This is a genomic window from Nocardiopsis sp. RV163 (genome assembly GCF_001029525.1).
Taxonomy (GTDB): domain Bacteria; phylum Actinomycetota; class Actinomycetes; order Streptosporangiales; family Streptosporangiaceae; genus Nocardiopsis; species Nocardiopsis dassonvillei.
The window spans coordinates 1-44,597 of sequence record NZ_LEKI01000030.1; the positions used below are offsets into that span (position 1 = coordinate 1).

Genomic DNA, 44,597 nt, shown 5'->3' on the forward strand with positions numbered 1-44,597 from the left:
CTTCGCCGCCCGCCTGCTGCCCGCGATCGCGCCCGGGCGTTCGCTTTTCGCACACGGATTCGGTCCCCCGATGGCCGCCTTCGGCCACGACCGGACAACGATCCGCGGGGGCCGAACCCCCTCCGAACCCGAAGCGTTGGGCTTGACGTGCGGTTTCTCCCCCGAACCACCCGGCGCGCTTGCATAAGTACTTACCGCCGTAAGTACGAATGCACGTGCATAAGCTACGCTTTGGCTCGCACCGGGGATGAAACAGCCCAACGGGGGACAGGGTCACCCATGCCCGGGGTCGTCTTCCCGGTGGGGGCCGGGGTTCGGCACGACGGGCGCGGTGGACTGGACCGCCGCGTGTGGACACACCCCGCTCACGCGTCCCCCACGTTCCAGGAGGTTGAGATGCATCCGATCTACAACGGCGTTCCCGCCGGCAGCCTGCCGAAGGTCGTCTGGACCAAGAGCAGCTGGAGCAACCCGGACGGGAACTGTGTCGAGGTCGCCGCGCTACCGGACGGGGACATCGCGGTGCGCAACTCGCGCGATCCCCAGGGACCGGCCCTGGTCTACACCCCCGCCGAGATCGAGGCCTTCGTGCGCGGTGCCAAGACCGGCGACTTCGACGCCCTCCTGAGCTGACCCGGATCCCCCGCCCCTCAGACCATCCCGGAAAGGGTCCGCGTCGAGGGCCGCCGTGACTACCCGAACCCGTCCGGCGGCCCGCACTCCGTCCACGGCGCGGACGCGAGCGGAGCCCGGCACCACCGCGGTGCCGGGCTCCGTCTTTTGTCCGGGGCCGCGCGCGGCGGCCGGAGGCCGCCCCAGGGACGCTCCAATTCCCCTGGGACGGGACCGCCGTCCGCTCCTCCCCCGGCCTCGGGGCCGAGGCGCGCGGCGCCGGGCCGCGGCTACAGGCGGGGGGGGTCGACCAGGCCGCCGGACGCGCCGACCGGGGGCTGCTCCCACGGCAGGTGGGTGGCGCCCAGGGCGGGCTTGAGGTCGAACAGCCACGCGGCCTTCTCGTCGTACTCGGCGAAGAAGGGCCTGCCGACCAGCTCGGGGTCGCGCGCCTGGATGAAGTGCAGGACGAAGACCTTCTGGCCCGCCACCTCGGTGACGCCGTCCACGCACACCTTGCCCGGGGTGGCCGACATCGACGGGCCGCGCACCGTGCGGGCCAGGCCCGAGACCTTCTTGTAGGCGCCGCGGAAGATCTCGTAGGCCTCCGCGAGCGGCACCGCGAAGTAGTCCTGCGGACCCGTGTCACGCTCGACGAACATGTAGTACGGGACCATGCCGTGCCGCAGGTGGGTGCGCCACATGCTCTCCCACACGGCGGAGTCGTCGTTGATCGTGCGGATCAGCGGCGCCTGCGTGCGGATGACGGCGCCGGTAGCGCGGATGCGGCGCACCGCCTCCTGGACCAGCTCGGGCCGCATCTCGTTGGGGTGGGAGAAGTGGGCCATGAACGCGAGGTTCTTGCCCGAGGCCACGACCTTCTCGAACAGGCGCAGGGTGTCGTCGGCGTCCGGGTCGGTGACGAAGCGCTGCGGCCAGTAGGCCAGCGCCTTCGTGCCGATGCGGATGGCCTCCAGGTGCTCGATCTCCAGCAGCGGCTCGATGTACTTGGAGATGACCCCCTCGCCCATGATCATCGGGTCGCCGCCGGTGAACAGGACGCTGGTGACCTCGGGGTGCGAACGGACGTAGTCGACGAGCTGGTCGATCTCGCTGGAGGCGAACTTCAGATCGGCGTCGCCGACGAACTGGGCCCAGCGGAAGCAGTACGTGCAGTACGCGTGACAGGTCTGCCCCTGCTTGGGGAAGAAGAGCACTGTCTCCTTGTACTTGTGCTGCACGCCGGGGATGGGCTCCTCGTTGGCCAGCTTGGGCACGTTGAGGTCCATCTGGCCCGCGGGGTGCGGGTTCAGGCGGGCCCGGATCCGGTTGGCGGCCTCGTTCAGCTCCTTGCGCTGGGCGCCAGAGCGCAGCAGGTCGGCGATCCGGGACACGTCGTCCTGGGGCAGCATGTCCGCCTGCGGGAAGACCAGGCGGTAGATCGGATCGTCGGGAGCCGCGTCCCAGTCGATCAGCTCGTCGACGACGTAGCTGTTGACCCGGAACGGCAGCACGGTGGCCACCGCCTGCACGGCGAGCCGCTCGTCGGCGGCGAGCCCGGCTCGCGCGGTGAGCTCGTCGAGGTGTTTCGTGGTGTAGGCACGAAACCGACGTCCGGCGGACGGGGACGTCGCCACGTCTGGCGTAACGCTCACGCCTCTCCTTTCTGCGGGTGAGCAGGATGCCCGCAGGGTTGGTGCGGGCAGCCCTGATCCGGTGGTTCCGGCGCGCGTACGCACCGGCGGACCACCGGGAGGTGTTCGATGTGGTTGTCGCGTGCCGCCGGAGGGTGATCACACTCCGGGGCAGCAAGCGGATATACCCCGTTGAGGGACTTTTATCCATCATGCGGGAAGTCCAGTCCTGACCTGGACATACGGTAAGTATCCTCGCATGAGTAGACGAAAGTGCCCGACGGCGCCGCCACCGCGCGACCCGATACCGTGTCACCGCGTCCGCCCACCACACCCGTGAGGGAACAGTTGACTGGTACACCCGACGCGGAGGCGTCCGTCGCGCGGCGCTCGTCCCCGCCGATCATCGCCGTGGACGCGATGGGGGGCGACAACGCACCCGCCGAGATCGTGCGGGGAGCCGTGCTGGCCGTCCGCGAACTCGGCCTGCGCGTCCTGCTCGTGGGACGGCGCAGCGAGATCGCCGCGCTGCTCGCCGAGGAGGGCGCGCTGCGCGACATCCCCGTCGTGCACGCCGAGGACAACCTGGCCATGCACGAGGGAGCCCTGGCCAGTTGGCGGCGGCCCCGCTCCAGCGCGGCCGTCTCCTGTCGCCTTATCCGCCGGGGCGACGCCGACGCCCTGGTCTCGGCCGGTTCCACCGGCGGGATCGTGGCGACCTCCACCGTGCGGCTGCGCACCCAGCCCGGGGTGCTGCGCCCGGCTCTGGCTGTGACCCTTCCCACCGGCGAGACGCCCACGATCATGGTGGACGCCGGGGCCAACGCCGACGCCAAGCCCGAGATGCTGGTGCAGTTCGCGCACCTGGGCTGCGCGTACGCCCAGACCGCGTTCGGGGTGAGCAGGCCCAGGGTGGGCGTGCTCACCATCGGCTCGGAACCGGGCAAGGGCAACAAGCTCGTGCGTCGGGCGACGGAACTGCTGGCGGCCACGGCGGAGGGGCCCCCGGCGATGGACTTCCGGGGCAACATCGAGGGCCACGACCTGCTCGCGCGCAAGGTGGACGTGGTGGTGACCGACGGCCACACCGGCAACGTGGCGCTGAAGTCGGTGGAGGGCACGGCCGCTTTCGCGATGGAGGCCCTGCACGCGGCGCTTACCTCCTCGGCCGCGGCGAAGGCGGGCGCGCTGTTGCAGCGCAGGGCGCTGCGGGGTCTGCGCGAGCGGCTGGACAGCGAGACCTACGGCGGCGCCGCGCTGCTGGGCCTGAACGGGACCGTGGTGATCGCGCACGGAGACAGCCGGGCCAAGGGCGTGGCCCGGGCCTGCCAACTGGCCAACGACCTGGCGGGCGGCCGCATCGGGGAGCAGATACGCCGCCGGGTGCACAGCCGCCCGCCGAACTGGCTGCACCGCCTGGCCCAGTCCGAGGCGCCGGGGCAGCGGGGCGCGGAGCAGACCGAGGAGCGCTGACGGGCCGGGAGGGGCGGCTCCGGTCGGTACGCTTGGGGCATGGCCGACCCGCAGGAAGTACTCTCGCGACGGGTCCAGTCCGCCCTCGGCGCCGCCTTCGGCCCCGAGTTCGCCGACACCGACCCCGTCATCCGCCCGTCCCAGTTCGCCGACTACCAGGCGAACGCCGCACTCGCGCTCGCCAAGCGACTGGGCCGAAAGCCGCGTGAGGTGTCCGCGGCGATCATGGAGCACCTGGACGTGGCCGACGTCTGCCGCGACGTCGAGGTCAGCGGGCCGGGCTTCATCAACCTGACGCTGCGCGAGGACTGGATCGCCGAGCAGACCCGCCGGCTCCTGGACGACCCGCGCCTGGGCGTGCCCGAGCAGGAGCGCCAGAACATCCCGCTGGACTACTCCGCGCCCAACGTGGCCAAGGAGATGCACGTCGGCCACCTGCGCACCACCGTGGTCGGCGACGCGCTCGCGCGCGCCCTGGAGTTCCTGGGCCACAACGTCATCCGCCAGAACCACATCGGCGACTGGGGCACCCCCTTCGGCATGCTCATCGAGCACCTGCTGGAGGCGGGCGAGGACTCCCCCGAGGCGGACCTGGTCACCACCGACCCCAACGCCTTCTACCAGGCGGCCCGGACCAAGTTCGACTCCTCGGGCCCCGGACCCGACGACTTCGCCGCGCGCGCCCGCCGCCGCGTGGTCTCCCTGCAGAGCGGCGACGGGGAGACGCTGCGCCTGTGGCGCAAGCTCGTCGGCCTGTCCGAGGTCTACTTCAACAAGGTGTACGCCAAGCTCGGCGTGACCCTCACCGACGAGGACCTGGCCGGGGAGAGCAGCTACAACTCCGCGCTCGCGGACGTGTGCGAGGAGCTGGAGGCCAAGGGGATCGCCGAGATCAGCGACGGCGCCCTGTGCGTGTTCCTGGAGGGCTTCACCGGCCGCGAGGACAAGCCCGTCCCGCTGATCGTGCGCAAGAGCGACGGCGGCTACGGCTACGCCACCACAGACCTGGCCACCGTCCGCCACCGCGTGGACGACCTCAAGGCCGACCGCATCCTGTACGTGGTAGGCGCACCGCAGGCCATGCACTTCAAGATGGTGTGGGCCACAGCCCGCGAGGCCGGGTGGCTGCCCGAGGGCGTGGAGACCGTCCACGTGCAGATCGGCAACGTTCTGGGCAGCGACGGCAAGATCCTGCGCACCCGCAGCGGCGCCCCGGTGCGCCTCATGGCGCTGCTGGACGAGGCGATCGAGCGGGCCGCCGCGGTGGTCGCGCGGAACCGCCCCGACCTGGACGCCGAGGGTCAGGCCGAGATCGCCCGCCAGGTGGGCATCGGCGCGGTCAAGTACGCCGACCTGTCGGTCGCGCACGACACCGAGTACACCTTCGACTTCGACCGGATGCTGGCCCTGACCGGCAACACCGGCCCGTACCTGCAGTACGCCCAGGCCCGGATCCGGTCGATCTTCCGCAAGGGCGGCCTGGAGCTGTCGCAGGCCAGGGGGGACATCAGCGTCTCCGAGGGCGCCGAGCGCGACCTCGCCCTCAAGCTGCTGGAGTTCGGCGCGGTGGTGGCGCAGGTCGGCGACCTGCTCCAGCCGCACCGGCTCTCCACGTACCTGTTCGAACTGGCGCAGTCCCTGACGGCCTTCTACGAGCACTGCCCGGTGCTGACCGCCTCCGACGAGGCCGAGCGCGAGTCGCGCCTGGCGCTGATCGCGGTGGCGTTCCGGGTCCTGGTCCAGGGTCTGGACCTGCTGGGCGTGGAGGCTCCCGAGCACATGTAGCGGAGCGCACGCGGGCCCGCCGGGTGCGCGTGCGGGAGGAGGCCGGGGCGGCGCCGCCCCGGCCTTCTACGCGTGCGCGCCGGTTACCTCGGGTGCACTGCTCTTCGCTCTCCGCACCGGCCCGCCGTCGCGCGGCTGACCGGTTCCGGTGGCAGAGAACCGCCCGGGGGGATCTCACACGCGGCGAACCGGCCGTTCAGAGGCGGTTTCAGCGCCTGCGCGGCCACCGAGTCGAAGATCTCGCCCCCGACCGGGTCGGAACTCGGCTCCCTGTCTGGGCGTCAGACCTAAAGTATGTGGACAAAAGCCCCAGAAAAGACAAAAGGGAGAAATCGGTAATGACAATCGCCCCCGCGGAGGCCGGTCCCGGACCCGGCACCTGGTACCTCGACCCGTTGCACTCCAGTCTGATCTTCGTCGCCCACTACCTGCGCTTCGGCCGGGTCCAGGGCACGTTCGGCCGGGCCTGGGGCCGCGTCGCCGTCGCCGAGGAGCCCGAACGGTCCGCGGTGGAGGTCGTCCTCGACGCCTCCAGCGTCAACACCGGCGTGGGCGCGCGCGACGCCCACCTGCGCTCCCCCGACTTCCTGGACGTGGACCACCACCCCGAGCTGCGCTTCGTCTCCACCGGGCTGGAACCGGGCGGGCGCAACCCCGACGCCTTCCGCCTGCACGGCGACCTGACCGTCCACGGCACGACCGTGCCCACCGTGCTGGACGCCCAGTGGGTGGGCGAGGCCCCGGACTACGCCTCCCCCGAGGACACCCACGGCCACTTCTTCTCCGCCACCACCCGGATCCGCCTCTCGGACTTCGGCGTGGGCGACGGCGGGCCGGTGCCCTGGGGAGGCCGCATGGTCGGCGACACGGTGGACATCGTGCTGGAGGTGCGCCTCCAGAACCAGGACCCCGCCCCCTTCCTCCGGAAGATCGGGCACACGCCCTGAGGAGCGCGTGCCCGATCGCCCGGGGCCCCGCGGGAGCCGGGGAGGGGCGGCGGACTCAGCCGCCCAGCAGCGCCTCGACCTCGTCCCGGGAGGCCATCGACGAACTGGCGCCGTGCCGCTGGACCGAGAGCGCGGCCGCCGCGGCGGCGAACCTCATGGCCTCCTCCGGCGTGCGGCCCTCCGCGCGGGCGACCGCGAACGACCCGCAGAAGACGTCCCCGGCAGCCGTGGTGTCCACCGCCTCCACCCGTCGCGCGGGGACGTGCAGCGGCTCGCCCCCTCTGCGACCGTGGAGCGAGCCGCCCTCGCCCAGGGTCAGCAGCACCTCCGGAACCATTTCCAGCAGCGCGGCCAGGGCCTCGCGCGGCTCGGCGCGGCCGGTGATCGCGGCCGCCTCGTGCTGGTTGGGCACCAGGACGTCCACCGACTCCAGGAGTTCGGCGGGCAGCTCGCGCGCGGGAGCCGGGGTCAGGTAGACCGGGACGCCCAGCTCGCGGCCGGTGCGCGCGGCCGCGACCACCGCCTCCACGGGCAGTTCGAGCTGGAGCAGCAGGGCGTCGCTGCCCCCTATGACCCCGGGGTCGCCCGCGGCCACGCCGGTGACCTCGCCGTTGGCCCCGGGCACGACGATGATCGAGTTGCCGCCCCCGCCGTCCACGACGATGTGCGCCACCCCCGACGCCCCGGGCACCGTGCGCAGCCCGGACACGTCGATGCCGCTGCCGACGAGGTTGGCGCGCAGGTCCTGCCCGAAGGAGTCCTCGCCCACCGCACCGAGGAAGTCCACGTCGGCCCCGGCCCTGGCCGCGGCCACGGCCTGGTTGGCGCCCTTGCCGCCGGGCACCTGGCGAAAGGCCGTGCCCGTGACCGTCTCCCCGCTGGCGGGCACCTGTTCGACGTAGGCGACCAGGTCCATGTTGACGCTGCCGAAGACCGCCACGCGGGGCGCCTCGGCGCTCACTTGGCCGCCTCCCTGGCCACGGCCTCGCCGCCGTCGCCGTCCAGGCCCACGATGACCGGGGCGTGGTCGGAGGCGCCCTTGCCCTTGCGCTCCTCGCGGTCGATGCTCGCGCCGCTGACGCGGTCGCGCAGCGCCGGGGAGGCGAGCACGAAGTCGATGCGCATTCCCCTGCGCTTGGGGAAGGCCAGGCCCTTGTAGTCCCAGTAGGTGTACACGCCGGGGCCGGGGGCGTAGGCGCGAACGACCTCGTCGAACCCGGTGCCGACCAGTTCGTCGAAGGCCGCGCGCTCGGGCTCGGTGACGTGGGTGCTGCCCTCGAAGGCCGCCATGTCCCACACGTCCTCGTCGCGCGGGGCGATGTTGAAGTCGCCGACGTAGGCGATCTGGGCGTCGGGGTCGGCGGCCAGACTGGCGGCGCCCGCCTCGCGCAGCGCCTCCAGCCAGCGGAGCTTGTAGGCGTAGTGGGGGTGGTCGACCTCGCGCCCGTTGGGCACGTACAGGCTCCACACCTGAACGCCCCCGCAGGTGGCGCCGATGGCGCGGGCCTCGGCCTCTTCAGGGTCGCCGTAGCCCGGCTGGCCCGGGAAGCCGATCCGCACGTCCTCCAGGCCGACGCGGGAGGCGATCGCGACCCCGTTCCACTGGGACAGGCCGTGGTGGGCCACCTCGTAGCCGCGGTCGGTGAGGACCGAGGAGGGGAACTGGTCGTCCCGGGCCTTGGTCTCCTGGATGGCGAGGACGTCGACGTCGCTCCGGTCCAGCCAGGCGCCGATCCGCTCGGCCCTGGCCCGGGCACTGTTCACATTCCATGTCGCGATACGCACAGCAGAAGGCTAGGCCATGGCGGCGACGGGACCGGCCTCGCCGGGGAGCCGGTCCCGCGTGTCCGCGGCCGCGCGACCGTCAGTGGCGGGAGTCCAGCATTCCGCCCACCGCCTTCGCGGAGTCCATCGCCGCCGGGTCGTGGCGGTACACGACCCGCACCCCGTACCCGGCCCAGCCGGGGGCGCCGAACACCTCGTAGTAGGCCTGGGCCGACAGCACGCGCTCCCCTCCGTCCGGGGCGGCGCACTGGAGGGGGCGGACCCCGCGCGGACAGGGGCGGGACCGCGGCGGGGAGAGGGGAAAACAGCCCTGTGGACAACGGGAACGCGGGGTTCCCTGCGGGGAGGATACGAGGAGGCGACCGTTCGTGCCCCGCTCCTCGGGGGCGCGGGGCACGGGAACGGTCGTGGCCCCGGTGCGGCCGTCCTCCGCACCGGGGCGTGCGCGACTCCCGGCACGTGCCCGGTGGTTGTTGTCGCCTTGTGTTGGACGGCTTTCCACCCCCGGAGGTTCGCATTGGGTCAAAGGTTTTTCTACGCTCCTTGCCGGTCCGGCGCACGGGTCCCGCGGCCAGGAAGGGCGGACTGTCGGCGGTCGGGGTTACGGTGGCGCAATGGCAGAACCGCACCCCCGCCGCGACGCGGAACTCTCCCTCTCCCAGGCCCGCAGGATCGCGCTCGCCGCGCAGGGGTTCAGCGACCCACGGCCCTCCGGGAAGCCGACCCTCGCCCACCTGGCGCGGGTGGTGCGCAGAGTGGGCGTCCTCCAGATCGACAGCGTGAACGTGCTGGCCCGCAGCCAGTACCTGCCGGTCTTCGCGCGCATGGGCGCCTACGACACCGCCCTGCTGGACCGGGCGGCCACCTCCGCGGCCGGGTCGGGGGCCGCGCGGCTGGTGGAGTGCTGGGCGCACGAGGCCAGCCTGGTGCCGCCCTCCACCCGCCAGCTCATGCGCCACCGGATGGAGCGCAACCGCGCCCGGGAACGCGTGGGGTGGATGGACCGCATCCGGGAGGAGAAGCCAGAGCTGGTCAAGGCGGTGCTGGAGGAGGTGGTGCGGATCGGCCCGGCCAGCGCCCGGCAGGTGGAGGCGGCGCTGGCGCACGACGTGCCGCGCGCCAAGGACCACTGGGGCTGGAACTGGTCCGAGGTCAAGAGGTGCCTGGAGTACCTGTTCTGGGTCGGTGACCTGACCTCCAACGGGCGCAACGCGCAGTTCGAGCGGCTCTACGACCTGCCCGAGCGGGTACTGCCGCCGGAGGTGCACGCGGCGCCGGAGACCACCCCGGAGGAGGCGCACCGGGAGCTGGTGTCGATCGCCGCCCGCGCCCACGGGGTGGCCACCGAGGCGTGCCTGCGCGACTACTTCCGCCTCAAGTCAACCGAGTCCCGGGCGGCCGTCTCCGACCTGGTGGAGGCGGGTGAGCTGGTGCCGGTGCGGGTGCGGGGCTGGGACCGCACGGCCTATCTGCACCGGGACGCCCGGGTGCCGCGCAGCGTGCGGGCGCGGGCGCTGCTGAGCCCGTTCGACTCGCTGGTGTGGACGCGCGACCGGGCCGAGGAGCTGTTCGGGTTCCGGTACCGGCTGGAGATCTACGTGCCCGCCGCCAAACGGGTGCACGGCTACTACGTGCTGCCGTTCCTGCTGGGCGAGGACCTGGTGGCGCGGGTGGACCTCAAGGCGGACCGCGCCTCGGGGACCCTGCTGGCGCAGCGGATCACACTGGAGGACGGCGCGCCCGCCGAGACGATGCCCGAACTGGTCGAGCAGCTGACCGAGACGGCGGCCTGGCTGGGCCTGCCCAACGGCGTCGGCGGCCCGGCGCTGGCCGCGGGACGCTAGGCGCCGCCGTCGCCCCAGGACCATGCGCTGCCCGTGTGCCCGCATGCGGGCACACGGGCAGCGCGGTCCCGTGGGGCTAGACCCGCTCGATGATGGTGACGTTGGCCTGGCCGCCGCCCTCGCACATGGTCTGGAGGCCGTAGCGGCCGCCGGTGCGGTGCAGCTCTGCGACCAGTTTGGCCATGAGCACTGTGCCGGTGGCGCCCAGCGGGTGGCCGAGGGCGATGGCGCCGCCGTTGGGGTTGACCTTGGCCGGGTCCGCGCCCAGCTCCTGGATCCAGGACATCGGCACCGGGGCGAATGCCTCGTTGATCTCGGTGACGTCGATGTCGTCGATGCCCAGACCCGCCTTCTCCAGGGCGATGCGGGTCGCCGGGATGGGCGCGGTGAGCATGTACACGGGGTCGTCGCCCACCAGCGAGAGCTGCACGATCCGGGCCAGCGGGGTCAGGCCGTGCCGCTCGACCGCCCGCTCGGAGGCGATCAGGACCGCACCCGCGCCGACGGAGATCTGGCTGGCCACGGCGGCGGTGAGCGCCCAGCCCTCGCGCAGCGGATTCAGGCCCGCCATCTTCTCCAGGGTGGTGTCGGGGCGCACGCCCTCGTCGCGCTCAACCCCGGCCAGGGGGGCGATCTGCTCGTCGAAGCGGCCCGCCTCCAGAGCCCGGGCCGCGCGCCGGTGGCTCTCCAGAGCGAACTCCTCCAACCGCTCGCGCTCGAAGCCCCACTTCTCGCACATGAGCTGGGCGCCGCGGAACTGGGAGATCTCCTGCTGGCCGTAGCGCTCGGCCCATCCGTCGCCGTACAGGCCGAGCCCGTTGTCGAGGGCGTACTGGACGTTGGCCCCCATGGGCACCATGCCCATGTTCTCCACGCCCGAGGCCACGACGAGGTCCTGGGTGCCGGACATGACGCCCTGGGCGGCGAAGTGGACGGCCTGCTGGGAGGAGCCGCACTGGCGGTCGATGGTGACGCCGGGGACGGACTCCGGGAGGCCCGCGGAGAGCCAGGCGGTGCGGGCGAGGTCGAGCGCCTGCGGCCCGACCTGGCTGACGCAGCCCATGATGACGTCCTCGACCGCGGCCGGGTCCACCCCGGTCCGGGAGACGAGTTCCCTGAGCACGTGCGCGCCCAGGTCCGCCGGGTGCACGGCGGCCAGTGCGCCCTTCCTGGTGCCGACGGGGGTGCGTACTGCGCCGACGATGTATGCCTCGGCCACGGGGTCCTCCAAGGGCCTGGATGACGGTTATGAACCGAACTGTATTCGGTTTCTCGGATCCGGCAAGCCCCAGCCCCCACCCCAGCGGACACGGCGTCGTGCGGGTCGTCCACGGGCGGACAGCGGAGAACCGGGGCGCTCCCGGGAGGAGGGCGCGGGTTGTCCACAGGAAGAGGCTTCCCGTGGCGGCGGGCCGTGCTCGGTGCCAGTCTGGAGAAAAAAGCTGAGAAGGGGGGCTTGAGTCCCCCTCCCCTGGGGTGCCCTCAGAACCGGTGCGCCCCCCGCTCCAGGTGTCCGGCGTCCCCCTCGTCCCCCAGGACGTCGGTGGTGATGCGCTCCAGGGCGGCCACCACCTCGGGGTGCTCCTCGGGCCCGTAGTCGGCCAACAGCGAGCGCAGCGCGGTCCGCTGGGCCTCGAACACCCTGCGGGCGGCGGACGCGCCGCGCCGGCTGAGCTCCCAGGGCTCGCCCCCGCCCGCCAGGTAGCCCGCCTCGACCAGCTCCCGGTGGACCGGCTCCCAGTAGTCGGCGGGCAGCCCGGACATCTCCACCAGCTCCCCGGGAGAGAGCGGCCCGGTCACGCCCAGGTGGCTGAGCACCCAGCACGCGCGCGGCGAGACCTCCAGGCCCGCCGCCTCGCGCAGGCGCCCGTACATCTGGTCGGCGCCCTCCCGGCCGCAGGCCCGGAACACCTCCTTCTCCACGTGCGCGATGGCGCTGCGGCTCGCGGCGGCCACGGGAGGGATGGACTCGTCCAGGTCCGGGGAGTCGATGGTGGTGCGCAGCGGGATCTGCCGCAGGAACAGCGCCAGCACGAACCCGGCCAGGGCGACCGGGACCGCGCACAGGAAGACGGTGTCCACCGCGTCCGCGTAGGCCTGGAGGAAGGACGCCTGCGCCTGCGGGGACAGTTGGTCCAGGCTGCGCGGGTCGCTCTCCAGCGCCGCGGGGTCCACCCCGGGCGGCAGCGGGATCTGCGCGGCCCGCTCGGCCAGGTTGGCCGCCAGCCGCCCGGAGAAGACGGCTCCGAACACAGCCGTGCCGAACGACCCCCCGATGGACCGGAAGAACGTCGCCGCCGAGGTGGCCACGCCCAGGTTCGCGTAGCTGGCGGCGTTCTGCACCACCACGACCACCACCTGCATCACCAGGCCCAGACCCATGCCGAGGACGAAGAAGTAGAGCCCCATCTGCGCCATCGAGCTCTCCGGCCCCAGCCACGAGAGCAGGAACAGACCGAGGGAGGTAACCGCCATCCCCAGCACCGGGTAGACCTTGTAGCGGCCGGTGCGGGTGACCAGGCGTCCGCTGGTGATCGAGGTCAGGAACAGGCCCAGCACCATCGGCAGCAGGTGCAGCCCCGAGGCCGTGGGCGACAGGCCGTGCACGACCTGGAGGAACAGCGGCAGGAACGCCATCGACCCCATCATCGCGAAGCCCACGCAGAAGCCGATCGCCATGGCCACCACGATGGTCGGGTCGCGGAACAGGCTGAGCGGCATCACCGGGTCCGGAGCACGCCGGGCGGACAGCCACCAGCCCACACCGAACACCACGGCGGCGGCACCGAGCCCGAGGACCCGCGGCGACGTCCACGGGTAGAGGCTGCCGCCCCAGGAGGCGACCAGCGTCAGGCAGATCGCGGTGGCGGCCAGCAGCGCGATCCCGAAGTAGTCGATGCTCTGGCGGCCGGTGGGCTGGCGGCGCGGCAGCACCGCGAGCACCGTGACGAAGGCCACGACCCCCAGCGGCAGGTTGACGTAGAACACCCACCGCCAGGACAGGTGGTCCACGAACAGTCCGCCGAGCAGCGGACCGGCCACGCTGGAGATGCCGAACACCGCTCCGAACAGCCCCTGGTACTTGCCGCGCTCGCGGGGCGAGACGACGTCGCCGATGATGGCGGAGGCCAGCACCATGAGCCCTCCGCCGCCGATGCCCTGGAGCGCGCGGAAGAGGATGAGCTGGAGCATGCTCTGGGCGATCCCGCACAGGGCCGAGCCGACAAGGAAGACGGCGATGCAGGTGAGGAAGAACTGCTTGCGGCCGAACTGGTCGCCGAGCTTGCCCCACAGCGGCGTGAAGGCCGTGACCGCGAGCAGGTAGGCGGTGATCACCCACGACAGGTGGTTGAGCCCGCCGAGTTCGGACACGATCGTGGGCAGCGCGGTGGACACGATCGTCTGGTCCAGGGCCGACAGCAGCACGGTGAGCATCAGCGCGCTCATGATCACCGCGATCCTGCCGCCCCGGTGCTCCCTGCGCGCCCGATGCCTGGCCTCGTACTGGGCCATGGCCCTCCCTCCCCGGCAGGGCCGCCGCGGTCCCGCCCCTCGGCTACCGGCTCCGCTGCCGCCACCCTAGGAAGCCGCGGCCCCGCGTCCGGCGGGAACCGCCGCACGGGCGCCGACGGGCACGGGAACTTTGCCGGGGCTTGGACTGTCCCCTTCAAAACCGAATTCTGTTCGGTTACTGTGGCGTCACGCAGGAATCCCCGACACCCCGGAGCAGAGCATGAAGCGGGATCTCTTCGACGCCGACCACGAGCTCTTCCGCGCCTCGGTGGCCGAGTTCCTCAAGCGCGAGGTCACACCGCACCATCCGGAGTGGGAGGAGGACGGGATCGTGCCCCGCGGGGTGTGGGCCAGGGCGGGCGAGGTCGGCCTGCTCGGCCACGGTGTGCCCGAGGAGTACGGCGGCACCGGGCTGCGGGACTTCCGCTACAACACCGTCGTCAACGAGGAGATCTGCCGGGCCCGCGCCAGCGGCCTGGGCGTCACCCTCCAGAACGACGTCATGGCCCCGTACATGGTCGACCTGACCGACGACGAGCAGAAGAGGCGCTGGCTGCCGGGGTTCGCCAGCGGCGAGCTGATCACCGCCATCGCCATGACCGAGCCCGGCGCGGGCAGCGACCTCCAGGGCATCGCCACCTCGGCGGTGCGCGACGGCGACGAGTACGTCGTCAACGGGTCCAAGACCTTCATCACCAACGGCGTCAACGCCGACCTGGTGATCGTGGTCGCCCGGACCGACCCCGACGCGGGCGCGCAGGGCTTCTCGCTGATCGCGGTGGAGCGCGGCGCCCCCGGGTTCGGCCGGGGCCGCAACCTCGACAAGATCGGCATGAAGGCTCAGGACACCGCCGAACTGTTCTTCGACGACGTGCGCGTCCCGGCGGCCAACCTCATCGGCCGGGAGGGCGCCGGGTTCGTCCACCTGATGGAGAACCTGCCCCAGGAGCGGCTGTCCATCGCAACCTGCGCGGTGGCCTCCGCCGACGCGGTGCTCCAGCACACCATCGCCTACTGCCGGGAGCGGACCGCCTTCGGCCGTCCGATTGGGCGCTTCCAGAACACCCGTTTCGTCCTGGCCGAGTTGGCCACCGAGGTGGACATCGCCCGCACCTACGTGGACCGCGGCATCGGCCTGCTCAACCGTGGTGAGCTGACCGTGGAGGACGCCGCCATGGCCAAGTGGTGGACCACCGAACTGTGCAACAAGGTGATGGACCGTTGCCTCCAGCTTCACGGCGGGTACGGGTACATGATGGAATACCCGGTGGCACGGGCCTGGCAGGACACCCGCGTCCAGACGATCTACGGTGGCACCACCGAGATCATGAAGGAGATCGTGGGGCGCGGCCTGGGACTGTGACCGCGCAACCCCCTCCCCAGAAGGGTCGGAGCTGGAATGAGCGGTGCTTGGGACGGCCTCATCGTCATGGGCCTGCTGGTCGTGCTGCTCGTGATCGGGGTGCGCAAGCTCCGGCCCCGGGTCCACATCCCGTGGACCACCGGCGGGATCGTGGTCTTCTTCGTCTTCCTGTGCCTGCTGCTGTGGGCCTGGTCCTGGCGCTAGGCAGTGTTTGGGGGACCTCCGCTCCGCTTCAGTCCGTGTTCGGGCGCCCGGAGCACGGGAACCCCCGGTGTCCGCGGCGGGTTCGCTCCTTCCTCGCGAACCCGCCTCCGCCACCTCCAGAACCCCCCGGGCGCCCGAACCGACCCCCACAAGCCGAGGCCGCGAACAGACCCCGGGCGTGATCCCGCCGAAGGGGCGGGCCCGGCGCGTCGCGGCGGTTCCACGACTGCGCCGGGCCCGGAGGCTGCGGCGAGGGGCTAGTCCTGTCCGGCCTTCTCCCCGTCCTCGGACCTCTCCCGCTCCCCGGTCTCCTCGGAGTGCATGGGCATCTCGAACCAGACCGCCTTGCCGTCCGGGGTCGGCCGCGCCCCCCACCGGGTGGCGAGCTGCTCGACCAGGTACAGGCCGCGGCCGCCCTCGTCGTCGGCGGCGGCGCTGCGGATGCGGGGCAGGCGCAGGTCGTTGTCGAAGACCTCGACCCACACGGTGTTCGCGCCCCGCCGCAGCCGCAGCAGGAACTCCTTCTCCCCCGCCTCCTCGGCGGGTTCGTCGGTGTCCTCGGCCACCGCCTCCAGCAGGTCGGCCCAGTCCTCGTCGAACTCGTCGGCCACCGCGTCGAGCGGGGTCTCGGAGTCCAGCACCCCTGCGCCGGTGAACTCGCGGTGCACCGGGTGCGGGGTGGCGTGGATGACGACGTTGGTGACTATCTCCGAGACCAGCAGGCAGGCCAGCTCGGCCTGGTCGCGGTCCACCCCCCACTCGCTGAAGGTGCGGGCCGCCATGTGGCGGGCCTCGCCCACGGTGGAGGCCTCCGAGGGGAACCAGCCCTCGCGCAGCGCCAGCTCCTCGGAGTGGGTGCGCACGACCAGCAGCGCGGTGTCGTCGTGGTGTTCGCCAGGGACGCTGTGGGCGGCCGCCTCGGCGATCTGGTCCACGTCCTTGTCGGCGACCTCGGCCACCCGCTCCGACAGCAGCTCGAAGGCGCTCTCGGGGTCCGCGCTGCCCCCGGCCGGACGCCGGTCCACGAGCCCGTCGGTGTACAGGACCAGGGTGGCGCCGATGGGCAGGCGCAGGTTGGCCTGGTGGTACACCACGTCCTCGCCCGATCCGCCCTTGGCCCGCACGCCCAGCATGCGGTCGGTGACCTCCAGGTCGATCTTCTCCACCGACTCGGAGGTGACCAGCAGCGGGGGCGCGTGCCCGGCGTTGGCGTAGGACAGCTCGCGCGACCAGGCGTCGTAGACCATGTACAGGCAACTGACGCTGGGGATCCAGGTGCCGCCGTCCTCGTCCTCCTGGCCCAGTTGGCGGACCCACTCGTCGAGTTCGCGCAGGATGTCGGCGGGCTCGCGGTCGGCCTGGGCGAAGGCGCGCAGCGCGGCGCGCAGTTGGCCCATGACGGCGGCGGCGTGCGGGCCGCGGCCCTCGACGTCGCCGATGACCAGTCCCACCCGTCCGGCGGAGAGCGGGATGGCGTCGTAGAAGTCTCCGCCGATCTGGGTCTGGACCCCGTACCCGTCGGAACGCATCGGCCCCGCGGGCAGGTAGCGGTGGGCCGCGGTCAGTCCGTCCAGCCGGGGCAGGCTGCTGGGCAGCAGGCTGCGCTGGAAGGCCAGCGCGGTACTGCGCTCCTGCTCGAAGAGGCGGGCGTTGTCGATGGCCAGGGCCACCCGGGAGGCGATGGCGCCGACGAGGTCGCGGTCGAAGCCCCCGTAGGTGCTCTTCTGCCGCGGTGAGAGCCCGGACAGCGCCAGGGTGAGCACGCCCAGTACCTCGCCGCGGGCCCGCAGGGGGGCGGCGATGGCGGAGGTGACGCCGACCTGGCGCGAGACCTGGTCGGAGCGCGTGCTGGGCGAGTTCTCGAACAGGTACTCGCTGCTGACCACCGTCTCCAGGCGGCGCAGGGCCTGGGTGACGAAGTGGCGTTCGGGGTAGCGGACCTCGTCTCCGACCTCGAACCAGGTGCGCGGCGGGGGCGTCCACCCCTCGGCGTGCACCGACACCTGTCTGACCAGGCGGTCGCGCTCGTAGAGGTCGATGAAGCAGTGGTCGGCGAACTGCGGCACGAGGATGCCCGCGACCCCCCTGACCGTGGAGTCGAACTCCAGCGAGCTGGTCAGGCGGCTGCCGATGCGCTCCAGCAGACCGTACTGCTCCTCCACCCGTCCGCTGCGCAGCGCCTCCCTGGCGATCAGGGTGATGCCGTCGATCTCGCCGGACTCGTCGCGCATGGGCACGGCCTGTGCGCGCACGTGGATCCAGGTCGAGTCGCCCCGGAGCACGGCGAAGGTGCCCTCCCACGGCTCCCCGCGCAGGACGCGCCGGGCCAGTTGGGAGGCGTGCTCGCGGTCGGACTCGTGGATGCCGATGTCGAGCAGGGAGAGGCCGACGTAGTCGCGACCGCCCACGAACCCGAACAGCTCGCGGGCGAAGGGGTTCCAGTAGCGCAGGAGGCTGGCGCGGTCGATGACGACGATGGCGATCTGTGCCTGGTCCGCCACGGCGGCCGCGGCGAGCGCGTCACCCTTGGGGAAGGGTTCACCCCACCGTGTCATCTAGCCGCCACCTCGCCGTCATGAGCTGCATACATGCCCGCTCCGGGTACCCCGAACGACCGCACCTTGGGGCGAGCGTAGCAACACCGTCAACGTTCCCGCAGCGCAATGTGACAATCCTGATGAGCAACCAATCAACGCGTCCGTACGGTTCACGGCTTGGCGACGAAGATGTGCCCGGCGACGAGCGCCGAGAGCTCGGTTTCCCCGGTCTCACCGTCGATCACGCGGACCCCGTCGTCAGAGGCTCGCAAGACCACTTCCTGTCCCGGTTGTACCCCGGATCGGCGCAAGGTGAGCATGATGTCGGCGTCCGACTGGATCTGCTCGCTGATACGCCGCACGGTGGCCGTCGTCTCGCTGTTCCCGGCGACGTCGATCATAGGGACGATGGAGTCGTCGGTGAAGGGCTCGGGGGCGTAGTCCTCCAGGCCCAGCTCGTCCAGGCCCGGGATCGGGTTGCCGTGCGGGCAGACCGAGGGTGCGTTGAGCAGCGTGACCAGACGCTCCTCCACCGCCTCGGAGATGACGTGCTCCCAGCGGCAGGCCTCGATGTGCACGTCCTCCCAGGGGAGTCCGATGACGTCCACGAGCAGGCGCTCGGCGAGCCGGTGCTTGCGCATGACGTGGGTTGCCAGACGGCGCCCCTCGGCGGTCATGACCAGGTGCCTGTCGTTCTCCACCCGCAGCAGGCCGTCGCGCTCCATGCGGGCCACGGTCTGGCTCACCGTGGGGCCGCTCTGGTGCAGGCGTTCGGCGATACGGGCCCGAAGCGGGACGATGCCCTCCTCTTCGAGCTCGAAGACCGTACGGAGGTACATCTCCGTGGTGTCGATCAGCCCGTGTGCGGTCAAGTCTCCCCTCCCAAGGCTCTGTGCCCGGCGCGCGGTCACGACGGGCACGGCGGGTCTCTCACAACACAGGCCGGGGCGACGTGATTCCCAGGGGCCGGGTGGGGACCGGGGCGTCCGCAGGACCGCGGGAGCGACCACCGATACTCGCAAGCATATCGCGGCGCGGGGCGCCCGGATTTCTGCCGGGTCTCACGATGCGGATACGTTCTGCCCCGCGCCGCAAGGGCACTTGGTCACGCCGACGGGTGCCTTCCAGCCCACCGTGTGCGCCGGAGCGGTGCCGGGCGACGCCCACCTGCGGGAACGGCCCCCCGAACTCGCGTACGAAGCGGCCAAGATCACTCTCGGGAGCGGCGCGGCACGAGCGCGTCACCCGACGGCCCGGTCAGGGGGCCAGGCGGTCGACGCTCCAGGAGCCGTCGGGCTCGCGCAGGTAGCGGAACCGGTCGTGCATGCGGTCGGCGCCGCCCTGCCAGAACTCGACCTCGCTCGGCACGAGCCGGAAGCCGCCCCAGTAGGCGGGCCGGGGGATCTCCTCCTCGGCGGCCCAGACCGTGTCGAACTCCCGGTAGAGCCGGTCGAGCTCGGCCCGGTCCGCCACCGGCCGCGACTGGCGCTCGCTGGCCCAGGCGCCCAACTGGGAGCCGCGCGGGCGCGAGGCGAAGTAGCGGTCGTTCTCCTCGTCGCTGAGCCGCTCCACCCGTCCGGCCAGCAGGACCTGGCGCCGGACGGCGTGCCAGGGGAAGACCGCGCTGGCGCGCGGGTCGGCCTCCAGGGCCAGTCCCTTGCGCGAGGTGTAGTTGGTGAAGAAGCGCAGTCCCGTGCTGTCGTAGCCCTTCATCAGCACGGTGCGGGCGCGTGGCATGCCCGAGGGTTCGACGGACGCCAGGACCATGGCGTTGGGTTCGGCCAGACCGGAGTCGTAGGCCTCGTCGAACCACAGGTGGAACTGCGTCATGGGGTGGTCGGCGAGCCCGGAGCGCCTCAGGGGTGCACCCAGGTACGGTTTGCGCAGTTCGGCGGGGTCTTGGTGGTCCACACGGGGCATCCTCTCGCGTCGGGTGCCGCGCGCGCCAGCCGGACCCGCGCGTCAGGCGCACGCCGGTCCGGGATCGACCGTGGCCGTGCTGACCCGGCAGCGGGCGGCGATCACGTGCCGGCGTTCGCCGTCCGAGCCGAGCGGGCCCACCACGACGAGCTGGACCATGCGGTCGCGGTACCAGTTGCCCTCGGAGGGCTCGCCGAAGCCGAGGTAGCCGGAGACGGCGGACAGGTTGTGCGTGCCCTGGACGTCCTCCACGAGCGCCTGCTGCTCCCGCTCGTACCCGGCGTCGGTGCCCAGGAACGGCGAGGGCCGCTCGGCGGGCGCGGCCGGGGCCTCCCGGGGCCCGGCGCTCCCGGGGAGGGGGTGCGGGATGCGCCGCAGCGCGCGAGACCACCTTGAGCGCGTCGTTGGCGATGGCGGCGTGGGTGATCGAGGGCGTGCCGCCGTCGGCCGCCACCGCCTCGGCGTCGGTCCCCCGCTCCCGCTCCTCCTCGGCCTCCTCGTCCTCCCCCTCGTCGGGGTAGAGCTCCTCGATGAGGGTCCGGGCGTCGTTGTGGAAGGAGCGTTCGCTGGCCTGCGTGTACTGGTTCCAGGCGCCGCTGGCGGCGAGCGGAGTGCAGAAGACGGGGCACCCGGAGGCGTGTCCGAGAGTCTCGGCGCCCGCCGCTCCATCCTGCCCACGAGGCGGGCGTCGGCCCGGGTGGGGCGCACGCGCAGGGCGTCGAAGACCCTCAGGACGGCGCTGGCCCCACCGCCGCGGACGGTCTCGGGGTCGGTGCTGCTGTCTGCCACGTGCGGACGCCCATCCGTATCGCGCGTCGTGTTCTGGCGTTCCCCCCGAAACCCCTCCCATAAGACCGCACCCCTAGCGGAAAATGCACCTGTATGAATGGAAATGCGACTGGGCTATACCGACCAGAACCTTTGGGAACGTGACATAGCGCCCGCTTCCCCGCGCAGTTTCGGGCGTCCCAACAGCGGCCCTGACCGGCCCCGCCGCCTCCGCCGCCACTACGCTGGTGGGCGTGACCGACGAGATTCAGATCCCCGCGAACCTGCTGCCCTCCGACGGCCGTTTCGGCAGCGGCCCGTCCAAAGTCCGCCCCGCCCAGATCGAGGCCCTGGCCGCCTCCGGCTCCCGCTACATGGGCACCTCCCACCGGCAGAAGCCGGTCAAGTCGCTGGTCTCCCGGGTGCGCGCCGGGGTGAGCGAGCTGTTCTCCCTCCCCGACGGCTACGAGGTGGTCCTGGGCAACGGCGGCACCACCGCCTTCTGGGACATCGCCGCGCACGGCCTGCTGCGCGAGAAGTCCCAGCACCTGGCCTTCGGAGAGTTCTCCAGCAAGTTCGCGAAGGTCGCCAAGGGCGCGCCCTGGCTCCAGGAGCCCACCGTCATCAGCGCCGACCCGGGCAGCCACGGCGAGCCCGTGGCCGAGGCCGGCGTGGACGTGTACGCGCTGACCCACAACGAGACGTCCACCGGTGTGGCCGCGCCCATCAGGCGCGTGGCGGGCGCCGACGAGGACGCGCTCGTCCTCGTGGACGCCACCAGCGGCGCGGGCGGCCTGCCGGTCGACATCGCCGAGACCGACGTCTACTACTTCGCGCCGCAGAAGAGCTTCGCCGCCGACGGCGGGCTGTGGCTGGCCGTCATGTCGCCCCGGGCCCTGGCCCGCGTGGAGGAGATCGCGGCGGGCGGCCGCTACGTGCCGGAGTTCTTCTCGCTGCCCACGGCGGTCGACAACTCCCGCAAGGACCAGACCTACAACACCCCGGCCGTGGCCACGCTGCTGCTGCTCGCCGAGCAGTTGGAGTGGATGAACGGACGGGGCGGCCTGGAGTGGACCGTGGCGCGCACCGCCGAGTCCTCCTCGGTCCTCTACGACTGGGCGGAGAAGTCGCCGGTCGCGACGCCGTTCGTCACCGACCCGGCCAAGCGCTCGCAGGTGGTCGGCACCATCGACTTCAGCGACGAGGTGGACGCCGCCGCGGTGGCCAGGGTCCTGCGCGCCAACGGCGTGGTCGACACCGAGCCCTACCGCAAGCTGGGCCGCAACCAGCTGCGCGTGGCCATGTTCCCGGCGATCGACCCGGACGACGTGCGCGCGCTCACCGAGTGCGTGGACCACGTGCTCACCGAGCTGTCCTGACCCGTTCGCCCCGCGTTGCACAATGGAGGCCGACCCGCGTCGGGTCGGCCTCCCCCTTTTCCCGGCATCTCGCTTCTCAGGACGGTTCGGCTGTGCGCAGGAACAAGAAGGAACCCCCCATCAAGATCATCTCGCACCGCGGTGCGTCGGGGCACCGCCCCGAGCACACGCTGGCCTCCTACGAGCTGGGGGCACGGCACGGCGGCGACTTCATCGAGATGGACCTGGTCTCGACCGGGGACGGGAGGCTGGTCTGCCGCCACGAGCAGGAGATCGGCGGGACCACGGACGTGGCCGAGCGCCCCGAATTCGCCGACCGGCGCACCACGCGCACCGTCGACGGGCGCGAGGTGACCGGGTTCTTCGCCCAGGACTTCACGCTGGAGGAGATCCGGACCCTGCGCGCGGTGGAGCGCCTCAAGGACGTGCGCGCGGACAACGCCGTGATGGACGGCACCTACGGGATCCCGACCCTGGAGGAGGTCGTCGAGCTGGCGCTGGCGCTGACCAAGGAGCTGGGCCGCCCGATCGGGATCTACCCCGAGACCAAGCACCCCGCCTACCACGAGGCGCAGGGCCTGGAGCTGGAGCCGGTGTTGATCGAGGCCCTGCGCGGGGCGGGGCTGACGGGCCCGGAGCCGCTGGTGCCGGTGTTCCTCCAGTCCTTCGAGGCCGAGAGCCTGCGCAAGCTGGCCGTGACGGAGCTGCCGCTGGTCTACCTCATGGGCGCCGAGGAGCACTGGCTGCACCACACCACGCCGGACGGACTGGCCGAGGTGGCGACCTTCGCGCACGCGATCGGCCCGGCCAAGAGCCTGGTCGTGCCCGTCGAGGACGGGGTGCTCGGGGAGCCGACCGACCTGGTGGAGAACGCGCACGCGGCCGGGCTCCTGGTGCACCCGTACACGTTCCGCAGCGAGAACCGCTTCCTCCCCGCGGAGCTGAGGTCGGAAGGCGGTCCGGGCGACTACGGGTCCTTCGCCGCCGAGTACGAGGCCTTCTTCGAGGCCGGGGTGGACGGCGTGTTCACCGACTTCTCCCGGCACGCCTTCCTGGCGCGCGAGCACTTCCTGGACCCGCAGCCCGAGGGTTAGGGTCGGGGGTCAGCCCCGTCGGGCCAGCAGGACGATCGCCACGATGACCAGCGCGGCGACCGCGCCGCCGCCCGCGATGAAGGGCAGCGCCCCACGCGTCTGGGTCCCGGCGGTCCCGTCCTCCCCCGCGGGCGACTCCTGCGCGGCGACCTCCCGCGCCGGGGGCTCCTCGGCGAGGTAGCGGTCCTCCAGGGGGATCCGCCAGACCGGCGCCCCGGGGCCCTCGGTCCCGGCCATGAGGGCGGTGCCGTCGGGGGTGAAGGCGACGGCCTCGCCCTGGTCGGACTCGGGCAGGTCGAAGGCGCCCAGCGAGGAGCCGGGCACTCCCCCGGTGGCGTCGTAGACCGTCGCCCCCCAGTAGGTGCGGACCACGTAGCGGCTGCCGTCCGGGCTGAAGGCGGCGTCGGTGGCGAACAGGGGCGCCGAGTCGATCCGCTCCAGGACGTGACCGGACCCGGGTTCGAGGTCCTCGGGCGCCGCGTACAGGCCGCCGGAGAACTCCTTGGACACCACGTACATCCGGCCGTCGCGGGGGTCGACCATCAGCGACTCGGCGTCGCGCCCCCCGTCCTCGTAGGTGAAGGTGAACACCTGCGGGTCGACCACCGTGTCGGCGAGCGCCTCGGGCTCGGGGAAGCGGTGGACGCTGACGTCGGGCCAGCCGCCGGCGAAGTTGTCGCCGATGTCGGCCACCAGGACCGACGGCGTCCCGTCGGGTGCCTCGGCGACCGTGATCGCCTCCCAGTCGCGGCGGTCCAGGTTCAGCGTGACCGTGGCGAGCGTGCGCCCCCGCTCGTCGACCGCGTACACCTCGTTCAGGTGCTCGCCGCTGTCGTTGTGGGTCCACCACACGCCTTCGTGCAGCAGGGAGGGGGCGATCCCGCTGGATTCGGAGATCCTCGGGTCCTGGAACTCGAAGGCGATCTCGGAGCCCTCGGGCCCCTCGCCTCCGCGGGGGTAGTCGACACCACCGGTGCCGGGGTCGCTCGGGTCCCCGGGCAAGGCCAGGGCAGGGGCGGCCGGGAGGGTCGCGAAGAGGGCTGCGGCGGCAAGAACGAGCGGAGTTCTCATGACCGACATCCTGCCAGGAGGCGCCACGGATGGCTTGTACCCGTGAGGTAACGGGCACATTGGGCTTACGGAGCGCCGTTAGGAGGGCACCCATGAGGATCGTCGCCTGTCTCAACGGGGACCGCCGCCCCGGAGCGCACCCCGCCCTGCCGGTGTCCGTCGACCAGGTGGTGGCGGACGCGCACGCGGTGGTGGCGGCGGGAGCGACCGAGCTTCACCTGCATCCGCGCGACCCCACCGGGGCCGAGTCTCTGGCGCCCCAGGTGGTGGGCCCGCTCATGGAGCGGCTGCGCGCCGACGGGCCGCGGGTGCCGGTGTCGCTGACCACGTCGCTGTCGGCGGAGTCCGACCCGTGGCGGCGCTACGACCTGGTGCAGCGCTGGGCCTCGTCGGCGCTGCCGGACTCGGTCACCGTGAACCTGCACGAGGCGGGCTCGGTGGACCTGGCGCACCTGCTGGAGGACCGCAGGATCGGGGTGGAGGCCGGGGTGTGGACGGTGGAGGCCGCGCGCATCCTCGTCGCCACGAAGCTCAGGGTGGCGGCGGTCCTGGTGGAGCCCACGCAGGTCGCGGTGGAGGACGCCCGGCGCAACGCCGAGGCGATCTGCTCCCTGCTGGACCGGGCGGGGGCGAACCAGCCGCGCTTGCTGCACGGGGCCGACGCGACGGCCTGGCCGGTCCTGGAGTCGGCGGTGGCCTCGGGCTACGACATCCGGATGGGGCTGGAGGACACCATGCGTCTGCCCGGAGGCGGGGAGGCGCACGACAACGCGGACCTGATCGCACGCGCGGTGAGCCTGGCCGCCGCCTCCGCGTGACCGGGCGGTCAGCCGACGAGGGCGCCCAGGAGCACGAGGAGCATGATGCCTGCCAGAACCACGGGCAGCAGCCAGCGCTGCTTGCGGTTGTTGGTGAGCATGCTCATGACGCTCTCCGCTCAGGAGGTCGGGTGGGGTCCGCGTCCCAGCCTAGCTCCCAGGTCCGGACGGTTCGGTAGCGGTCCTCCCGCTCCGGTCTGCTCTCCACCAGGTGCGCCTCGCGGACCCGCCACCCGCGGCCGGGCAGCGCGCCCAGCGCGTCGGCGGTCCCGGTGAGGTCGCGTGCGGGACGGCTGCGGGCCACCGTGATGTGCGGCACGTAGGCCCGGTGCTCGACGGGCACGCCGACCCCCTCGGCGGCGGCGCGCAGTCCGTCGGCGAGGGCGCGCAGGGACGCCGTGTCGCCGCCGAGCCCGGCCCAGAGCACGGAGGCGCGGCGGAGGTCGCCGGGGAAGGACCCCCAGCCCTCGGCCGTGATGTGGAAGGGCCGGTGCGCGCGGGCCTCGCGGCCGAGGGCGCCGTCGAGCGCGGGCAGGAGGGCCTCGTCCACCTCGCCGAGGAAGACCAGGGTGAGGTGCCACTCGCCGGGATCGGCCCAGCGCAGGCCGGGGGTGTGGCCGCGGCCCCGGTCGACGGCCCGGCGCAGCGCGTGCGCGGTGTCGGAGGGCGGGTCCAGTGCCGCGAACAGTCTCATGGCCCCATTCTGGCCGGGCCCCGGTCCGCCCGGAGCTGCGGTCCGCCCGGGGACTCCGGGGCCGTTCCGCGAGGGTCGGCCGGAGCCCCGCCGGGCCCGCTGGCGGCCGATCCGGCGGGGGTGGCACGGGCTGCGGAGGGCAGGGGGGCCGTCCCGGTCGCGCCCCGAGGACGGCGGGGCACGACCGGGAGTCTCAGGCGCGGGTGACCGTGTCCGGCCGGGTCCCGTCCTCGTCAGGGACGGGGCGGACCCGGGTGGAGCCGCCCGGGGGGCGCTCGGCGCCGACCCGCTGGCGCTCCGCCTCCGGGGCCTCCCCGCGCCCGCTCGCGTCCTCCGCGGCCCCCTCCTCGGCGGCCTCCGCGTCCGCGGAGGGGCGCCGGCCCGGGAGCACGTCGCGCGGGCGCACGCCCTTGGCCCGCAAGAGCAGGGCGGAGATGACCGTGACGACCACGAGGGTCACCGCGCCGCCGATGACCAGGCTCGTCTCCGGGCCGAAGGTGTCGGCGAGCAGTCCCACCACGGGCGCGCCGATGGGCGCCACGCCCATGAACACCAGCAGGAACATGCTCATGACGCGCCCGCGCATCCGCGGGTCCACGCTGAGCTGGAAGGTGGCGTTGAGCGTGGTCACGTACGTCATGAAGGCCACGCCCATGGGCACCAGCACCAGAACGAACGGCACGTAGCCGGGCATGAGTCCCGCGACGGCCTGGAGCGCGCCGAAGGCCAGCGACCCGATCAGCACCAGCCGCAGCCGGGGCCGGTCGCGGCGGGCGGCCAGCAGCGCGCCGACGAGGGCGCCGACGGCCAGGAAGGCGGCGGCCACGCCGAAGGCGTCGGCCCCGGCCTCGAACACGTTGTTGACCATCAGGGCGATCTGGTTCTGGCTGTTGGCGCCGAAGAACTGCGTGGCGGCGGCCAGCACCAGCAGCAGGACCAGGTCGCGCCTGCCGCCGATGTAGCGCAGCCCCTCCCGGATCTGCCCCTTGCCCCGGGCCACCCGCTCGGTGGGGTTGAGCTCGGAGGTGCGGATCATCGTCAGCGCGAGGATGGTGAACCCGAACGACGCGCCGTTGATGAGGAAGACCGGTCCGCTGCCGATGACGGCGATGAGCAGTCCGGCGACGGCCGGACCGGTCACCCGGCCGAGCTGGAAGCTGGCGCTGTTGAGCGCGATGGCGTTGGACAGGTGCTCCCGGTCGACCATCTCCGGGACGAAGGCCTGCCGTCCGGGGTTGTCGAGCACGGTGATCAGGCCGAGCCCGAAGGCGAACAGGTACACGTGCCAGACCTGCGCGGCCCCCGCGGTGGCCAGGATTCCCAGGCCGACCGCGAGCACGCCCATGGCGGCCTGGGTGCACACCAGCAGCCTGCGCTTGTCCAGCCTGTCGACCAGCGCCCCGCCCCACAGGCCGAAGAGGAGCAGCGGCAGGAACTGGAGGGCGGTGGTCATGCCGAGCGCGATGCCGCTGCCCCCGCTGAGCTGGAGGACCAGCCAGTCCTGCGCGATGCGCTGCATCCACGTGCCGGGGTTGGACAGAAGCTGGCCCAGGGCGTACAGCCGGTAGTTGCGGTTGGCAAGGGACCGGAACATGGCGATACGCCGCATCAGTCCCTCCCCGCGAGCGCGTGGGGAGGGACTGATGCGGCCATCGGCGGTCGGCTTCGGTCCCGGCCGGGTGGACAGAGCGGGCAAATAAGTAAACGGCGTTGACTCATCACCGGAGTCAACGCCGTCTACCGCCGCCGGAATTCCCGGACGGCCGCGAAGCCGTGCCTCAGCTGATCAGGGCGTTGATCGGCGCCTCGGCGAAGTGGACCAGGAAAACCAGCGAGATCAGCCACAGCAGCGGGTGGACCTGGCGCCCCTTGCCCGTGACCAGGCTCACGAAGGCGTAGGTCAGCAGGCCGAACCCGATGCCGTTGGCGATCGAGTAGGTGAAGGGCATCATGATGATCGCCATGAAGGACCCCAGGCCCAGCGCCGGGTCCGTGAAGTCGATGTTGACGACCTGGACCGTCATCATGAACCCCACGATGACGAGGACCGGGGTGGCGGCCTCGAAGGGCACCAGGTTCACCAGCGGGGTGAACAGGGTGGCCAGCATCATCAGGACGCCGGTGACGATCGGCGCGACGCCGGTGCGGGCGCCCTCGCCGACGCCCGCGGCCGACTCGGCGTAGATGGTGGCGACCGAGGCCGAGCCCAGACCGCCCAGGACCGTGCCGACGGAGTCGGCGGCCAGCACCTCGCGGGAGCCCCGGATGTTGCCGTCCTCGTCGGCCAGGTCGCCCTGGTGGGCGACGCCGACCATGGTGCCCATGGTGTCGAAGAAGTCGGCGAGCAGCAGCGTGAAGATCAGCATGACCACGGTGGCGACGCCGATGTCGGCCCAACGGGAGAACACGTCGAGACCGCCGTCGGCGAACATGCCGACGAGCGAGAAGTCGGGGATCGCCACCACTCCCCCGCCGGTGGACAGGGTCGGCACGGTCAGGCTCCAGCCGAGGCGGTTGTCGCCGCCGCCGAACAGCGACTCCACGAGGAGTGCCACGGCAGTGGAGACGATGATGCCGATGAGCATCGAGCCCGGCACCTTGCGCACGTACAGCGCGACGGTGATCAGCAGGCCGACGACGAAGATCAGGATCGGCCAGCCCTGGAGGCCGCCGTCGCCGAGCTGGACGGGTGTGCCCTCACCGGCCTGCACGAAACCGGCGTTGACCAGGCCGACCAGGGCCAGGAAGAGACCCACTCCGACGGCGATGGCGACCTTGAGGCCGGGCGGGATGGCGGCGAAGACCGCGGTGCGGAACCCGGTGAGCACCAGGATCAGCAGCAGCACGCCCTCGACGACGATCAGCAGGAAGACGTCGGACCAGGGCATGACCGGCGCGATGCCGTAGGCGACGACGGCGTTGAGCCCCATGCCCGCCGCGATCGCGAAGGGGTAGCGGCTGACCACGCCCATGAGCACGCAGGAGATCGCGGCGACCAGGGCGGTGACGGCGGCCACCTGGGGGATGCCCAGGGTCTCTCCGTTGACGTCCTCGGCCGTACCGATGATCAGCGGGTTGAGGACGACGATGTAGGCCATGGCGAAGAAGGTCGCCAGACCGCCCCGCACCTCGGTGCCGAAGGTGGACCCGCGCTCGGAGACACGGAAGTAGCGGTCGAGGCGGCCCGACGGCGTCTTGCCGGTGCCGCTGGGGGATGGACTTGGAGTTTTCACGTCGTCAGCCTGACCTGGTCGTACTTACTGGACAAGAAGGATTCTGCGTCAGATTAGTTGCATGTTCACACAACAGCGACCGCATGTTTCCCTGGCTTTTCGTAGGAAGGACCAGGGGGCCGGAGGACCGGCTCCTCGGATGTGACGAATCCGTCCCCACGCGGCGAAGGCCGTCCGGCGTGCGCGCCCGCCCCTCACCGGTGCGCGCGCCGCCTCCCCGTGCGGGCACACCCCCGCCCCGTGGTGAGCGGATAGCCTGGAACCGTGCGCAAACCTCGTCAGCCCGACCCGGACGTCCACGAGAGCGACTATCGAGTGCCCGCCGCGATCGGCACGCTGGCGTGGACGGTGGCGCTCGTGGTCCTCATCGCCATGGGCGACGGGCTGCCCGCGTCCGAGCGCTGGTGGATCGGCGTCTGCGTGACCGGCATCGTGCTGGGCGTGTTCGGGTTCCTTTACATACCCCACCTGCTGCGCAGGCGCTCCGACGCCGCCGACCGCCGGGCCGGGCACTCCTGACCAGCGCCGGGCACCCCCCGGCGGGGCACCGCGGTTCTGCCCGATAATGGGCGGGTGTCTGAGACGAGATTTCCGCGCGGTCTGGCCGAGCGACTCCGCGGCATCCTCATCGACGCCGACTACACCGTGTCCGGCGTCCGCGACCGCCTCGGCGACGCCGCCGCGCGCGCACTGGCCCGCGAGGAGCTGGTGCCCGCCCTGCGCGCCACCGGCGGCGACGAACGGCTCGGGCTGCTGCTGCGCCTGTGGTGGCTGCGGTCGTCCATCCCCGCGCGCGCCGCGCGTTCGATCCTGCCCGTGGACGAGCTGGCCGAGGCCGGGCTGGTCACCGTGGAGGAGGGCGGGAGCGGGCCCGTCGTGCGCGCTTCGGTGCACCTGGGCCCCTGGGAGCTGGAGGACGGCAGGCCCGGGTTCGTGGTCTCCGACCCCAAGGTGCGCCCCGGCAGCGGAGCGGTCCCCTCCTCCGACCACGTGGTGGGCGCGGGCGGCGCCTCCTCCACCCTGTCCCAGCTGATCGTGGACGGACCGGTGGAGCGCGCCCTGGACGTGGGCACCGGCTGCGGGGTGCAGGCCCTGCACCTGGCCTCGCGGGCGCGCGAGGTGGTGGCCACCGACCTCAACCCGCGCGCCGTGCGCCTGGCCGGGATCAGCCTGGCCCTGTCCGGGGTCACCGACGCCCGCTTGGAGCAGGGTTCGCTGTACGAACCGGTCCGGGGCGAGCGCTTCGACCTGATCGTGTCCAACCCGCCGTTCGTGATCACCCCGGACTCCTCCCGGTACACCTACCGTGAGTCGGACCTGCCCGGCGACGCCGTGTGCGCCGAGCTGGTGCGGCAGGCCCCGGCGCACCTGACCGAGGGCGGCTGGTGCCAGATCCTGGCGAACTGGGTGCACCGCGACGGCGACGACTGGGAGGACCGGGTCGGCGGCTGGGTGACCGGGACCGGGTGCTCGGGCTGGGTGGTCCAGCGCGACGTGCAGGACCCCGCCGAGTACGTGGAGCTGTGGCTGCGCGACTCCTGCGAGCACGGCACCCCGGAGTACACCCGCCGCTACGACGCCTGGCTCGACTACTTCGAGCGCGAGGGCATCAAGGGCATCGGGTTCGGGTGGATCTGCCTGCGCAACGACGTCGCCCAGGACGCGACCGTGCGCGTGGAGGAGCTGCGGCACGAGATCGAGCGGCCCGTGGGCCCCTACCTGCCCGACGTGGTGGACGGGGCGATGACCGCGCTGCGCCTGACCGACCCCGCGCTGCTGTCCGCGCACGTGGCGCTCGCGCCGGGCGTGACGGAGGAGAGGGTGGGCCGCCCCGGCGCGCCGGACCCGGAGAAGATCCTGCTGCGCCAGCGCGACGGCCTGCGGCGCGCGGCCCGCGTGGGGACGGTGGAGGCCGCCCTGGCGGGGGTGTGCGACGGCACCATGCCGGTGGGCCCGCTGCTGGACGTCATCGCCGAACTCATCGGCGAGGATCCCGCGCTGGTGCGCGAGCGCACTCCCGAGGCGTTGCGCACGCTCATCGCGGAGGGGTTCTTCCGGGTGGCCCGCTGACCGGGGCCGTCCGGGCGGACGGCCCCGGCGGACCGGGAGACGCAGGACTCGGCCCGTACGACGCCGGTCGGCCCGCACGAGGTGCTCACCCTCGTCGAGCAGCTCCGACAGGCCGCGTCGGGCGGGACCCCGGGGCCGTCGGGGAGGTGCGCGAACTCCTCTTATAACCGCGTGCTCATACAAGCCGGCGTTGGCGAACCGATGCGCTAGCGTTCCCCCATGGCGCGAATCGAGGAACTCGTCCACTACCCGGTCAAGGGATGCGCGGGCACGTCCGTGCGGACCGCCGAGATGACGCACGCCGGTATCGGGCACGACCGCACGTTCATGGTGGTCGACGAGGCCGGGGGCTTCCGCAGCCAGCGCAACGACCCCCGCATGGCGCTCGTCCGCGCGGGGATCAGCGCGGACGGCGCGCGCCTGGCCCTGGGCTGGGGCCCCGGTCAGGGCACGGACGGGTTCACGCCCCTGGAGGTCGAGGTCGACACCGGGGGCCCGCGCCTGGACGTGACCGTGCACCGGCAGCCGTTCGTCGGCGTGGACCAGGGCCGCGAGGCCGCGGAGTGGCTGTCGGAGGTGCTCGGCGCGCCCAGCCGCCTGGTGCGGGTGCCCGAAGACCACGACCGCCGTGTGGGCGGGCTGACCCCGGGCACCAGCGCGTTCGCGGACAGCACCGCGGTGCTGCTGGCCTCGTCGGCCTCCCTCGACCTGCTCAACGAGCGCATCCTCGCCCGGGGCGCCGAACCCGTGCCGATGAACCGTTTCCGGCCCAACGTCGTGGTGTCGGGCTGGGCCGAGCCGCACACCGAGGACCGCGTCCGGGCCCTGCGCCTGGGCACCGCGGAGCTGGGCTTCGCCAAGGTGTGCGTGCGCTGCGTGGTCACGACGGTCGACCAGGCCCGGGGCGCCAAGGCGGGGCCCGAGCCGCTGCGCACCCTGGCGGACTACCGCCGGGCCCACGGCGGGGTGGCCTTCGGCGCCAAGTTCGCCGTCACCCGCACCGGAACGCTGGCCGTGGGCGGGGAGGTGGAGGTGCTCGCCTGGGAGGACGCCCGGGACGGGGACCCGGACCTGGCGGGCGCCCCGGCCTGAGCGCCGCCCGCCGCACCCGCCGGGTGCGGCCGGGGCCCGCGCCCCCCCGGGACCGGGGGCGCGTCCTCCGTCGCCGGGCCGGGTCCGGAGGCCGGTCGCGGCCTCCGGACGCTCCCGCCGTCGCGGGAGGGGGCCTCAGTCGTCCAGGTCGGCCTCGGCCAGCAGCCGGGCCGCCGCCCCCGGCTCGCGCAGCGCGTCGGCCAGAACGTGCCTCCTGGACCACTGCCCCGCGCGCCAGCACAGCGCCCGGGCCAGACCGTCCGTGGTCGAGGCGTGCGCCGCGCCGTCCGCGACGTACCACTCCACCTCCACCCCGTCCACCGTGAGGGTCTGGTGGTGCAGGTAGGTGCGGTCGGGCTCCCCCGCCGGGTCGAGGAAGAGGTCCGCCTCGTCAGGCACCTGGCGCATCTGCCCCGCGGACCCGAGCCTTCCCGTCACCGCCTCGCTGGCCAGGTCCAGGTCGAGCACGTCCGCCACGGCCTCGGCCGCCTCGGCCGGGGCGAGCACCAGGGCCCGCTCCTGCTCCTCCAGCAGCGGCAGCAGGTCCGGGGAGTCCACCACGACCGCGTCCTCGGCGTCGGCCACCACGATCGACCCGCCCCGCACGGCCCGCACGCGGGAGGGCGGGGTGACCAGGTCGGCGTCCACCCCGGCCAGGGCGGCCCACACCCTGCGCAGCGACGCGCGGTCCACGTGCCGCTGGGGGTCCGCCAGCCGGGCGAGCAGGTCGTCCGCGCCGTCCGGGTCCGCCAGCACGTCCTCCAGGGTGGTGCGCACGCCCAGCGCGCGGGCGAACTCCGGGTCGACGTCCGCGCTCACCTCGTCGTACAGGCCCACCAGGGCCGGGTCGGCGTCCCCGAGCCGCAGCCCGGCGGGCGCGCTCCCGCCCAGCAGGGCCCGTGTGCGCAACCACCAGGCGGTGTAGGAGGGCACGTCCGCCACGCGGCCGTCGGGCAGCAGCACGCGGGCGGGGGCGGTCACCGCCTCGCGCAGCGGTCCCTCGGCGAGCATGGCCAGGGCGCGGGGCCACTGCTCGTCGGCCACGTAGTCCAGGTCGGCGACGCACACCAGCTCGGGGACGACCGGCGGCAGATCCGGGTCGCCCACGCGTTCGAGGACCTCGTCGGCCCAGTCCTCCAGGCCGTCCGGGCCCTCCTCCCCCGCCGCGCCGTCGAAGACGGAGGCAGGGTCCTCGCCCAGCGCGACCTCCTCGGCGCGGACCGCGGTCAGCTCCCACAGCGCGCCGACCGCGCGCAGGACCCCGGCCCCGTGGCGTTCCACCAGGTCCGGGTGCACGGTGCCGAAGGGGGCGTCTTCCACGAGGAGGTCGGCCAGGGGCGCCCCGGGAACGAGGAGCTCGGCGGCGACCGAGTAGCCGTCCTCGTCGTCGCGCAGTGCCAGCTCGGAGAGCCAGGGCAGGTCGGCGGCGCTGATCCCCGAGGCGGCGACCAGGCCGAGCACGGCCTCGGCCACGGGCTCGGGGTCGTCGGCGTCCAGGGAGGCTCGGACGGCGGCCTCGGTGCGCCCGTCGCGCAGCACGGTCGCGGCGCCGGCCTCCACCGCGCCCAGGCGGCTGAGGAGGGGGTGGACGGCGCCGGGGTGCACGACGCGCACGCCCAGGGCGGCCAGGGCGTCCAGGGGCCCGCGCTCGCCCCGATCGCCCCCGTCCCCTCGTCCGTCCCAGGCGTCCTGGCCGCCCCGGTCGTTCCGGCTGCCCCAGCTATCCCGCTCGTCCCGGGCGTCCAGGGGCCCGCGCTCGTCACCGCGCGCGCCGTCCGCCGCCGACCAGTCCTCGGAGGGCACCAGCAGAGAGCGGGGGCCGCGCACGAGCCTGCCGTCCGCCAGCGGAACGGGCAGTGCGCCGAGTTCGTCCAGGTCGGCGCCGCCCCTGCCCGCCCGGTCCAGGGCGGCGTAGAGCGCGGCCCACCAGCGCGGGGGCCGGTCGGTGTCGGCGAGCAGGTCGGCGACGTCGGCCAACCCGAGGCGGTGCACGCGCAGGGCGGCCAGAGCCGGGTGGCGCGGGCTCCAGCCCCCGGGCAGCAGCGGGGGGACGAGCTCGGACAGGACGCGGACGAGGTCGGCGGCCGGGCCGTCGGTCCCGCCCGGCCCCCCGGTGTCGAGGAGTACCGCGTCGCGCGGGGCGACGGGCGCACCGGACGCCGTCACCAGGAACGGGGTGTCCTGGAGGGGCTCGGCCACTCGGGCGCGGAAGACGGCGTCGACGGCCCCGCCGCCCACACGGGTCCCGGGCACCAGGTCGAGCGACGCCCGGGGGTCGAAGCGCCTCAGCAGGGCGCAGTAGGCCTCGGCGGCCTCCATGAGCAGCAGGTCGGTGGCGGCCCCGGGCTGGACCGCACGCCGGTCGCTGCCCAGCGGGAACGTGCCGACGAGGACGGCGGGCAGGTCGAGTCCGGTGTCGGTGGGAGTGGGCGCGTGGACCACGGGCTCGACGTCGGCGGGCAGGGCGGCGACCGCGCCTTCCTCGTCCACGGGTACCGCCCAGGTCAGCGACCAGGACGTGCGGTCGCGTTCCTCGGTGGGCCGGTCGGCGAGCAGGTCGGGGTCGAAGGAGCCCGAGCGTTCGAGGGTCCGCCAGAGGGTGGTCCGGGTGCCGTCGCCGTCCAGGTGCGCGGTGACCAGGTCTGCCGTTCCGGCGGCCTCCTCCCGGGTGAGGACGCGTTCGGCGCCCTCGACGTCCACGCGCACCTCGACCAGGCCCGGCAGGGCGAGCAGGAGCGCCTCTCCGGTCCGGTCCAGGAGTTCGCGCACCCGGTCGCGCGCGCGGTCGTCGCGGAGCAGGAGGGTGACGACGGTGTCGTAGCCCCCGGCGCCCCCTCCCGTCCCGGGCGCCCCGGACGTCCCGCGGTGGGCGGCCTCGGCGGGGAAGGGCAGGCGCAGCATGGGCACGTGCCCGGAACGGCGCTCCACCTCCTGCGCGAGGCCGCTGCGGGCGCCTTCGCCGCCCAGCAGGTCCGTGACCGCGGCGCGGGCGGCCTCGGCGCTGAAGCGGACGGCCGAGCCGCCGGAGTCGACGGTGACGTCGTCGCTCAGCGCCGCCACCGCGGAGAAGCCCACGCCGAAGCGTCCGGCCGAGCCCCGCTCGCCGCGCTTGGTGGAGGCACGCAGCGTGGCCAGTGACTCCACGCCCTCGGCGGTCAGGGGAGCGCCGGTGTTGGCGGCGGTCAGGCGGCGGCCGGTCAGCGCCAGGCGCAGACGGCCCGGGACGCCCGCGCGGCGGGCGGCGTCGGCGGCGTTCTGGGCCAGTTCGACCACAACCCGGTCGCGGTAGCCGCCGAGTGCGAAGTCCTCCTCCGCGTTGGCGTCCTCACGGAAGCGCGCGGGAGCGTCGGCCCACGCGGCGAGGACGCGTCGGCGCAGCTCGGCGGTGTTGTAGGGATCGGCCACCGGAGCGGTCAGCGGCTCGGCCATGGCGGTTTCCTCCTGCGCTGCGGGCACGCCCGGCACGTTGCACCCGGGGCGGGGTCGGATGCGGTAAACCGACCCTAGCCCACCGGAGCGGAGGGCCGGGGCCGGACCGTGCGGCGCGGCGGCACGGCGTAAGGAGGAGGCGGGTTCCGGTCCGGCCGGCTCCGGGGCGCGGCGGCCGCGGACAGCGGCGGCGTCGGACGGCACGGGCGCACGCCGACGCCGGAGCGGTATCGGCGCGCGCCCGCGTCAGGCGGCCTCGGCGCGCCCGCGTCAGGAATCCGAGGAGACCAGTTCCAGCTCGGCGGTGTCGTCGAAGACGATGTGGTCGTAGCCCAACTCGTCCACGACGGGCTTGACCGGATCGTTGCGCGTCTCCGGGCGGCGCACCTCGGAGTGGGCTCCGCAGCCGTGGTCCATCGAGACCACGCGGCCGTCGTCGGGGGCGTACTCGTTGGTGCACACACCGAACATCTGGCGCAGCTCACCGGCGAGCGGGGTCATGAAACCGCAGGTCAGACAGCGTGCGGGCGCGGCAGTCGCGATCGGGCTGCGCGGGCCGCCCTCGCCGTTGTACCAGCGCTCGGCGGCCTGCTCGCGTCCGACTTCCGAGAGCACCTGGCGCCGGCCCAGGCCCAGCTCCCAGATCGCCTGCCGGTCCTCGCCCTCGGCGTCCAGCTCGCTGTCGGGCACCTGGGCGTAGCCGGGGACGAGCCGTTCGTCGTCCTCCTCGGCGGGCAGCAGGTCGCCCACGCCCAGGTCGCCGGGGCGCAGCCGTTCCTTCCAGGGCACCCACTCGGGCGGGGCGAGGGCGTCTTCGCCGGGCAGCAGAACGGCCTCGTTCACCGTGACCTGTTTGGCGCGCGAGGCGCGGACCACGGTGACGGCGTAGTTCCACCCCGGGTAGGCGGGGTCCAGGCAGGTGAAGAGGTGAGTGACCAGGCGGGTGTCCTCGACCTGGGGGGCGAGGTGCTCACCCACCCACTCGGGTCGCCCGACCTCGGCGGCCACCGAGCGAGCCAGCTCCACCGCCTCGATACATGCCTTGTCCGGTACAGGAGAACGTCGAGTAGGGCTCACGCCCCCATTCTCACTGATCGCGAGCACCGATTTGACCATAACGAGGGTCAAGGTTCGCCCGATACACCCTCCGGAAGCCGCCCCAGGCCCGTGACCGACCCGGGCGCCGGGGTCACCGGACCGGGCCCGGACCACGGAGGGGACGGGCCCCGCGGCCCCGCCCCCGGGCTCCCCGTCGCCGCGCCCGGGGGCGCGGGGGCCGCTCAGGCCTCCAGGTCGTCGGCGACCACGCGCAGCACGGAGGCGATCCTGGCCGCCTCGCGGCGTTCGGGGTGGCGTCCCCGGCGGTAACCGTTGGACAGGCCCTCCAGCAGCTTGATGAGGTCCTCGGTGATCACCACCATCTCGTCCGGCTTCTTGCGCCGCGCCCGGGCGACCGAGTGCTGGCCCTCCACGAGCTCGACCTGGAGCGCCTGGGCGCCCTTGCGGCCCTCGGCCACGCCGAACTCGACCTTCTGGCCGGGCCGCAGCGACGTGGTTCCCGGAGGGAGCGAGGAGGAGTGCACGAAGACCTCACCGCCGTCGTCGCGGGTGAGGAAACCGAATCCCTTGTCGCCGTCGTACCACTTGACCTTGCCGGTGGGCACCTGGGGACCTCATGCTTTCGCTGGCGGGCGCGCCGGAACGGGTGACGGGCGGGCGCGGTGGGGCCCGCGCCGTCCGCGCGTTGCCGGGGCACCCCTGGTTTTTCCACGGGTGCCTCCAAAGTAATGCCCGGGAACTCACCGGCGCGAGGGCATAAACGGCCGCCGCTCCCCCGCGTCGGGCGGGGCGGGGCCTCCCGGACGCGGGGCGGGCCCGGACACGTCGAGGAGGCCCGGATGCGGATCATCCGGGCCTCGCGGCGCCGACGGCGGCCCCTCACCGCTGGGTGCGGAGTGCGGGACGGGACTCGGCGGAGACACGGGCCGCCCCGGCTGCTGTGGCGACCGGGCTGGAGACCGGGTCGCCGGTACTGACGCGACCGCCTGAAGCGAAAGAGGCGGTGTACCGACATGACTACCCGAACCCGCGTGTTCGGACGCGCGGTAACGGGCCGACCGGAAAAGGTTATTCCCCAGCGTTTGCCAAGCAATGACCAGCGGGATCAGGCCGTTGAACTGGGAGGAAACCGCACGCGCCCCGTCACGGCGCGCGGCCGGGCGCACGTGCTCAGCGCGACGCCGCGTCCGGCGCGGACGGCGCCGGGCGCGGGAGCCGGGAGCAGAGGTAGACCGCGCACACCAGGGACGCCGCCCCGAGGCCGATGACCCCGGTGGAGGTCAGGGACTCCTGGACGTACTCATCGACGAACTCGGCCTCGCCGCTCCACAGTGCCATGCCGAGCGCGCAGGAGAGCAGGGGCAGGCCCACACCGATCCACTTGTCCCGGGCTGGCCACACCTGGCTGAGCAGGATCAGGGCCGCCCCCAGTACCCACAGGAAGGCCAGGTCCCACCACCAGGGCACGGCGAGCAGCAGCAGGAGCAGGGCCGCGGCCTCGGGCGGGTGGCGGCGCAGCGCCGCCACCGGCCCGGACCGGTCGGCCCGGGCGCCGGGCCCGGGCCGGTCGCCGCGGTCCGCGCGGCGGCCCCGGACGCGCATCTCCGTCTGACCGGGCCCCTCCAGCAGGGACCTGAGCCCGCGGTCGGGGCCGCCCCGCCAGGGCGGCGGCGGCCGGTCGGCGTGGCGCGGCCTGGAGGGGATCAGCTCGTCGTCCTCGACGTCGAGGTCGCGGCCGTCGAGATCGCGTTCCACCAGGTCCCGTGGCGTGCCCAGCCCTCTGAGGATGCCCCGGACGGTGTCCGCGTCGTCTCCGGCGGCGGCGCGGCGCGCGTCGATGCGCGAGCGCACTCCGGCGAGGTAGGCGGTGCGTTCCTGCGCGGTCATGCGACCGTGCAGCTCCAGGCCGACCTCGGACAGATAATCCAGTACCAGTTGTTCCGAGCGCTGGGTCATGTCCCCATACTGGCTCAGGACGACCTGGCTTTTAAGCCCTACTTCCCAGTTTCGGTCACCGGTTTTCCCTCGGATACGGTCTACGGCGGTGCGGCGGTGGCAGTCGCGGAAGCCACAGGGGACGGACGCGAACACCGGGGCCCTGATCGCTTAGCGTTGAACCGATGAGCGACAACGCACCGCCCGACGGGCGCGGACCGGGCACGGGGAACCGCACGGTCCCCGCGTCGGGCCGTCCCCCCACGTTCACCTCCTGGCTGCGCGGCCGGTCGGACGACGCACTCGTCGCCCTGCTGCGGGCCCGCCCGGACCTGGCCCGGCCCGTCCCCGCCGACATCGGCGCGCTCGCCTCACGGGCCACCACCCGCAACACCGTTCTGCGGGTCCTGGAACGGCTGGACCGGTTCACGCTCCAGGTGCTGGAGTCGGTGGTGGCGCTCGGCGACGACCGGTTGTCCGAGCCGGTGGGGGTGTCCGCCGCTGAACTGTCCGACGCGCTCGGAACGGTGGACGGCCCCGCCGACGCCCGCGCCGGTGCTCCGGAGCGCGGCACGGCGGACGGTCCGGTCGGCGAGGCCCTGGACACCCTGCTGCGTCTGGCCCTGGTCTGGCCGGACCGGGGGCGGCTGCGCCCCGTCCAGGTGCTGCGCGACCTGCTCCCCCGGCCCGCCCAGCTCGGCCCGCCCGCGCGCGTGCTGCTCGCCGCGCTGCCGCACGGCGCCGTCAGGAGGCTCGCCGACGACCTCGCACCGGACGGCGGCGGGGACGCCCCCGTCGAGGCGGTCGCCGCCGTGCTGTCCGACCCGCCCGGCCCGGTGGGCGACCGGGCCCGGAGGCTGCTGGACAGCATGGCGTGGGGGCCGCCGCACGGGACCGTCTCCGACGCCCGCCGCGAGGTCACCCTGGCCACCGCCGCCTCCCCGGTCGAGGAGCTGATCGCCCGCGCCCTCCTGCTGCCGAGCGGCGACGACACCCTCACCCTGCCGCGCGAGGTGGGGCTGCACCTGCGTTCGGGACGGCTGTTCCGCGAGGTCACCACCGCGCCGCCGCCCTTCGAGGGGACCGCGCACCCGGCCGAAGCCGTGGCGCGGGCGGCCGCCGGGCAGGCCTTCACGGTGCTGCGGGCCGTCGAGGAACTCCTGGAGCACTGGTCGGAGGACCCGGCCGCGGTGCTGCGCAACGGCGGCCTTGGCGTGCGCGACCTGCGCCGCGCCGCCCAGACGATGGACACCGACGAGGCCACCGCCGCCCTGTTCGCGGAGGTCGCGCACGCCGCCGGTCTGCTGGGCGCCGACGACCGGGTCGAGGGCGAGTGGCTGCCCACCCGCGAGTACGACCTGTGGCGGGAGCGCGCGCCCGCGCACCGGTGGCTGCGGCTGGCCTCCGCCTGGCTGGAGTCGGACCGCGTGGCGTCGCTGAGCGGGTCGCGCGACTCGGGCGGGCGGATGCGCAACGCGCTCGGCCCGGGCCTGGTCCGTCCGGCCGCGCCGCAGGCCCGCCGCGACCTGCTCACGGAGCTGGGCACCGCGGAACCGGGTCTGGCCCCGCTGCCGGACTCGTTGGCGGCGCGCCTGTCCTGGCGGCGCCCGCGCCGCCAGTCTCCGGTCTACACCGAGCTGGTGCGGACGGCGGCGGCCGAGGCGGCCGCGCTCGGCCTGACCGGGCACGGCGCGCTGGCCGACCACGTCCGGCCGCTGCTGGACGGCGACGAGGAGGCGGCGGCGCGCGTCCTGGGCGGGGAGCTGCCCGAGCCGCTGGACTACGTGCTGGTGCAGGGCGACCTGACGGCCGTCGCGCCGGGCCCCCTGGTGGCCGGACTGGCCCGTGAGCTGGCCCTGGTCGCCGAAGTGGAGTCCACGGGCGGGGCCACGGTGTACCGGTTCACGGAGGGGTCGGTGCGGCGGGCGCTGGACGCCGGGCGGGGCGTCGCCGACATCACCGCCCTACTCGAACGCCACTCGCGCACCCCGCTCCCCCAGGCCCTGCGGTACCTGGTGTCGGACGTGGGCCGGCGGCACGGACGGCTGCGGGCCGGTTCGGCGTCGAGCTACCTGCGCTGCGACGAGCCCGCTCTGCTGGAGGAGCTGGTCAGCGACCGCAGGGCCGACGACCTGGGGCTGCTGAGGCTGGCGCCGACCGTGGTGGCGAGCCGGTCCACCCGAGCGGCGCTGGTGGAGGGGCTGCGGCGGCTGGGCTACCACCCGGTGCCCGAAGGCGGTGACGGGGCGATGCGGCTGAGCCGTCCCGAGGTGCGCCGGGCCGACGCGGCGGACACCGCGCCCCCCGTCACGGACGGGTCGGTGGCGTCGCGCGAGCTGGCGGCCGCGGCCGTGCGGGCGGTGCGCGCCGGGGACGAGGCCGCCACGGCGGCGCGCACACCGGTGCCGCTGCCCGAGAACGGCCCGCCGGGGTCGCGGTCGGCGGCGGTGCTGGAGGTGCTCGCGGGAGCCGCCAGGGACGGCCGGAGGGTGTGGATCGGCTACACCGACACCGACGGCCGGCAGGTGAGCCGGATCGTGGAGCCGTCGGGGGTGGACGGGGGCTTCCTGACCGCCTACGACGCGACCCGGGCGGCGGTGCACCGGTTCGCCGTGCACCGGGTGACCGCCGTGGCCGAGCTGGACCCGGAGCAGCGGGAGGAGGCGGGGCGGTAGCGGCGGGCGGAGCCGTACCGGTCCGCCTGTCCGGTGACGGGGTGGCCGAAGGCTCCGCGCGGGCGGACCGCGCCGTCCCGGACGGCGACGGCGTCGGGCACGCACGCGGGTTCCTCACGATCGGCCCGGAGGCGGAGGGCTAGTCTGGAACCGAGTTGGTCGACCCACCGACAGCGAGAGAACCCCCATGAGCAACGCATCGCTGCCCCCCGGGGCATCGTCCCCCCGTGAGCACGGACGCGACGGCGACCGCGAGCGCCCCGGGACCAGCGCCCCCGAGCGGGGCGGGGGGCCCGGGGCCGGGAGCGGCCGCCGCGACGACCGCGAGGACGAGCGCGACGGACCCGGCGCACGCCGGGCGGCGATCGGGGCCAGCAGCTCGACGATGGCGCTGATCCTGCACGCCCTGACCTTCCTGTGCTGCATGAACTGGCTGTTCGGCATCGCCGGGATCGTGTTCGCGGTGCGAGCCGCCCACGCCCGCGACCGGGGGCGCGCGGTCCAGGCCGAGACGCTCACGCGCTACTCCTGGTACTGCCTGGGCGCGGCCGGGGTGATGCTCTTCGTGATGCTGGTGCTGACGCTGGTGATGTTCACCCAGGCGGGCTCCTGGATCCAGGGGATCGTCCCGGTCACCAACTACTGAGCCGTGTTTGGCGGACGGGGCCACCGGGCAACGCGTCTGCACGGAGCGCGGGGGCGACCGGCGCAGACGGCGCCGGGAGCGGCACGAGGCGGGTCCGGCGGGCAGGGGGAGGGGGACGAACGGTGATGAACGGCGGAGGCGGCCCGAAGGCCTTCTGGGAGAGGAAGCACGGCTACGCACCGGGGTCCGCGCACGGGGGCGGTCCGGGGCGCCCGGCGTCCTCGGCGCCGTTCCGGATGCCCGGGGCCCCGGGTTCGCCGGGGCCGGCGGGACCGGCCGGTGCTCCGGGCGCGCCGGGGCCGCCCGGCCCTGGCGGACACGCCACGGGTCCCCTGATGGGAAGCGCCTCGCCTCCGGCGGCGCCCACCGGGGCGATCCCGCCCTGGGCGGTCCCCCCGGCTGCCCCTCCCGCCCGCGTGGGCGGCGCCGTGGCCGCGCTGGTGGTGGCCGTCCTCAGCGTGGCGGCGTCGATCCTGATGATGTACCTGGGCTTCTGGTTCTTCCTGCTGGCGGTGAACGTGCCCGGGGTCTGGTTCGGCATCGCGACGCTGCGAGGGCTCCCCGATCCCGAACGGGTGGAGCGGTACATCCGGTACACCTGGACCTGCAACTTCGCCTATTTCGCGCTTTTCGTCCTTTTCCTCGTCCCGGTCGTCGTCCTGGCCATGGTGATGCTCATGTTCACCTCCTGACCGGACACCGGTCGGCCCCTCCCCCGCTGTCCGCCCGGCCCGGACGGCCCGGGAGGCGGGGGGACGGGCCCCGGGCATGATCGGGGGCCCGGATGCGTTGCACCTGTGGCCGCCCCAGCCCCGCGAGATTGAAGGTCCGTGTTGTCCTGCCTGATCGTCCAGTCCGACAAGACGCTCCTGCTGGAGGTCGACCACGAGCTGGCCGGCGAGTGCCGCCGGGCCATCGCCCCCTTCGCCGAACTCGAACGCGCGCCCGAGCACGTGCACACCTACCGGATCACACCGCTGGCCCTGTGGAACTCCCGCGCCGCCGGGCACGACGCCGAGCAGGTCGTGGACGCGCTGATCCGGTTCTCCAAGTTCCCTGTGCCGCACTCGCTGCTGGTGGACATCGCCGAGACGATGGACCGCTACGGGCGGCTGCGCCTCGTGGGCGACCCGCGGCACGGACTCGTCCTGGAGTCCTCCGACCGCGCCGTGCTGGAGGAGGTCGTCCGCGCCAAGAAGCTCAAGGGCATGCTGGGCGAGCGGCTGGGCGAGGACTCGGTCGCCGTGCACCCGAGCGAGCGCGGCAACCTCAAGCAGGCGCTGCTCAAGATCGGGTGGCCCGCCGAGGACCTGGCCGGGTACGTGGACGGCGAGGCCCACCCGATCGACCTCGACCAGGACGGCTGGGAGCTGCGCGGCTACCAGCGGGAGGCCGCGGAGAGCTTCCACGCGGGCGGGTCCGGCGTGGTGGTCCTGCCGTGCGGCGCGGGCAAGACCCTGGTCGGCGCGGCGGCGATGGCCATGACCGGGGCGACCACGCTCATCCTGGTGACGAACACGGTGTCGGTGCACCAGTGGAAGACCGAGCTGCTGCGGCGCACCTCGCTGACCGAGGACGAGATCGGCGAGTACTCGGGTACCCGCAAGGAGATCCGCCCGGTCACCATCGCCACTTACCAGGTCATGGCGGCCAGGCGCAAGGGCGTGTACACGCACCTGGAGCTGTTCGACGCCCGCGACTGGGGCCTGGTCGTCTACGACGAGGTGCACCTGCTGCCCGCGCCGATCTTCCGGATGACCGCCGGCCTCCAGGCCCGGCGCCGACTGGGCCTGACCGCGACCCTGGTGCGCGAGGACGGCCGCGAGGGCGACGTGTTCTCGCTGATCGGCCCCAAGCGCTACGACGCGCCGTGGAAGGACATGGAGAACCAGGGGTGGATCGCCCCCGCGGACTGCGTCGAGGTCCGGGTGGACCTGTCCGAGGCCGAGCGGCTGGCGTACGCGACCGCCGAGCCCGAGGACCGCTACCGGTTCTGCGCCTCCTCCGAGACCAAGAACTCCGTGGTCCGGGAGATCGTGGAGCGCCACCCCGAGGAGCAGGTGCTGGTCATCGGCTCCTACATCGACCAACTGGACGAGCTCGGCGCGTCGCTGGGCGCGCCGGTGATCAAGGGCGAGACCCGCAACAAGGAGCGCGAGCGCCTCTTCGACGCCTTCCGCTCCGGGGACCTGCGGACGCTGGTGGTGTCGAAGGTCGCGAACTTCTCCATCGACCTGCCCGAGGCCGGTGTCGCGGTGCAGGTGTCGGGGTCCTTCGGCTCGCGGCAGGAGGAGGCCCAGCGGCTCGGCCGGGTGCTGCGCCCCAAGTCCGACGGCCGGGCCGCCCGCTTCTACGCGGTGGTGGCGCGCGACACCCTGGACCAGGACTACGCCGCGCACCGGCAGCGCTTCCTGGCCGAGCAGGGGTACGCCTACCGGATCACCGACGCGGGCGACCTGCTGTCGGGCGAGGAGATCTGACCGGGGCGGGCGGCCCCGGGCGCGGCCCGGCGGGGCGCGTGCGCCCGGGGGCCGCCCGCGGGGCCCGTCGGCTCAGAAGGACGGCAGACCGCCCATGACGTAGGTGCCCGCGGCGATTCCCCAGGCCACCAGGGAGTAGCTCAGGGTGCGGGTGCGCAGGAGCCGGTCGCCCCGCACGGAGGGGGCGGTGAAGGCCGCCACGAGGAGCGCCATGCCGAGCAGGGCGGGGATGGCGGAGGCCAACGCGAAGAGCTGGGTCTGGGCGGCGCACGCGGTGTAGCCGGATGTGCCGGGATCACCACAGAACACGTCGTTCCCCGATCGTTCGGTGCGGTCGGTACTCCCCGACCGTACCGTTTCGGCGGGGGCGCGCCGTAAACGGCCGCGTTCGCACATCCGCCGAGTCGGATTCGGTTCTTGGTGCCGCCCACCCCGCTCGCTCTTTACGCGGAACCCTCCCGTGTCCAATCATGGGGACAGCAGCTCCCCCCAGCGGCCAGGAGGTCCTCCCCGTGCCCGTCTCCCCGACCCCCGCAC

37 protein-coding genes are annotated in these 44,597 nt (G+C 73.4%); 18 read left to right on the plus strand and 19 right to left on the minus strand.

Annotated features, from left to right (window positions below; translation table 11 throughout):
* The first annotated feature begins 396 nt into the window (after positions 1-396).
* On the plus strand, positions 397-633 hold the full coding sequence (locus ABD54_RS08180) for a DUF397 domain-containing protein (protein WP_047868858.1): 237 nt from the start codon (positions 397-399) through the stop codon (positions 631-633).
* A gap of 269 nt (positions 634-902) precedes the next feature.
* Here ABD54_RS08180 and ABD54_RS08185 read toward each other — a convergent pair whose 3' ends face one another.
* A complete protein-coding gene (locus ABD54_RS08185) occupies positions 903-2,249 on the minus strand; it encodes a KamA family radical SAM protein (protein ID WP_200904070.1) in 1,347 nt (448 codons plus the stop codon).
* Between the two features lie 345 nt (positions 2,250-2,594).
* Here ABD54_RS08185 and plsX point away from each other — a divergent pair, with 345 nt between their 5' ends.
* From plsX to ABD54_RS08205, 3 genes are all read left to right on the plus strand, one after another.
* A complete protein-coding gene (gene plsX, locus ABD54_RS08195) occupies positions 2,595-3,719 on the plus strand; it encodes a phosphate acyltransferase PlsX (RefSeq protein WP_047868829.1) in 1,125 nt (374 codons plus the stop codon).
* A 39-nt stretch (positions 3,720-3,758) separates the two neighbouring features.
* Positions 3,759-5,504, plus strand: a complete 1,746-nt coding sequence (argS, locus tag ABD54_RS08200; protein WP_047868830.1) for an arginine--tRNA ligase — start codon at positions 3,759-3,761, stop codon at positions 5,502-5,504.
* Between the two features lie 338 nt (positions 5,505-5,842).
* The gene (locus tag ABD54_RS08205) at positions 5,843-6,451 is read left to right on the plus strand and encodes a YceI family protein (RefSeq protein ID WP_047868831.1); all 609 of its coding nucleotides are present in this window, start codon (positions 5,843-5,845) and stop codon (positions 6,449-6,451) included.
* Positions 6,452-6,506: 55 nt separating this feature from the next.
* Here ABD54_RS08205 and ABD54_RS08210 read toward each other — a convergent pair whose 3' ends face one another.
* From ABD54_RS08210 to ABD54_RS27110, 3 genes are all read right to left on the minus strand, one after another.
* Entirely contained in the window at positions 6,507-7,412 is a 906-nt protein-coding gene (locus ABD54_RS08210; protein ID WP_047868832.1) for a ribokinase, read from the minus strand.
* Positions 7,409-8,236 (minus strand): exodeoxyribonuclease III, encoded by an 828-nt coding sequence (locus ABD54_RS08215; RefSeq protein ID WP_200904068.1) that lies wholly within the window; start codon positions 8,234-8,236, stop codon positions 7,409-7,411. Before ABD54_RS08215 ends, ABD54_RS08210 begins: the two co-directional genes overlap by 4 nt.
* Positions 8,237-8,315: 79 nt before the next feature.
* Positions 8,316-8,456 (minus strand): hypothetical protein, encoded by a 141-nt coding sequence (locus ABD54_RS27110; protein WP_200904069.1) that lies wholly within the window; start codon positions 8,454-8,456, stop codon positions 8,316-8,318.
* A 394-nt stretch (positions 8,457-8,850) separates the two neighbouring features.
* On the opposite strand from ABD54_RS27110, the gene ABD54_RS08220 reads away from it, so the two are divergent.
* Positions 8,851-10,080 (plus strand): winged helix-turn-helix domain-containing protein, encoded by a 1,230-nt coding sequence (locus ABD54_RS08220; RefSeq protein WP_047868834.1) that lies wholly within the window; start codon positions 8,851-8,853, stop codon positions 10,078-10,080.
* Positions 10,081-10,156: 76 nt separating this feature from the next.
* Here the strand turns inward: ABD54_RS08220 and ABD54_RS08225 are convergent, their stop codons facing one another.
* A complete protein-coding gene (locus tag ABD54_RS08225; RefSeq protein ID WP_047868835.1) occupies positions 10,157-11,299 on the minus strand; it encodes an acetyl-CoA C-acetyltransferase in 1,143 nt (380 codons plus the stop codon).
* A 263-nt stretch (positions 11,300-11,562) separates the two neighbouring features.
* Complete coding sequence (locus ABD54_RS08230; protein ID WP_047868836.1) at positions 11,563-13,593, minus strand: MDR family MFS transporter; 2,031 nt, start codon at positions 13,591-13,593, stop codon at positions 11,563-11,565.
* Positions 13,594-13,813: 220 nt separating this feature from the next.
* On the opposite strand from ABD54_RS08230, the gene ABD54_RS08235 reads away from it, so the two are divergent.
* On the plus strand, positions 13,814-14,956 hold the full coding sequence (locus ABD54_RS08235) for an acyl-CoA dehydrogenase family protein (protein ID WP_047868837.1): 1,143 nt from the start codon (positions 13,814-13,816) through the stop codon (positions 14,954-14,956).
* A 36-nt stretch (positions 14,957-14,992) separates the two neighbouring features.
* Positions 14,993-15,160 carry a hypothetical protein gene (locus tag ABD54_RS28500; RefSeq protein ID WP_017563552.1) on the plus strand — a complete coding sequence of 56 codons (168 nt, stop codon included), beginning with the start codon at positions 14,993-14,995 and terminating at the stop codon, positions 15,158-15,160.
* A 257-nt stretch (positions 15,161-15,417) separates the two neighbouring features.
* On the opposite strand, the gene ABD54_RS08245 is transcribed toward ABD54_RS28500, so the two are convergent.
* From ABD54_RS08245 to ABD54_RS08260, 4 genes are all read right to left on the minus strand, one after another.
* A complete protein-coding gene (locus ABD54_RS08245) occupies positions 15,418-17,715 on the minus strand; it encodes a SpoIIE family protein phosphatase (RefSeq protein ID WP_047868838.1) in 2,298 nt (765 codons plus the stop codon).
* Between the two features lie 152 nt (positions 17,716-17,867).
* On the minus strand, positions 17,868-18,569 hold the full coding sequence (locus ABD54_RS08250) for a metal-dependent transcriptional regulator (RefSeq protein ID WP_047868839.1): 702 nt from the start codon (positions 18,567-18,569) through the stop codon (positions 17,868-17,870).
* A gap of 385 nt (positions 18,570-18,954) precedes the next feature.
* On the minus strand, positions 18,955-19,608 hold the full coding sequence (pdxH, locus tag ABD54_RS08255) for a pyridoxamine 5'-phosphate oxidase (protein WP_047868840.1): 654 nt from the start codon (positions 19,606-19,608) through the stop codon (positions 18,955-18,957).
* 51 nt (positions 19,609-19,659) lie between these two features.
* A complete protein-coding gene (locus ABD54_RS08260; protein ID WP_047868841.1) occupies positions 19,660-19,869 on the minus strand; it encodes a hypothetical protein in 210 nt (69 codons plus the stop codon).
* 140 nt (positions 19,870-20,009) lie between these two features.
* On the opposite strand from ABD54_RS08260, the gene ABD54_RS29350 reads away from it, so the two are divergent.
* The 3 genes from ABD54_RS29350 to ABD54_RS08270 all read left to right on the plus strand — a co-directional run bounded on the left by ABD54_RS29350 (position 20,010) and on the right by ABD54_RS08270 (position 22,858).
* Positions 20,010-20,138: a hypothetical protein gene (locus tag ABD54_RS29350; protein ID WP_268778176.1), complete on the plus strand. Its 129-nt coding sequence runs from the start codon at positions 20,010-20,012 to the stop codon at positions 20,136-20,138.
* 495 nt (positions 20,139-20,633) lie between these two features.
* A complete protein-coding gene (serC, locus tag ABD54_RS08265; protein ID WP_047868842.1) occupies positions 20,634-21,764 on the plus strand; it encodes a phosphoserine transaminase in 1,131 nt (376 codons plus the stop codon).
* Positions 21,765-21,856: 92 nt separating this feature from the next.
* The gene (locus ABD54_RS08270; protein WP_047868843.1) at positions 21,857-22,858 is read left to right on the plus strand and encodes a glycerophosphodiester phosphodiesterase family protein; all 1,002 of its coding nucleotides are present in this window, start codon (positions 21,857-21,859) and stop codon (positions 22,856-22,858) included.
* A 9-nt stretch (positions 22,859-22,867) separates the two neighbouring features.
* Here ABD54_RS08270 and ABD54_RS08275 read toward each other — a convergent pair whose 3' ends face one another.
* Complete coding sequence (locus tag ABD54_RS08275) at positions 22,868-23,929, minus strand: hypothetical protein (RefSeq protein ID WP_047868860.1); 1,062 nt, start codon at positions 23,927-23,929, stop codon at positions 22,868-22,870.
* A 92-nt stretch (positions 23,930-24,021) separates the two neighbouring features.
* Here ABD54_RS08275 and ABD54_RS08280 point away from each other — a divergent pair, with 92 nt between their 5' ends.
* Positions 24,022-24,747 carry a 3-keto-5-aminohexanoate cleavage protein gene (locus ABD54_RS08280; RefSeq protein ID WP_047868844.1) on the plus strand — a complete coding sequence of 242 codons (726 nt, stop codon included), beginning with the start codon at positions 24,022-24,024 and terminating at the stop codon, positions 24,745-24,747.
* Positions 24,748-24,850: 103 nt separating this feature from the next.
* Here the strand turns inward: ABD54_RS08280 and thpR are convergent, their stop codons facing one another.
* The 3 genes from thpR to ABD54_RS08295 all read right to left on the minus strand — a co-directional run bounded on the left by thpR (position 24,851) and on the right by ABD54_RS08295 (position 28,674).
* Positions 24,851-25,441 (minus strand): RNA 2',3'-cyclic phosphodiesterase, encoded by a 591-nt coding sequence (thpR, locus tag ABD54_RS08285; RefSeq protein ID WP_047868845.1) that lies wholly within the window; start codon positions 25,439-25,441, stop codon positions 24,851-24,853.
* Between the two features lie 193 nt (positions 25,442-25,634).
* Positions 25,635-27,050: an MFS transporter gene (locus tag ABD54_RS08290; RefSeq protein ID WP_047868846.1), complete on the minus strand. Its 1,416-nt coding sequence runs from the start codon at positions 27,048-27,050 to the stop codon at positions 25,635-25,637.
* A 169-nt stretch (positions 27,051-27,219) separates the two neighbouring features.
* Positions 27,220-28,674, minus strand: coding sequence for an NCS2 family permease (locus tag ABD54_RS08295; protein WP_047868847.1), 1,455 nt, complete (start codon positions 28,672-28,674; stop codon positions 27,220-27,222).
* A gap of 264 nt (positions 28,675-28,938) precedes the next feature.
* Between ABD54_RS08295 and ABD54_RS08300 the strand changes: the two genes are divergently transcribed.
* The 3 genes from ABD54_RS08300 (at position 28,939) to ABD54_RS08310 (ending at position 31,836) form a co-directional block, all read left to right on the plus strand.
* On the plus strand, positions 28,939-29,193 hold the full coding sequence (locus ABD54_RS08300) for a DUF2530 domain-containing protein (RefSeq protein WP_082166738.1): 255 nt from the start codon (positions 28,939-28,941) through the stop codon (positions 29,191-29,193).
* Between the two features lie 54 nt (positions 29,194-29,247).
* Entirely contained in the window at positions 29,248-30,744 is a 1,497-nt protein-coding gene (locus ABD54_RS08305; RefSeq protein ID WP_047868849.1) for a methyltransferase, read from the plus strand.
* Between the two features lie 219 nt (positions 30,745-30,963).
* The gene (locus ABD54_RS08310) at positions 30,964-31,836 is read left to right on the plus strand and encodes an MOSC domain-containing protein (RefSeq protein WP_047868850.1); all 873 of its coding nucleotides are present in this window, start codon (positions 30,964-30,966) and stop codon (positions 31,834-31,836) included.
* A gap of 135 nt (positions 31,837-31,971) precedes the next feature.
* Here the strand turns inward: ABD54_RS08310 and ABD54_RS08315 are convergent, their stop codons facing one another.
* The 4 genes from ABD54_RS08315 to ABD54_RS08330 form a co-directional block, all read right to left on the minus strand.
* Positions 31,972-35,265 (minus strand): sacsin N-terminal ATP-binding-like domain-containing protein, encoded by a 3,294-nt coding sequence (locus tag ABD54_RS08315; RefSeq protein WP_047868851.1) that lies wholly within the window; start codon positions 35,263-35,265, stop codon positions 31,972-31,974.
* A gap of 270 nt (positions 35,266-35,535) precedes the next feature.
* Entirely contained in the window at positions 35,536-36,291 is a 756-nt protein-coding gene (locus ABD54_RS08320; RefSeq protein ID WP_047868852.1) for a DUF3027 domain-containing protein, read from the minus strand.
* Between the two features lie 254 nt (positions 36,292-36,545).
* Positions 36,546-36,929, minus strand: coding sequence for a cold-shock protein (locus tag ABD54_RS08325; RefSeq protein ID WP_047868853.1), 384 nt, complete (start codon positions 36,927-36,929; stop codon positions 36,546-36,548).
* A 565-nt stretch (positions 36,930-37,494) separates the two neighbouring features.
* Entirely contained in the window at positions 37,495-38,280 is a 786-nt protein-coding gene (locus ABD54_RS08330; protein ID WP_047868854.1) for a hypothetical protein, read from the minus strand.
* Between the two features lie 164 nt (positions 38,281-38,444).
* On the opposite strand from ABD54_RS08330, the gene ABD54_RS08335 reads away from it, so the two are divergent.
* From ABD54_RS08335 to ABD54_RS08350, 4 genes are all read left to right on the plus strand, one after another.
* Positions 38,445-40,934, plus strand: coding sequence for a helicase-associated domain-containing protein (locus ABD54_RS08335; protein WP_047868855.1), 2,490 nt, complete (start codon positions 38,445-38,447; stop codon positions 40,932-40,934).
* 187 nt (positions 40,935-41,121) lie between these two features.
* Positions 41,122-41,580, plus strand: coding sequence for a hypothetical protein (locus ABD54_RS08340; RefSeq protein WP_047868856.1), 459 nt, complete (start codon positions 41,122-41,124; stop codon positions 41,578-41,580).
* Positions 41,581-41,915: 335 nt separating this feature from the next.
* Complete coding sequence (locus tag ABD54_RS08345) at positions 41,916-42,272, plus strand: hypothetical protein (RefSeq protein WP_327136632.1); 357 nt, start codon at positions 41,916-41,918, stop codon at positions 42,270-42,272.
* A 141-nt stretch (positions 42,273-42,413) separates the two neighbouring features.
* Entirely contained in the window at positions 42,414-44,060 is a 1,647-nt protein-coding gene (locus ABD54_RS08350; RefSeq protein WP_047868857.1) for a DNA repair helicase XPB, read from the plus strand.
* Between the two features lie 72 nt (positions 44,061-44,132).
* On the opposite strand, the gene ABD54_RS08355 is transcribed toward ABD54_RS08350, so the two are convergent.
* A complete protein-coding gene (locus ABD54_RS08355) occupies positions 44,133-44,369 on the minus strand; it encodes a hypothetical protein (protein ID WP_013155191.1) in 237 nt (78 codons plus the stop codon).
* Positions 44,370-44,597: the final 228 nt, after the last annotated feature.

Bases quoted from the DNA above. Each gene is read 5' to 3' on its own strand.
- ABD54_RS08180 (WP_047868858.1), top strand. From the start codon at position 397: ATGCATCCGATCTACAACGGCGTTCCCGCCGGCAGCCTGCCGAAGGTC.
- argS (WP_047868830.1), top strand. From the start codon at position 3,759: ATGGCCGACCCGCAGGAAGTACTCTCGCGACGGGTCCAGTCCGCCCTC.
- ABD54_RS28500 (WP_017563552.1), top strand. From the start codon at position 14,993: ATGAGCGGTGCTTGGGACGGCCTCATCGTCATGGGCCTGCTGGTCGTG.
- ABD54_RS08335 (WP_047868855.1), top strand. From the start codon at position 38,445: ATGAGCGACAACGCACCGCCCGACGGGCGCGGACCGGGCACGGGGAAC.
- ABD54_RS08310 (WP_047868850.1), top strand. From the start codon at position 30,964: ATGGCGCGAATCGAGGAACTCGTCCACTACCCGGTCAAGGGATGCGCG.
- ABD54_RS08280 (WP_047868844.1), top strand. From the start codon at position 24,022: ATGAGGATCGTCGCCTGTCTCAACGGGGACCGCCGCCCCGGAGCGCAC.
- ABD54_RS08235 (WP_047868837.1), top strand. From the start codon at position 13,814: ATGAAGCGGGATCTCTTCGACGCCGACCACGAGCTCTTCCGCGCCTCG.
- ABD54_RS08230 (WP_047868836.1), bottom strand. From the start codon at position 13,593: ATGGCCCAGTACGAGGCCAGGCATCGGGCGCGCAGGGAGCACCGGGGC.
- ABD54_RS08290 (WP_047868846.1), bottom strand. From the start codon at position 27,050: ATGCGGCGTATCGCCATGTTCCGGTCCCTTGCCAACCGCAACTACCGG.
- ABD54_RS08340 (WP_047868856.1), top strand. From the start codon at position 41,122: ATGAGCAACGCATCGCTGCCCCCCGGGGCATCGTCCCCCCGTGAGCAC.
- ABD54_RS08315 (WP_047868851.1), bottom strand. From the start codon at position 35,265: ATGGCCGAGCCGCTGACCGCTCCGGTGGCCGATCCCTACAACACCGCC.
- ABD54_RS08245 (WP_047868838.1), bottom strand. From the start codon at position 17,715: ATGACACGGTGGGGTGAACCCTTCCCCAAGGGTGACGCGCTCGCCGCG.
- ABD54_RS08205 (WP_047868831.1), top strand. From the start codon at position 5,843: ATGACAATCGCCCCCGCGGAGGCCGGTCCCGGACCCGGCACCTGGTAC.
- ABD54_RS08330 (WP_047868854.1), bottom strand. From the start codon at position 38,280: ATGACCCAGCGCTCGGAACAACTGGTACTGGATTATCTGTCCGAGGTC.
- thpR (WP_047868845.1), bottom strand. From the start codon at position 25,441: ATGAGACTGTTCGCGGCACTGGACCCGCCCTCCGACACCGCGCACGCG.
- ABD54_RS08345 (WP_327136632.1), top strand. From the start codon at position 41,916: ATGGGAAGCGCCTCGCCTCCGGCGGCGCCCACCGGGGCGATCCCGCCC.
- ABD54_RS08220 (WP_047868834.1), top strand. From the start codon at position 8,851: ATGGCAGAACCGCACCCCCGCCGCGACGCGGAACTCTCCCTCTCCCAG.
- ABD54_RS08275 (WP_047868860.1), bottom strand. From the start codon at position 23,929: ATGAGAACTCCGCTCGTTCTTGCCGCCGCAGCCCTCTTCGCGACCCTC.